General features: G+C 69.7%; 43 protein-coding genes (1 of these 43 running past the window's edge). 20 read left to right on the top strand and 23 right to left on the bottom strand.

Going from position 1 to position 50,452, the window contains the following annotated elements:
* Positions 1-64 precede the first annotated feature (64 nt).
* The 3 genes from lptB (at position 65) to AC1DFC_RS21515 (ending at position 4,296) form a co-directional block, all read left to right on the top strand.
* Positions 65-859 carry an LPS export ABC transporter ATP-binding protein gene (lptB, locus tag AC1DFC_RS21525; protein WP_007829871.1) on the top strand — a complete coding sequence of 265 codons (795 nt, stop codon included), beginning with the start codon at positions 65-67 and terminating at the stop codon, positions 857-859.
* A gap of 154 nt (positions 860-1,013) precedes the next feature.
* Positions 1,014-2,591 (top strand): RNA polymerase factor sigma-54, encoded by a 1,578-nt coding sequence (gene rpoN, locus AC1DFC_RS21520; protein WP_478179961.1) that lies wholly within the window; start codon positions 1,014-1,016, stop codon positions 2,589-2,591.
* A 19-nt stretch (positions 2,592-2,610) separates the two neighbouring features.
* A complete protein-coding gene (locus AC1DFC_RS21515) occupies positions 2,611-4,296 on the top strand; it encodes a phospholipase D family protein (RefSeq protein ID WP_478179960.1) in 1,686 nt (561 codons plus the stop codon).
* 37 nt (positions 4,297-4,333) lie between these two features.
* On the opposite strand, the gene AC1DFC_RS21510 is transcribed toward AC1DFC_RS21515, so the two are convergent.
* From AC1DFC_RS21510 to AC1DFC_RS21495, 4 genes are all read right to left on the bottom strand, one after another.
* Positions 4,334-4,978 carry a YceI family protein gene (locus tag AC1DFC_RS21510; protein ID WP_007829878.1) on the bottom strand — a complete coding sequence of 215 codons (645 nt, stop codon included), beginning with the start codon at positions 4,976-4,978 and terminating at the stop codon, positions 4,334-4,336.
* Positions 4,979-5,034: 56 nt separating this feature from the next.
* Positions 5,035-5,628 carry a YceI family protein gene (locus AC1DFC_RS21505; protein ID WP_007829880.1) on the bottom strand — a complete coding sequence of 198 codons (594 nt, stop codon included), beginning with the start codon at positions 5,626-5,628 and terminating at the stop codon, positions 5,035-5,037.
* Complete coding sequence (locus tag AC1DFC_RS21500; RefSeq protein ID WP_478179959.1) at positions 5,625-6,209, bottom strand: cytochrome b; 585 nt, start codon at positions 6,207-6,209, stop codon at positions 5,625-5,627. The genes AC1DFC_RS21505 and AC1DFC_RS21500 overlap by 4 nt, the downstream gene beginning before the upstream one ends.
* Before the next feature lie 91 nt (positions 6,210-6,300).
* Positions 6,301-8,091 carry a sensor histidine kinase gene (locus tag AC1DFC_RS21495; protein ID WP_478179958.1) on the bottom strand — a complete coding sequence of 597 codons (1,791 nt, stop codon included), beginning with the start codon at positions 8,089-8,091 and terminating at the stop codon, positions 6,301-6,303.
* A gap of 82 nt (positions 8,092-8,173) precedes the next feature.
* On the opposite strand from AC1DFC_RS21495, the gene AC1DFC_RS21490 reads away from it, so the two are divergent.
* Complete coding sequence (locus AC1DFC_RS21490) at positions 8,174-9,412, top strand: THUMP domain-containing class I SAM-dependent RNA methyltransferase (protein WP_413336204.1); 1,239 nt, start codon at positions 8,174-8,176, stop codon at positions 9,410-9,412.
* On the opposite strand, the gene AC1DFC_RS21485 is transcribed toward AC1DFC_RS21490, so the two are convergent.
* On the bottom strand, positions 9,398-9,865 hold the full coding sequence (locus AC1DFC_RS21485) for a surface-adhesin E family protein (RefSeq protein ID WP_478179957.1): 468 nt from the start codon (positions 9,863-9,865) through the stop codon (positions 9,398-9,400). The two genes, AC1DFC_RS21490 and AC1DFC_RS21485, sit on opposite strands and share 15 nt — an antisense overlap.
* Before the next feature lie 112 nt (positions 9,866-9,977).
* On the opposite strand from AC1DFC_RS21485, the gene AC1DFC_RS21480 reads away from it, so the two are divergent.
* Positions 9,978-10,406 (top strand): PIN domain-containing protein, encoded by a 429-nt coding sequence (locus AC1DFC_RS21480; protein WP_007829889.1) that lies wholly within the window; start codon positions 9,978-9,980, stop codon positions 10,404-10,406.
* Here AC1DFC_RS21480 and AC1DFC_RS21475 read toward each other — a convergent pair.
* Positions 10,403-11,320, bottom strand: a complete 918-nt coding sequence (locus tag AC1DFC_RS21475) for a BUD32 family EKC/KEOPS complex subunit (RefSeq protein ID WP_007829891.1) — start codon at positions 11,318-11,320, stop codon at positions 10,403-10,405. The two genes, AC1DFC_RS21480 and AC1DFC_RS21475, sit on opposite strands and share 4 nt — an antisense overlap.
* On the bottom strand, positions 11,317-13,014 hold the full coding sequence (locus AC1DFC_RS21470; RefSeq protein WP_007829896.1) for an FMN-binding glutamate synthase family protein: 1,698 nt from the start codon (positions 13,012-13,014) through the stop codon (positions 11,317-11,319). Before AC1DFC_RS21470 ends, AC1DFC_RS21475 begins: the two co-directional genes overlap by 4 nt.
* Positions 13,015-13,069: 55 nt before the next feature.
* On the opposite strand from AC1DFC_RS21470, the gene AC1DFC_RS21465 reads away from it, so the two are divergent.
* Positions 13,070-13,861, top strand: coding sequence for a UPF0149 family protein (locus AC1DFC_RS21465; RefSeq protein ID WP_478179956.1), 792 nt, complete (start codon positions 13,070-13,072; stop codon positions 13,859-13,861).
* Positions 13,862-13,985: 124 nt separating this feature from the next.
* Here the strand turns inward: AC1DFC_RS21465 and AC1DFC_RS21460 are convergent, their stop codons facing one another.
* The 4 genes from AC1DFC_RS21460 to AC1DFC_RS21445 are packed head-to-tail and all read right to left on the bottom strand — an operon-like array spanning position 13,986 to position 15,884.
* Entirely contained in the window at positions 13,986-14,303 is a 318-nt protein-coding gene (locus AC1DFC_RS21460; protein ID WP_413315295.1) for a GNAT family N-acetyltransferase, read from the bottom strand.
* Positions 14,300-14,794, bottom strand: coding sequence for a nuclear transport factor 2 family protein (locus tag AC1DFC_RS21455; protein WP_007829901.1), 495 nt, complete (start codon positions 14,792-14,794; stop codon positions 14,300-14,302). Before AC1DFC_RS21455 ends, AC1DFC_RS21460 begins: the two co-directional genes overlap by 4 nt.
* Positions 14,795-14,823: 29 nt before the next feature.
* The gene (locus tag AC1DFC_RS21450) at positions 14,824-15,351 is read right to left on the bottom strand and encodes a CinA family protein (protein ID WP_237726046.1); all 528 of its coding nucleotides are present in this window, start codon (positions 15,349-15,351) and stop codon (positions 14,824-14,826) included.
* A gap of 5 nt (positions 15,352-15,356) precedes the next feature.
* Entirely contained in the window at positions 15,357-15,884 is a 528-nt protein-coding gene (locus tag AC1DFC_RS21445) for a phosphatidylglycerophosphatase A family protein (protein ID WP_007829904.1), read from the bottom strand.
* Between the two features lie 173 nt (positions 15,885-16,057).
* Between AC1DFC_RS21445 and AC1DFC_RS21440 the strand changes: the two genes are divergently transcribed.
* Positions 16,058-17,509 carry an MFS transporter gene (locus tag AC1DFC_RS21440; RefSeq protein WP_478179955.1) on the top strand — a complete coding sequence of 484 codons (1,452 nt, stop codon included), beginning with the start codon at positions 16,058-16,060 and terminating at the stop codon, positions 17,507-17,509.
* A gap of 36 nt (positions 17,510-17,545) precedes the next feature.
* Positions 17,546-18,256: a DUF3053 domain-containing protein gene (locus tag AC1DFC_RS21435; RefSeq protein WP_413336211.1), complete on the top strand. Its 711-nt coding sequence runs from the start codon at positions 17,546-17,548 to the stop codon at positions 18,254-18,256.
* A 20-nt stretch (positions 18,257-18,276) separates the two neighbouring features.
* Here the strand turns inward: AC1DFC_RS21435 and thiL are convergent, their stop codons facing one another.
* Entirely contained in the window at positions 18,277-19,233 is a 957-nt protein-coding gene (thiL, locus tag AC1DFC_RS21430; RefSeq protein ID WP_478179954.1) for a thiamine-phosphate kinase, read from the bottom strand.
* Positions 19,234-19,355: 122 nt separating this feature from the next.
* On the opposite strand from thiL, the gene AC1DFC_RS21425 reads away from it, so the two are divergent.
* Positions 19,356-20,303: a hypothetical protein gene (locus AC1DFC_RS21425; protein ID WP_478179953.1), complete on the top strand. Its 948-nt coding sequence runs from the start codon at positions 19,356-19,358 to the stop codon at positions 20,301-20,303.
* A complete protein-coding gene (locus AC1DFC_RS21420) occupies positions 20,300-20,524 on the top strand; it encodes a hypothetical protein (protein WP_007829918.1) in 225 nt (74 codons plus the stop codon). The genes AC1DFC_RS21425 and AC1DFC_RS21420 overlap by 4 nt, the downstream gene beginning before the upstream one ends.
* Before the next feature lie 40 nt (positions 20,525-20,564).
* On the opposite strand, the gene AC1DFC_RS21415 is transcribed toward AC1DFC_RS21420, so the two are convergent.
* The 3 genes from AC1DFC_RS21415 to apaG all read right to left on the bottom strand — a co-directional run bounded on the left by AC1DFC_RS21415 (position 20,565) and on the right by apaG (position 23,591).
* Positions 20,565-21,779: a YbdK family carboxylate-amine ligase gene (locus tag AC1DFC_RS21415; protein WP_478179952.1), complete on the bottom strand. Its 1,215-nt coding sequence runs from the start codon at positions 21,777-21,779 to the stop codon at positions 20,565-20,567.
* Complete coding sequence (locus AC1DFC_RS21410) at positions 21,776-23,047, bottom strand: cation:proton antiporter (protein ID WP_007829922.1); 1,272 nt, start codon at positions 23,045-23,047, stop codon at positions 21,776-21,778. Before AC1DFC_RS21410 ends, AC1DFC_RS21415 begins: the two co-directional genes overlap by 4 nt.
* 148 nt (positions 23,048-23,195) lie before the next feature.
* On the bottom strand, positions 23,196-23,591 hold the full coding sequence (gene apaG, locus AC1DFC_RS21405; RefSeq protein WP_007829924.1) for a Co2+/Mg2+ efflux protein ApaG: 396 nt from the start codon (positions 23,589-23,591) through the stop codon (positions 23,196-23,198).
* Positions 23,592-23,650: 59 nt separating this feature from the next.
* On the opposite strand from apaG, the gene rpe reads away from it, so the two are divergent.
* A complete protein-coding gene (gene rpe / locus AC1DFC_RS21400; RefSeq protein WP_007829925.1) occupies positions 23,651-24,346 on the top strand; it encodes a ribulose-phosphate 3-epimerase in 696 nt (231 codons plus the stop codon).
* On the opposite strand, the gene AC1DFC_RS21395 is transcribed toward rpe, so the two are convergent.
* Positions 24,336-24,608: a hypothetical protein gene (locus AC1DFC_RS21395; protein ID WP_007829926.1), complete on the bottom strand. Its 273-nt coding sequence runs from the start codon at positions 24,606-24,608 to the stop codon at positions 24,336-24,338. The two genes, rpe and AC1DFC_RS21395, sit on opposite strands and share 11 nt — an antisense overlap.
* A 149-nt stretch (positions 24,609-24,757) precedes the next feature.
* Here AC1DFC_RS21395 and AC1DFC_RS21390 point away from each other — a divergent pair, with 149 nt between their 5' ends.
* The 3 genes from AC1DFC_RS21390 to ligD all read left to right on the top strand — a co-directional run bounded on the left by AC1DFC_RS21390 (position 24,758) and on the right by ligD (position 29,360).
* Positions 24,758-25,759, top strand: coding sequence for a succinylglutamate desuccinylase/aspartoacylase family protein (locus tag AC1DFC_RS21390; RefSeq protein ID WP_478179951.1), 1,002 nt, complete (start codon positions 24,758-24,760; stop codon positions 25,757-25,759).
* 73 nt (positions 25,760-25,832) lie between these two features.
* The gene (gene ku, locus AC1DFC_RS21385; RefSeq protein ID WP_007829928.1) at positions 25,833-26,801 is read left to right on the top strand and encodes a non-homologous end joining protein Ku; all 969 of its coding nucleotides are present in this window, start codon (positions 25,833-25,835) and stop codon (positions 26,799-26,801) included.
* A 15-nt stretch (positions 26,802-26,816) separates the two neighbouring features.
* Complete coding sequence (ligD, locus tag AC1DFC_RS21380; protein ID WP_413336186.1) at positions 26,817-29,360, top strand: DNA ligase D; 2,544 nt, start codon at positions 26,817-26,819, stop codon at positions 29,358-29,360.
* A 139-nt stretch (positions 29,361-29,499) separates the two neighbouring features.
* On the opposite strand, the gene AC1DFC_RS21375 is transcribed toward ligD, so the two are convergent.
* Positions 29,500-30,318 carry a transglutaminase-like domain-containing protein gene (locus tag AC1DFC_RS21375; protein WP_007829931.1) on the bottom strand — a complete coding sequence of 273 codons (819 nt, stop codon included), beginning with the start codon at positions 30,316-30,318 and terminating at the stop codon, positions 29,500-29,502.
* A gap of 229 nt (positions 30,319-30,547) precedes the next feature.
* Between AC1DFC_RS21375 and AC1DFC_RS21370 the strand changes: the two genes are divergently transcribed.
* From AC1DFC_RS21370 to AC1DFC_RS21350, 5 genes are all read left to right on the top strand, one after another.
* Positions 30,548-30,697: a hypothetical protein gene (locus tag AC1DFC_RS21370; protein WP_007829937.1), complete on the top strand. Its 150-nt coding sequence runs from the start codon at positions 30,548-30,550 to the stop codon at positions 30,695-30,697.
* A 35-nt stretch (positions 30,698-30,732) separates the two neighbouring features.
* Positions 30,733-32,928 (top strand): catalase, encoded by a 2,196-nt coding sequence (locus tag AC1DFC_RS21365; protein WP_413336189.1) that lies wholly within the window; start codon positions 30,733-30,735, stop codon positions 32,926-32,928.
* A 289-nt stretch (positions 32,929-33,217) separates the two neighbouring features.
* Complete coding sequence (locus AC1DFC_RS21360) at positions 33,218-35,242, top strand: CHAT domain-containing protein (protein WP_413315286.1); 2,025 nt, start codon at positions 33,218-33,220, stop codon at positions 35,240-35,242.
* A 139-nt stretch (positions 35,243-35,381) separates the two neighbouring features.
* On the top strand, positions 35,382-37,088 hold the full coding sequence (locus AC1DFC_RS21355; RefSeq protein WP_478179950.1) for a ShlB/FhaC/HecB family hemolysin secretion/activation protein: 1,707 nt from the start codon (positions 35,382-35,384) through the stop codon (positions 37,086-37,088).
* A gap of 2 nt (positions 37,089-37,090) precedes the next feature.
* Complete coding sequence (locus AC1DFC_RS21350; protein WP_478179949.1) at positions 37,091-42,460, top strand: two-partner secretion domain-containing protein; 5,370 nt, start codon at positions 37,091-37,093, stop codon at positions 42,458-42,460.
* Positions 42,461-42,470: 10 nt separating this feature from the next.
* Here the strand turns inward: AC1DFC_RS21350 and AC1DFC_RS21345 are convergent, their stop codons facing one another.
* Positions 42,471-43,103 (bottom strand): cysteine hydrolase family protein, encoded by a 633-nt coding sequence (locus AC1DFC_RS21345; RefSeq protein WP_478179948.1) that lies wholly within the window; start codon positions 43,101-43,103, stop codon positions 42,471-42,473.
* A 100-nt stretch (positions 43,104-43,203) separates the two neighbouring features.
* On the opposite strand from AC1DFC_RS21345, the gene AC1DFC_RS21340 reads away from it, so the two are divergent.
* Entirely contained in the window at positions 43,204-44,181 is a 978-nt protein-coding gene (locus AC1DFC_RS21340) for a GlxA family transcriptional regulator (protein ID WP_007829948.1), read from the top strand.
* A gap of 26 nt (positions 44,182-44,207) precedes the next feature.
* Here AC1DFC_RS21340 and AC1DFC_RS21335 read toward each other — a convergent pair whose 3' ends face one another.
* The 5 genes from AC1DFC_RS21335 to AC1DFC_RS21315 form a co-directional block, all read right to left on the bottom strand.
* Complete coding sequence (locus AC1DFC_RS21335; RefSeq protein ID WP_007829950.1) at positions 44,208-45,077, bottom strand: FkbM family methyltransferase; 870 nt, start codon at positions 45,075-45,077, stop codon at positions 44,208-44,210.
* On the bottom strand, positions 45,074-45,871 hold the full coding sequence (locus tag AC1DFC_RS21330) for a hypothetical protein (protein WP_007829952.1): 798 nt from the start codon (positions 45,869-45,871) through the stop codon (positions 45,074-45,076). Before AC1DFC_RS21330 ends, AC1DFC_RS21335 begins: the two co-directional genes overlap by 4 nt.
* A 22-nt stretch (positions 45,872-45,893) precedes the next feature.
* Positions 45,894-47,816, bottom strand: a complete 1,923-nt coding sequence (locus AC1DFC_RS21325) for a sensor histidine kinase (RefSeq protein WP_478179947.1) — start codon at positions 47,814-47,816, stop codon at positions 45,894-45,896.
* 47 nt (positions 47,817-47,863) lie between these two features.
* Positions 47,864-48,931 (bottom strand): ABC transporter substrate binding protein, encoded by a 1,068-nt coding sequence (locus AC1DFC_RS21320; RefSeq protein ID WP_007829955.1) that lies wholly within the window; start codon positions 48,929-48,931, stop codon positions 47,864-47,866.
* Between the two features lie 155 nt (positions 48,932-49,086).
* Positions 49,087-50,452: the 3' portion of an ATP-binding response regulator gene (locus AC1DFC_RS21315; RefSeq protein WP_007829956.1), read on the bottom strand. It continues 524 nt past the right edge of the window; the window shows 1,366 of its 1,890 coding nt (coding positions 525-1,890); its start codon lies off the right edge, out of view — the gene reads right to left on this strand; the stop codon is at positions 49,087-49,089.

Here is a 50,452-nt window from a genome sequence, read left to right as displayed (position 1 = left end):
CCCCGGCGCCCGGCAAGGGCCTGCGCCCGAGCACCACGCTCGGTGACGAGGGAGAAACCCGCAAGTGATCGAATCCGTTGTATCGCAGGACGCCAACAGCACGCCGGGCAGCCGCCTGGTCGCGCGCGGCCTGAAGAAGAGCTATGGCAGCCGCACGGTCGTGAAGGACGTCTCGCTCGACGTGCAGAAGGGCGAAGTCGTCGGGCTGCTCGGGCCGAACGGCGCGGGCAAGACCACCTCGTTCTACATGATCGTGGGGCTGGTGCGCGCCGATGCGGGCGACATCACCATCGACGGCGAGCCCATCGCCCACATGCCGATCCACCGCCGCGCCCGCATGGGCCTGAGCTACCTGCCGCAGGAGGCCTCGATCTTCCGCAAGCTCACGGTCGAGGAAAACGTGCGCGCCGTGCTCGAGCTCCAGAGCGAGCCCGATGCCAACGGCAAGATGGCGCCACTGTCGAAGCAGCACATCGAAGAGCGACTGTCCGAACTGCTGGCCGACCTGCGGGTGGACCACCTGCGCGACTCGCCCGCGCTGGCGCTGTCGGGCGGCGAGCGCCGCCGCGTCGAGATCGCGCGCGCGCTGGCCACCCAGCCGCGCTTCATCCTGCTGGACGAGCCCTTCGCCGGCATCGACCCGATCGCGGTGATCGAAATCCAGCGGATCATCAGCTTCCTGAAGGAGCGCGGCATCGGCGTGCTCATCACCGACCACAACGTGCGTGAAACGCTGGGTATCTGCGATCATGCGTTCATCATCAGCGACGGGCATGTGCTGGCACAAGGCACACCCTCGGAGATCGTCGACAACGCCGAAGTACGCAGGGTGTACCTGGGCGAACACTTCCGGATGTGATCGTGCGGCGAGGGTCAAGGATCATCGTGGCCACCGTCCGCGCGGAGCTTCCTCGCGGGGGCCGCCGCGCACGGCCGCCCGAAGCGGCCGGCCCGTCCCCGGTAGGGGGTTGGCGTAGCGCGAAGCGCGCAGCCTGGGGGGGGGCCATTTCCTCATGAAGCAAGGGCTGTCCCTTCGCGTCTCGCAGCATCTGGCACTGACGCCACAGCTGCAGCAGTCCATCCGGCTGCTTCAGCTTTCCACGCTCGAACTGAGCCAGGAAGTCGAGCAGATGCTGGACGAAAACCCGTTCCTCGAACGCACCGCGGAAGAAGCGGCGCGCGAGGAATTCGGGCTCGACACGGCTGATGCGCCGGTTCCGCGCGATGAGGGCGAGAGCGACTTCGCGCCTTCGGCCGCCAGTGCGCCCGCCGAGACCACCAGCACCACCACGGCGGATACCGACGGGCCAGCTGCCGAGATCACCGAGCGTGAGCCCGACTGGGAAGGCGACGGCACCGTCGACATGGCGGCGCCCGACGACAGCGAGTGGGGCAGCGACGCGCCCGCGCGCCAGAACAACCTCGGCGACGACGAACGTGCCGACGCCACTGAACTCGCGCGCAGCCAGGAGTCGCTGCAGTCGTTCCTGCACCGCCAGGCGCTGAGCCTGCGCCTGAACGAGAACGACAGCGCCGCGCTGCGCTTTCTCATCGAATCTCTCAACGACGACGGCTACCTCGAAGACTCGCTGCCCGCGCTGGCCTCGGGCCTGGCTGGCGACGACAACGACCAGTTCGACGACCTCGTGCATCACTTCCAGGTGGCGCTCGGACTGCTGCAGAGCCTGGAGCCCGTGGGCGTAGGCGCGCGCGACCTCGGCGAATGCCTGGGCATCCAGCTGCGCGCCATGGCCAGCGAGGACGAGACCGACGAAGAGGCGCTGGTCCGCAAGACCGCCATCACCGTCTGCAAGCAGCCGATGGAGCTGCTTGCGCGCCGCGATTTCAAGCGCCTGGCCACGCTCACCCGCAGCAGCGAGGAGCTGGTGCGCTCGGCGCTGCAGATCATCGCGCGGCTGGAGCCCAAGCCGGGCCGGCGCTTCGTCGACGTGGAGCGCAACATCGTCATTCCCGATGTGATCGTCACCAAGACCGGCCGCGGCACCAACGTGAAGTTCCGCGTCATGTTGAACCCCGAGGTGATGCCGCGTCTGCGCGTGCACGACATCTATGCCGGCGCGCTCAAGTCGCACAAGGGCGAGGGCAGCCAGGCGCTGTCGCAGCGGCTGCAGGAGGCGCGCTGGTTCATCAAGAACATCCAGCAGCGTTTCGACACCATCCTGCGCGTGAGCAACGCCATCGTCGAGCGGCAGAAGAGCTACTTCGTGCATGGCGAACTCGCGATGCGCCCGCTGGTGCTGCGCGAGATCGCCGACGAGCTGGGCCTGCACGAATCGACCATCTCGCGCGTGACCACCGCCAAGTACATGGCCACGCCGTTCGGCACCGTCGAGCTCAAGTACTTCTTCGGCTCGGCGCTGGGCACCGAGACGGGCGGCAATGCGTCGAGCACCGCGGTGCGCGCGCTGATCAAGCAGTTCGTGAGTTCCGAGAGCATCAAGAAGCCGCTGTCGGACAGCCAGATCTCCGAGATGCTGAAAGAGCAGGGCATCGAGTGCGCACGGCGCACCGTGGCCAAGTACCGCGAGGCGCTGCGCATCGCGCCCGCGAACCTGCGCAAAGCCCTGTAACTTGGCACACCCCCAGGCTATGCGCACTTCGTGTCGCTTCGCCAACCCCCTTGCAGGGGGCAACACCTGCGGCCCGGCGGAGCCGGTTCCGCGGTGTTCCCCGAACGGACCTGGACCGTATTGGCGCTGGGGCCTGGCGCTGTTGTTCGCGGCTTTCGCACTGCTCGCCACCGGCTGCGCCACCCTGCCCAACGAGGCCCCGCGCGCACCCACCAAGGCCATGGCCGTCTCGGCCGACACCGCACTCGGCAAGCTCGCGCTGGCCTCGCAGCCCGACCCCGACCTGAGCGGTTTTCGCCTGATGCCCGGTGGCGACTTCGCCTTCGACACCCGCATCCAGCTGGCCCGCCGTGCCCAGCGCACGCTCGACGTGCAGTACTACCAGATCGAGAACGACGAGACCGGCCGCTACCTGCTGCGCACCCTGCGCGACGCCGCCCAGCGCGGCGTGCGCGTGCGGGTGCTGATGGACGATCTCTACACCTCGGGCGAGGACGAACTGCTGCTCGGCTTTGCCGCCACGCCCAACGTCGAACTGCGCCTGTTCAACCCGTTCCCGGCCGGGCGCGCGAGCATCCTGAAGCGCTTCACTGCCTCGCTGTTCGACTTCAGCCGCGTCAACCGGCGCATGCACAACAAGCTGTTCATCGCCGACGGCGCGATGGCGGTGGCGGGCGGGCGCAACATCGGCAACCAGTACTTCACGCGCACCGCGGGCGAGAATTTTCTCGACCTCGACACCTTCGTCACTGGTGCGCTGATCCCGCGGCTGGGCAGCCTGTTCGACCAGTACTGGAACAGCATCTACGTGCGGCCGATCCAGTCGGTGGTGCGCAGCGAGTTGTCGGCCGAAGAGCTGCAGCGCCGCTTCGACGCGGTCACCGGCCCCGACACTACTCCACCGCCGCCGAAGCCCGCGCCCAACGACCTGCTCGGCTACAGCCCGATGGTGGAAGACCTGAACGCCGGCAAGCTCGGCCTGATCTGGACCACCGCCGAGGCCTATGCCGATTCGCCCGAGCGCGTGATCGGCAAGACCGCCTCCTACGGCGGCGTGCCGCTGCTCGACGTCGACAGCGTGCGCTACAACGTGGTCGAGCAGATGCGCCGTGCACGCTCCGAAGTGACCATCGTCTCGCCCTACCTGATCCCGGGCGCCACGGGGCTGGAGGTGATGCGCGAGATCCGCAACCGCAACGTGAAGATCAGCGTCGTCACCAATTCGCTGGCCGCCACCGACGAGCCGCTGGTGCACACCGCCTACCGCCGCTACCGGCCCGACATGCTCAAGCTCGGCGCCGACCTCTACGAGCTGAGCTCCACGCGCACCCGGCGCAGCGTGCGGCTGGGCCTGTTCGGCACCTCGGTGGGCAGGCTGCATGCCAAGTCGGCCGTGATCGACCGGCGCACGCTGTTCGTCGGCTCGATGAATTTCGACCCGCGCTCGGAGTCGGCCAACACCGAGATCGGGCTGATCATCCACAGCGCCGAGATGGCGCAGCAGGCGCTGAAACTCATCGACGTGCTCAAGCAGCAGGGCGCCTACCGGCTGCGCTTTGCCGAAGGCAGCAACGAGTCGCGCATCGAATGGGTCAGCGAGGATGCCGGCAAGCTCACCGTGCTGACCGAGGAGCCCGACTCCAGTTTCTGGGGCCGGGTCATGCTCGAATTGCTGGCGCCGCTGACGCCGGAGAGCCTGCTCTAGCTGGTGCTCGTGGCGCCGGCCAGGCCGGGCAGCGGTGTCATTGCACGTTGACCGCTTCGACCTGCACCAGCAGCTTCACCTTGTTCTCGAAGCCGAAGTTCAGCCCCCAGGTGATGCCCCAGTCGCTGCGCTCCACCGTGGTCTCGAAGTCGCCGCCGCACACCTGGCGGTTGATCAGCGGGCTCAGGTAGCAGTTGAAGCGCACGGCCTTCAGCGTCACAGGCCTGGTCTGGCCCATCAGCGTGAGCGTGCCGGGCACGTCGGTCACCTTGCCGCCGCTGAAATCGATGCGGTCGGCCACGAAGCGGCCGATCGGAAACTCGGCCACGTTGAAGAAATCCTTGCTCTGCACATGGCGGTTGAGCAGGTCGACGCCGGTGTTGATGGAGCTGATGTCCATCGTGATGTCGACCTTGCCGCTGGCGCCGGTGCCGTCGATCTGCACGGAGCCGTCCTTGGTGCTGAAGCGCCCGCGGTTGGTGGTGGTGCCGTAGTGCCCCATCTCGTACATCACGAAGGTGTGAGTCGGATCGATCACGTAGTTGGCGTTCTTCGCCGGCCCGCCCGCGGGCTTGGCGGCCACGGCCGGGGCGAATTCCGTTGGCAGTTGCTGTTGCTGCGCCGTGGCGCTGCCGGTGAATGCGGCGGCCGACAGGGCCGCGGCGAGAAGGAGCTTTTTCATGGTGTTGGATGCGGGAGGAAAGAGGAAAGTGAGTGAGGGGCGGACAGCCTGGCGCTTCACAACGGCCCGAAGCCCGTGAGCGTGAACCTGAAGCGCACCTGCACGTCGTTGCCGACCGTCGAGGTGTCGGTCCATTCGCCTTCGCCCACCTTGTAGTCGAGCCGCTGGATCGTGAAGCTCCCCGTGGCAACCGCCTCCTTGCCGCCGGCCGCGGCGATGCTGACGGGCACCGTCACGTATTTGGCGATGCCCTTGATGGTGAGCTTGCCCGCCATCTCGAACTTGCCGTCGCCCAGCGCCTTGATGGCGCTCGACTGGAAGCTTGCCTGCGGGAAGTGCGCGGCGTCGAACCACGGCTGCTTGGGCAGTTCCGCATCGCTCATCGGGACGCCGAAGCCGGCGCTGGCCGTGTCGATCTGCAGCGCGACGGTGCCGCCCTCGGGCTTCTTCGGGTCGAAGGCCACCTGCGCGTCGAATTTCTTGAACGTGCCTTCCACGGGCACGCCCATTTGCTTGCTGACGAAGACGATCTGGCTCTTGTCGGCCACGAGCTTTGCCGCTGCGGGCTCGGCGCCGGCCGGCAGCGCCAGGGTGGCGAAAGCCAGCGCCGCGAGCGACGGCGCGAGACGGAAAAACAGGCGCTTGATCATCGAGCTGGTTCCTTGCGTGGCCGGGGCCACATGCGTTTGAGAAGACCGTCGCGGTCGATCCAGTGGTGCTTGAGCACCGCCGCCACGTGCAGCAGCGTGACGCCTGCCAGCACGAAGGCGCAGTTGCGGTGCAGCGGCTGCAGCACCGCCTCGGCGAAGGCGTGGTCGACCGGCACGAAGTCGGGCAGCGGCAGCACGCCGAACCACGCCACCGGCATGCCCATGGCCGAGCTGTAGGCCCACCCGGACAGCGGCACCGCGAAGAACAGCAGGTACATCAGCGTGTGGCTGATGCGGTAGCTCGCCAGCTGGAGCGCCGACATGCCCGGCGGGAGCGCCGGTGGACGATGCCCGAGCCGCCACAGCAGCCGCAGCGCCGACAGCGCGAGGATGGTGACGCCCGCCCACTTGTGCCAGCTGTAGATCTTCAGGCGCAGCGGCGAGAACGGCAGCCCCGTCATGTAGAGCCCTACGCCGAACGAGCCCACGATCAGGGCCGCAAGCAGCCAGTGCAGCGCCATCGTGAACGGGTCGTAGCGCGCGTCGGCTGCGAGGGGGGATGAAGATGTGTCGGAGGACATCGTGAGCAGGACAGGCGGCCTGTGCGCGGAGCATATATCGGAAGCGATGACATCACCGCACGGCCCGTGCCAGCCCGCCGCCCTGCCGGCCTCAGCCCTGCGACGGCTGTTGCGCCCTCAGCAGCACCCCGCGCAGTTCGTCCGGCTGCACCGGCTTGCGCAGCGCATGCCAGCCACGCTCGGCGGCGAGCCGCTGGGTGGCTTCGTTGATGTCGGCCGAAATCAGCGCGATCGCCAGCGACGGCTTCTGCCGCTGCAGCTTGTCGGCCAGCGCGATGCCGTCGAGCGCACCCGGCAGGCGGATGTCGCACAGCGCCGCGTCGAGCGCGCGCAGGTCGGCCAGCGCCAGCGCCTCGGCGGCGCTGGCATAGACGCGCGGCTCCACGTCCCATTGCCGCAGCAGGGCACTGAGACTGTCGGCCACCACCGTGTTGTCTTCCACCACCAGCACTGCGAGCCCGGGGCGCAGCGTGTGCGTTGCATCGGCGCCGTCGTCCTGCGGCGCGGAAGCAGGGCGCGCCGCCACCATCGCGCCGTCGGGCGCGGCAGGCAGCTCGAAGCTGAACACCGACCCCCGCCCCGGCGCCGAGCGAAGCGACACCGCAATGCCGAGCTGCGCCGCCAGCCGCCGCACGATCGCCAAGCCCAGCCCGTGGCCGCGCTGCAGGTTGCGCTCGACGTTGCCGATCTGCTCGAAGTCGTCGAACACGCGCTGCTGCGCGTCGGCCGCGATGCCGATGCCGCTGTCGCGCACCTCGACGCGCCAGGCACGGCCGGTCCCGCGCCGGCGCGCCCGCACCGCCAGCAGCACGCGCCCGCGCGGCGTGAACTTGACGGCGTTGTCGACCAGGTTGGCGAGCACGCGGCGCACCGACAAGGTGTCGCTCCAGGCGATGGCGTCGTGCGGGCAGCGCACCAGCACCCGGCCGTCGCCTGCCTGCCGCGCCAGCCCCAGCAGCAGGGGCGCCAGAGCCACTGCCGCCGGACGCAGCGGATCGACCGCGGCCTCGATGCGGCCGATTTCGAGCAGCTGGTTGGTCAGCCCTTCGAGCGCCTGCTGCGCGCGCGCCAGCGAGCCCACGGTGTACTGAACCGCCTCCATGTCCGCGCCGCTGTTCAGCTGCTGGCGCAGCACTTCGGCCTGCAGGCCGATGGCCATCACCGGCTGGCGCAGGTCGTGGTTGGCGGCAGAGAAGAAGCGCAGCCGCTCGGCCTGCGCCTGCTCGGAGGCGCGCAGGCCGGCCAGCGCCTGTTCGCGCAGCGTGCGCTCGTTGAGCCGCAGGCCGATGTTCTCCTCGAGCTGGCGCGAGCGCTCGGCCACCAGCTTCCACATCATCGCGATCAGCCCGATGCCGATGACCGCCACGGCCATCATCACCGGCGCACCCAGCCAGAGGCCTGTGACGATGATTGGCGCCAGCAGCAGCGTGATCGCCAACTGGGTGGCCGGCGTATAGAACGACACCGAGAAGGCCGACGACAGCGTCATGCCCATCAGGATCAGGCCCAGCAGCAGCTGCAGGTCGGCGCGCGCAGGGTCGAACAGCAGCACGCCGGCCAGCCCGTGCGCCAGTTCCCAGATGGCCGTGCGCAGCGTGTGCGTGCGCTGTTCCTCGCGCAGGGTTTCGGGCGTGAAGGGCTCGGGCAGGCGCTGCGGGAGGAAGCCGCGCATCACCGTCACCCCGGTGACCAGTGCGATCCACGCCAGCGCGCGCGGCACCGAGTATTGCCAGGCGAAGAGCGCCGCCACGCCGCAGTTCAGCAGGTATTGCACCAGCAGCACCGGGCCGATGGGCCGGATGGACAGCCGCAGCACCTCGCACTGGATCGCGAAGCGGTCGCTGCTGCCGGCGGCGGCCGGGGATGCGGGGGTGGGAGTCATCGGCAAATCGACTATATAGAGAAGGTGCGTGACGCGGCGACAATGGAGTCCCCTAGTCGGGCTTCCCGATGGCCAATTTTTTGTGAACGATCTCTCTCTTTTCCTGCCTTGCGCCGCCGGCGTCGAGGAATTCCTCGCCCAGGAGGTGCACGCCCTGACCGGCCGCGCCGGGCAAGACCTGCTCACGCTGCGCGGCGGCGTGCGGGTGCGCGCCGACTGGCGCGACGCCCTGAAGCTCAACCTGCACAGCCGGCTCGCGCAGCGCGTGCTGGTCGAGCTGGCCCACGCGCCCTACCGCAACGAGAACGACCTCTACGCCATCGCCAACGGCGTGGCCTGGGAGATCTGGTTCACGCCGAAGCAGACCTTCAAGATCGAGACCACTGCCCAGCACAGCCCGCTGCAGAGCCTGAACTTCGCCACCCTGCGCATCAAGGACGCCATTGCCGACCGCTTCCGCGCCAAGGCGAACGGCGTGCGCCCGAGCATCGAGACCCAGTGGCCCGACTGCCGCGTGTTCGCGCACCTGACCACCGACACCTGCACGCTGTACATCGACACCTCGGGCGAGCCGCTGTTCAAGCGCGGCTGGCGCCAGGACAAGGGCGACGCCCCGCTGAAGGAAACCCTGGCCGCCGCCATGCTGGCCGCCAGCGGCTGGTGGAACCCCGAGACCGGCGAAGTGTCCACGCAGCCGCTGTACGACCCCTGCTGCGGCAGCGGCACCATCGCCATCGAGGCGGCGCAGATCGCGCGCGGCATCGCGGCCGGGTCGCTGCGGCGCTTCGGGTTCGAGAAACTGCTGCCGTTCCAGGCGCATGTCTGGAACGCGATCCGGCAGGAAGCCGAGACCACCGTGCGCGAAGGCAGCGTGGCGATCTTCGGCTCCGACGTGTCGCACCGCATGGTCGACTTCGCCGAACGCAATGCCGAGCGCGCCGGTGTGGCGCAAGCGGTCGAGTTCCGCGGCGGCGATGCCTTGCAGCGCATGCCCCCGGCCGAAGGCGGCGTGATCGTGCTCAACCCGCCGTACGGCGAGCGCATCGAAGTGGGCGGCGTGGCCGGCACGGGCCGTTCCGGCGCGCGCGAATCGGCGCAGACCGCGCAGGGCGAGGGGGGCGACGGCGGCGAGTTCTTCCCGCAACTCGCCACCCACTGGAAGAAGAACTACGCCGGCTGGACCGCCTGGGTGCTGACGCCCGACCTGAAGCTGCCCAGGCAGATGCGGCTGAAGGAGTCGCGCCGCGTGCCGATGTGGAACGGGCCGATCGAGTGCCGGCTGTTCCGCTTCGATATGGTCGCGGGCTCAGCGCGGAAGTAGCGAGCCTTCGGGCCGCGGCTGCTCCCTGGCGGCTTCCTTGGGCCGGACGGCGCAGGCCGCGTTGACTGTGCGCATGACGATATCGCGCGCGCCGGCCAGCGTCAGGGGATGGATGTCGTCCTCTTCGAAATGCCTCACCGCGACGGGCTCGCCGACGAAGTCCGGATGGCCGAAGTAGGTGGTGCTCACGTAGCGCGCGCTGCGGGTCTCGCAATCGACCTTGGCACGGGCCTGGAAAGAGCGGAACCGGATGCCCTCGCGTTCCGTGCGGTCCTCCGGCAGGCTCATGCGCAGGCTCACGAGCCGGTTCGATCCTTCCACCTCGACGCTGGTCGGCTCCACCTGCACGTAGCTGCTGGCGGCATCGCCGGGCGTGCCCGACAGGGTCAGCCACTCGGCCCGCACTCCTGTGGACGCGAGCACGACGAGACAGAGCAGCGGGAGACGTTTCATGAAGGAAGGGCGGGGGTGGGCAGGCAACGGCCCATTTTCGCCGGGCGGGCCGACAAGGGCCTGACTCCGGCCCTGCATGGTGCAACATCGGCGATATTCCCCCGCACATTCCATGACCCTGACAGAATCCGGCCCCGTCGTCATCGACACCAACATCGCGCTCGACCTGCTGGTCTTCGAAGATCCCGCCTGGGGACCGCTGACCGTGCGGCTTGCCGCAGGCGAACTGCACTGGCTGGCCTCGGCCGCCATGCGCACCGAGCTCGAACGCGTGCTGGGCTACCCGCTGATCGCCCGGCGCATGGCGCAGCGCGGGCTGGAAGCGCCGGCGGTGCTGGCCGATTTCGATGCGCGGGTGCGGATGGTCGAAGGCACTCCGCCGCGCGCGCCCTGCGTGTGCAGCGACCCCGACGACCAGGTGTTCATCGACCTGGCCGTGGCGCACGGCGCACTGCTGCTGAGCAAGGACCGGGCGGTGCTGTCGATGAAGAAGCGGCTGGCACTGCGCGGTGTGGCGGTGCAGGCGGCGTTCGCACCTTAGTTCGGGAGCGCGGGCGGCGCCAGGTGCCACTGCCCCAGCAACCGCGCCACCGCCCGCACCCGCTGCGTATCCCTTCCCCATCGCCGGCTCGCCGGCAGCTTCTGCGCCCACTTCATGCGCCGGGCTGCATTCGCGATGCGCTCGCGCACCTCTTCGTTCACGCCGGCCAGCGCCGCATGCCAGTGCTGCCCCGCGGCCTGCGGCGCGGCGGCTTCCAGCATCATGGCCGTGGAGTGCAGGTAGCTCAGCCAGTCGCGCGCCTGGCATTCGGCCAGCGTCATGACCTCGGCCGGGTCGTCCTCGAAGTCGATGTAGCCGATCACGCCGTCGGGGCACTGCACGAGGTTGCGGTCGAAGGCCTGGCTCAGGTGCTGGCCGCACATGTGCACGGCGGCAATCGCGGCAAGGCCTTCGCGCCACACGGCCAGCAGCGCGGCGGGGCCGGCGGCGGCGGCCTGGTCGAGCCGCTCCTGCAGCACGACCGTCGCGCGGCCGCTTTCGCCCAGGTCCGAGATCAGCAGGCCATCCGGCTGCTGCGCCAGCACCACCGGCACGCGCAGGCCCGCGGCCGCGAGCTGCTTGAGCCGCCGAGCCTCGGTCGCGATGGCCGCCTCGCCGCCCGGGTTGGGCACCGGCTTGATGATGTCCAGCCCCGCCATGCGCGCGACCGCCGCCATCACGCGATAGCCCCATTTGCCGTGCCGGGGCCCGGCCTTCTTGAGCCACACGCGTTCGCTGCCGAAGCGGTGGCTCGCCACGTTCTTCTCCTGCCGCGGCAGGGTGGTGCGCAGGAACTCCGCGTAGTCGCCGGGTGCCGGCGGGTTCGGCAGGAGCGCGTCGAGGGGAGCGGGCGCCGAAGCTGCGCCCTTGCGCGATTGCAGGCGCCCATTGGCGCCTCGTCTCAAAGGATTCATGCGGCCAGTGCGAAGCCCGCCACCAGCCCGTGCGGGGCCTGCGTCACGGGTTGGAAGCTCTCTGCGCTGGCCAGCGGCCAGTAGGTTCGGAAAACATTGTGCTGCTCGTCGAGCGGGCCGAGCAGGGCGCCCGGCTGCACCTGCATCACCAGGTTGCTCAACAGGCGCACCTCGGTGTCGGAGATGCGGCGCACGATGTGGTGCGCGGTGATCTGTTGTGGATGGTCGAGGCCCGCAGCCTGCACCAGCTCCTGCAGCGCATGCAGCGTGCTGCGGTGGAAGTTGCGCACCCGGTCGGCCTTGGTCGGCACCACCAGCGCCTGCTGGCGCAACGGGTCCTGCGTGGTCACGCCCGTGGGGCAATGGCCTGTGTGGCAGCTCTGTGCCTGGATGCAGCCCAGCGCCATCATGAAGCCGCGCGCCGCGTTGCACCAGTCGGCGCCCAGCGCCATCATGCGGGCCACGTCGAAGGCGGTGATCACCTTGGCGGCGCAGCCGATCTTGATGCGGTGGCGCAGGTTCACGCCGATCAGCGTGTTGTGCACCAGCAGCAGGCCTTCCTGCAGCGGCGCGCCCACGTGGTCGCTGAATTCGACCGGTGCCGCCCCGGTGCCGCCCTCTGCGCCGTCGACCACGATGAAGTCGGGCGTGATGCCGGTGGCCTGCATCGCCTTGACGATGCCGAACCATTCCCAAGGGTGGCCCAGGCAGAACTTGAAGCCGGTCGGCTTGCCGCCCGACAGCTCGCGCAGCCGGGCGATGAAATGCATCATCTCGGTCGGCGTGGAGAACGCGCTGTGCGAAGAAGGCGAGATGCAATCCACGCCCACCGGCACGCCCCGCGCCGCCGCAATCTCGGGTGTGACCTTGGGGGCGGGCAGCACGCCGCCGTGCCCGGGCTTGGCGCCCTGGCTCAGCTTGATCTCGATCATCTTCACCTGCGGGTCGCGCGCGTTGGCGGTGAAGCGTTCCTCGTTGAAGCTGCCGTCGTCGTTGCGGCAGCCGAAGTAGCCCGAGCCGATTTCCCAGATCAGGTCGCCGCCATGCACGCGGTGGTGCTGCGAGATCGAGCCCTCGCCGGTGTCGTGCGCAAAGCCGCCCATCTGCGCGCCCTTGTTGAGCGCGAGGATCGCATTGGCCGACAGCGCGCCGAAGCTCATGGCGGAGATGTTGAACACACTGGCGCTATAGGGCTGTGTACAGAGCTGCTCCGGATTGGCGCCGACCGGCTGCGGCGTGCCGCCGATCACGATGCGGAAGTCGTGGTTCGCGAGCTTCGTGGGCTGCATCGAATGGTTGATCCACTCATAGCCCGCGATGGTCACGTTCAGCTGGGTGCCGAAGGGCCGGTTGTCCGGGTCGCCCTTGGCGCGCTGGTACACCAGCGAGCGCTGGGCGCGCGAGAACGGCGCGGCTTCGGAGTCGCTCTCGATGAAGTACTGCCGCATCTCGGGGCGGATGAATTCCAGCAGAAAGCGCAGGTGGCCGATGACCGGGTAGTTGCGCAGGATCGCGTGGCGCGCCTGCCGCAGGTCGTGCACGCCGGTACCCGTGAGCACCGCGAACACGGCCACACCGGTCCAGGCCAGCCACAGGTGCGGCGACACCAGCACGAACGCCAGGCAGGCCGCCAGACCGGCCACGCACAGGGCGAAGGCGCTGTAGCGCGCCGGAAACGGAATAATCGTGGGCATAGAAGTAGTCTCGACCGGAGCCTGCTGCATCATAGAGGGCTGCCCCGAACTTGCCATGACGACCATTCCCGACTCCATTTCGCCTTCCGAGGCCCCCTCCGCAGCCCGTACACCCCTCGGCCCTGACGATTTCGACGCTCTCGACCAGGCGCTCGACGCCATGCGCGAGCACGACGAGGAAATCCCCCAGTGGGAGTTCTGCGAAGGCTTCATGGCCGCGCTGATCTGCACCCGCCGGCCCATCATGCCCTCCGAATACTGGCCCGTGCTGCTGGGCGACAGCTTCTCCTCGGCGCAGCACATGGAGTTCGTCTGGAACTGGAAGCGCCGCTGGATCGAGATCGAGGAGGGCCTCGACGCCCCGGTCGAAACCCTCGACGACGAACGCAGCTGGCAGCCCGAGGTGCTCGACACCCGCGGCGCCATTGCCTCGCTGTCCGAGGAAGAACGCGCCGAAGTCGCCGGAGAAGCCATTCCGTCCTTCGCGCAGGTCTGGGCGCTGGGCTTCATGTACGCGGTCGAGAACTGGCCCGAAGACTGGGCCACGCCGCGCGACAAGGACGCCGCGCGCATGCTCGACGACGCGCTCGACAACATCGTCGCCCTGACCGAGGACGACACCGCCAAGCCCACGTTGTCGATGTACAGCGACGACGCCCCGCCCAGCGTGAGCCAGCAGCGGCTCGACGATTTCGGCGCCGCCATCTGGGCCGTGTACGACCTGCGCCAGCTCTGGAAGAGCCTGGGCCCGAAAGCCGAGACCATCCGCAAGGAAGCCACGCCCGGGCGCAACGATCCGTGTCCTTGCGGCAGCGGCAAGAAGTACAAGAAATGCCACGGTGAATGACCTGGGGCTTTTGACGGGGCGTCCTCTTCGGGGCGCGATCGTTCAGAGCACCCGGTGCCCTGCGCACGCGCGCTGAACAAGAACTCCCGGAACACAAACAGTGCAGCCCGGGAGCGAGCCCCGTTCAGATCTTGAAGGCGCGCTGGATGTCCGGCCGCACGAGGTCAGCGTACTCGCGGTGCTTGCGGATGTAGCCCGCGATGAACTGGCACACCGGGATCACATGCAGCCCCTTCTCGCGCGCCTCGTCGAGCACGTGCCTCGCGATGCCCGAGCCCACGCCCTTGCCTTCGTGCTCCGGCAGCACCTCGGTGTGCGTGAACATGATCGCGTCGGTCAGCAGGTTGTATTCGGCGTAGGCGGCGAGCTTGCCGTCGAGCACGGCCTCGTAGCGGTGCTGCGCTTCGTTGTTGGAAAAGGCGATGGCGGTGTTGTGGCTCATGGCTGGCGTGCAAGAAAAGTTGCGAGATTGGCCGCGGCGGTGGCACGCACCTTGTTGCGCAGCATGGGCGTCCAGCCCAGCAGCAGGCCCGGCGTGCCGAGCGCCTGGCGCGACCAGGTCCAGAACGGGAAGCTGTCGCGGTGCGTCGCGATCAGCCCCTCGGGCGTGAAGGTGAAGTGCGCGTCGATGCTGTTGTCGACGAGGCGGCCGGTGGCGCCGAAGCGGTAGTGCGCATCCCAGTGGGCGCTGCCGCTGGTGTCGTCGGCCTTCACGTCGCGCCAGCTCAGGCGCCACACGTCGGCGCCCTTGGCCTTCGTGGCCGAGGTCAGCATGCGCCACATGCCGCCCACCTCGCGCTGCCCGCGCAGCGAGAAGGCCTCGTCGTCGAACACCGCATCGCTTGCGTAGCAGGCCTTCATGGCGGCGCCGTCGAGCTTCGCGAAGGCGCTGTAGAAGCGCTCGATGGTCTGGGCGTTGGTGGCTGCTGTCATGAGTCCTCTCGGGTTTGTGAAAAATCGGGTCAGCGGCCGAGCAACTCGACCAGCGTCTGCAGTGCGTACCGCACCGTGGCCGCGCGCACCGTGGCGCGGTCGCCGTCGAAGCGGCGGCGCTCGGTGCGCACGTCGCCATCGACCGACCAGCCGAACCACACCGTGCCCACCGGCTTGTCGGGCGTGCCGCCGGTCGGCCCTGCCACACCGGTCACGGCCAGCGCCACGCGCGACGGCGGCGAATGCGCGATCGCGCCCGCGGCCATCGCGCGCGCCACCGGCTCGCTGACCGCGCCGTGCGCCGCGATCACCGCCGCGTCCACGCCCAGCAGCTCGGTCTTGGCCTCGTTCGAATAGGTGATGAAGCCGCGCTCGAACCACGCGCTGGAACCGGCCAGCTCGGTGCAGGCCGCGCCGATCAGCCCGCCCGTGCAGCTTTCGGCGGTGGCCAGCATCCAGCCTTTTTTCTGCAGCAGGCCGGCCAGCGCCACGACCAGCGCGGGCGTGTCGTGGTCCGCGAGCGTCGGCAACGTCGAAGAAGAAGAGGAAGAGTCCATCGGGTTCACCATGCGCGCCAGAGTGCAATGACCAGCAGCGTGCAGAACGCCGCCACCAGGTCGTCGAGGATGATGCCGAAGCCCGCGTGCCACCAGCGCACCTGCGCCGCGTCGCGCTGCTTGAACAGCGCATCGGCCCAGGCCACCGGGCCGGGCTTGGCGGCATCGAAATAACGGAACAGCGCGAAGGCGACGGCCTGCGCGAGGAGGCCGGCCGGCGTCACCAGCCAGAGCACGATCCAGAAGGCGATCACCTCGTCCCACACCACGGCGCCGGGGTCGGCCACGTTCATGTCGCGCGCAGTCACGGTGCAGGCCCACCAGCCGATGGGCAGCGAGGCCGCGATGATCCAGCCGATGGTGGCCGGCGTGAACCACAGCTGCATCACCGAGAACGCCGCCCAGGCCCACAGAGTGCCCACGGTGCCCGGCGCGATGCGCGGCAGGCCGGAGCCGAAGCCCAGCGCGATGAAGTGCGCGGGATGCGAGAGCAGAAAGCGCAGCGTGGCGCGGCGCATCGAGGGTTGGGGCATGGCGCCGGAGGTGGTGGTCGTGGAGGAAGAAGAAGCGGCTTGCATCGGGGCAGGAGTGTCGCGCATCCGGGCCGGCACCGGTTCGGCGCAGTTTTTATTTATCAAAGCAATAGCTTGTTTAATTGGCCGTGCGCACCTAGCATCCGGGCTTCTTTCCGACTTCGTTGCTTGCCATGTCCTCCTCCTCCTCCTCCGCGCTGCGCTCCCCACCTCCCATCGCCGCATGGAGCGAGCTGTTCAGTGGCCGCAACGGCTGGCGCGCGCTCGCGCTGACCGGCGGCGTCGCGCTGCACGCCGTCAACGTGCACATCGTGACCACGGTGCTGCCGTCGGTGGTGCGCGAGATCGGCGGGCTCGACTGGTATGCCTGGAGCACGACGCTCTTCGTGGTCGGCTCGATCCTCGGCGCAACCCTGTCGGTGCGGCTGCTCGCGGTGCTGGGCCCGCGCGGAGCGTGCCTGGCGGCGCTGGCGGTGTTCGGCGCCGGTTCGGCAGGCTGCGCGCTCGCGCCGGCCATGCCGTGGATGCTCGCGGGGCGCGCGGTGCAGGGGTTGGGCGGCGGGTTGCTCGCGGCGCTGAGCTACGGGCTGATCCAGCTGGTGTTCGAGCAGCGGCTGTGGCCGCGCGCGGTGGCGCTGGTGTCGGGCATGTGGGGCGTCGCCACGCTGTGCGGGCCGGCCGTGGGCGGGCTGTTCGCGCAGGCCGGGCATTGGCGCTGGGCCTTCTGGTTCCTGCTGCCGGTGGCGGCGGCGCAGGCATTGCTGGTGCTCGTGCAATTGCGGCCCGGGATGGGCGTGAAGTACGCGCGGCCCGCCACGCCGCCGCGTGTGCCGATGCTGCAGATCGGCCTGCTCGCGGCTTCGGTGCTGGTGATCGCAGCCAGTGGTTTGTGGGCCGACCTGCTCCGGCAGGCCGCCGGCCTGGCACTGGGCCTGGCCATCGGCTTCGCGGCCGCCTGCATCGACAGCCGCGCCGCCGTGCGCGTGCTGCCGCGCGGCGCGTATGCGATGAGCGCGCCGCTGGGCGCCATCTACGCGAGCGTGGCGCTGCTGCTGATCGGCACGGAAACCGAGATCTTCGTGCCGTACTTCCTGCAACTGCTGCACGGCCATTCGCCGCTCATGGCGGGTTACCTCGCGGCCGCGATGGCGGGCGGCTGGAGCGCGGGTTCGCTGCTGTCCTCGGGCCGCAGTGGCGCGGGAGCCGACCGCATGCTGCGCGCCGGCCCGGTGATCTGCACGCTGGGGCTGTTGGCACTCGCGTGGCTGCTGCCGTCGCAGGAATTCTTCGGTGCCGGTTTCGAGACCCTGCTGATCGCCGTCGCGCTGGCGGCCGTGGGGCTCGGCGTGGGCATCGGCTGGCCGCACCTGATCACGCGTGTGATGTCGCTGGCGCGCAAAGATGACGAAGGCCTGGCCTCCGCTTCGATCACCACCGTGCAGCTCTACGGCATGGCCGTGGGCGCGGCCGTGGCCGGACTGGTGGCGAATGCGGCGGGGCTGGCCGTGCCGGGCGGTGTCGAAGGCGCGCAATCGGCGGCCCTCTGGCTGTTCGCGGGTTTCGCGCTTGCGCCGGCCGCCGCGGTGTGGCTCGCATACCGCGCCGTCGCGAAGCGCTCCCTATAATTTTTGCCACCACAACACGCGGGAGGGCCTCTGCCCATGAGAACTTTCATTCGACGTCTCGGGGCCCTGTCGCTCCTCATGGCCTTCGGCCTTGCACTGGTCGCCTGCGGCAACAAGGAAGCCGAGCAGCGCAAGGCCTTCACGGCCTTCCTGCAGACCCGCGTGCTCGACAAGCCCGGCCTGCGCGTGCCGATGCCCACGGAAGAAGAGAAAGCCTCCTTCGGCGACTACGCGAAGCACTACGCGGTGATCACCGATTTCAACGAAGGCATGAACAAGTCGGTGAGCCAGCCCATGACGCAGATCATGGCCAAGGGCGCGCTGCGTTCCATCGCCGACCTGACCTCGCGCCGCGACGACCTCAAGGCCGCGAAGGACGGCCTCAACGGCCTGCGCAGCGCGCTCGACCAGCAGACCGCCAAGGCCGATGCCGCGCACGCGCAGCTCAAGCAGCCCGACGACCTGAAGCCGGTCTACGACAAGGCCTTCGACAAGACCGTGACCACGCCGGCCGGCACCTTCAAGGAAGTGTTCCCCGCGCTCGACACGGTGTTCGACAGCGCGCTGGCCATCGGCGACTTCCTCGAGAAGAACAAGTCGAAGATCCAGGTTTCGGGCACCACGGTCACCGTGACCGACCCGGCCGTGCAGGCCGAGCTCAACAAGATGCTTCAGCAGCTGAACGGGCAATCGGCTGCGATCAATGCGGCACAGCGAAAAATGCAGGCGATGGTGCAAGGCTCCTGAGCCGCGTGCGGCTCAGGCCTTCAGACAAAGTGGTCGAAGGAGCCGAAGCGCTGTGACACCGGCGCGCCGGCTGCATCGACGATGCGCAGGCCGGCATCGGCCTCGATGCGGCCGATGCGCGTGACGCAGGTGGCGCTGTCTTCTCCGGCTTGCTCGACGGCGGCGCGCGCCGACGGCGCAGCGGTGAAGACCAGTTCGTAGTCGTCGCCGCCCGAGAGCGCGCAGGTGCGCAGGATCTCGGTGCTCAGGCTGGGGACTTCGGCAGCGATCAAGGCCGTCGCCGCATCGGCATCGAGCGTGGCACCCACACCGCTCGAAGCGAGGATGTGGCCCAGGTCGCCGATCAACCCGTCGCTCACGTCCACCGCCGACGAGGCGATGCCGCGCAGCGCCAGCCCGAGCGCCACGCGCGGCGTGGGCTGCTCCATGCGCGCGCGGGCCGACTCGAAGGCTTCGGCCGGCAGCGCGACCGTGCCGCGAAAGGCTTCGAGCGCCAGCCGCGCGTCGCCCAGCGTGCCGCTCACCCAGATGTCGTCGCTCGCACGCGCGCCCGAACGCAGCAGCGCCGCGCCGGCCGGCACCTCGCCGAACACCGTGATGCAGATGTTGAGCGGCCCGCGCGTGGTGTCGCCGCCCACCAGCTCGCAGCCGTGCGCGTCGGCCAGCGAGAACAGGCCGCGCGAGAAGCCTTCGAGCCAGGGCTCGTCGACACCCGGCAGTGCCAGCGCGAGCGTGAAGGCCAGCGGCTTCGCGCCGCAGGCCGCAAGGTCGCTGAGGTTCACCGCCAGCGCCTTGTGGCCCAGCCGCGCCGGATCGACGGTCGAGAGAAAGTGCCGGCCCTCGACCAGCATGTCGCTGGACACCGCGAGCTGCATGCCCGGTGCCGGCGCGAGCAATGCGCAGTCGTCGCCCACGCCGAGCGGGGAGCGCGTGGCGGGGCGCTTGAAGTAGCGTGTGATCAGGTCGAATTCACCCATGCAGCGAGCATAAGCGGTGGCCGTGGCGCCGGCCTGCAGGCACGGCGGCGGCGTTCGGGTAGATTCGCCGTGGCGCCCGCCTTTCACTGCCGAAATCTTCTTGAAATAGAAAGTTCTCGACCATGGCTGAAACCGTTTCCGTGTCACCCGCCACCATGTCCACGACCGAGCGCGTCGGCGAGGCGATGCGCAGGGCCCTGCCCCTGCTGCCCGGCGAGGCGCGCCAGACCGTCGAGGCCATGCTGGAGCCGGCCGCGCTGGCCATCGTGGCCGCCACGCTGGTTGTGTGGGCCGGCTCGCACTTCTTCGGTGTCGGCGAAGTGGTCGACGTGATCCTGCTCGTGGTGGGGTTCGCCGCGCTCGGCACGGCGGTGTTTTCGGGCGCCAGCGAGCTTTACGACTTCGCGCAGAAGTCGGTCGACGCCGGCTCCGACGCCGATCTCGACGAGGCCGCGAAGCACTTCGCCAAGGCGGTGATGCTGCTCGGCATCTCCACGATCCAGGCCCTGCTGCTGCGCGGCGCGGTCAAGCCGGTGGTGGCCCGCGGCATGCCCAGGATCGAGCCGCTGCCCGATGTCGGCCTGCCGCCGCCGGCCGGAGGCCCCCGCCTGCAGCTGAGCCGCCCGCGCTCGATGGCGGGCGGCGCGCTCGGCGGCACCGACATGTACGGCGCCGTCACCGTCGCGCGCAACCAGAGCCTGACAGAGCAGCGCATCACGCTGTTCCATGAACTCGTGCACCGCTACTTCGCGCCGCGCACCGGTCCGCTGCGGCAATTGCGCGCGCAGCTGCGATGGAATGCCTATTCCAAGTCGGCGCTGCTGCGCTACCTCGAAGAGGCGATGGCCGAGGGCTACGGCCAGTTGCGCGTGCACGGGCTGGCGCAGGCGCTCGGGGCCTATCGCTTTCCGGTCCAGTTCGGCTATGTCACCGTCTCGCAGATGCAGGTCGAAGGCATGGCGATCGGCACCATCATCCTGGGCGGCACCAGCTTCTGGGTCAGCGTGAGCGACGGGCCGATCCCGCCGAACGCTGCGCTGCCACCGCTGCCGCCGCCGGGGTCGCGATGATCGACGAGAAAGAGGCCGTCGCTCTGGCGCGCGCCGCCGCCACTGCGGCTGGCTGGGCCTTCGTCGAGCCGGTGCAGGCGCGGCTGCGCAAGCCCTGGTTCGGCAAGGGCGCGGGGCGTTGGGAGATCAACAGCAACGCGATGGCGTTCGGTGCGCGCGCGCGCTTCGTGATCGACGCGGTCGACGGCCGCATCCTCGACAAGGGCTACATCCCGCGCTGAAGGCCGCGCGGCCGCCGCTCCAGGTGCAGCGGGCCCGCGCTCAGGCCGCCGCGCCCCTGAACCGCAGCGCCGCCTGCCGCACCACCTCCGCCAGCAGCCGCTCCTTGCCCTGCTTCTCGCGCAGCCACCGCGCATCGTTGCGGTTGGCCTCCACGCTGGTGCGCAGCTCGCCCAGCGCCTGCGTGGCGTTGAGCGCCTCGCTGTGCCATTCGAGCTGCGTCATCGTCATCAGGATGTGGTCGCGCAGCGGCATGTGCTGGCCGGTGGCCGGGTCGACGTACACCGCGTCGAGGCCGAAGCGGCAGGCCTGGAAGCGGTTGTAGGTGTAGACGAGGTAGTCGTCCTCGGTCGGAGCGAAGGGCTGCTCCTGCAGGAACCATGCGGCCAGCGACTGCACGTAGCCCGCGAGCGCGGCGGCGCGCTCCACCGTGAGCGGCGTGTCGAACACGCGGATCTCGATGGTGCCGAACTCGGGCTTGGGGCGGATGTCCCAGTAGAAGTCCTTCATGCTGCGCACGACGCCGGTGCGGGTCATGCGCTCGAAGTAGGCCTCGAACTCCTTCCAGCTGGTGGTGAAAGGCGCGCGGCCCGACAGCGGGAACGCGAACACCGAGTTCAGCCGCGCCGAGTCGAACTGCGTGTCCTGCCCCTGCACGAACGGCGAAGACGCCGACAGCGCGATGAAGTGCGGGATGTAGCGCGACATGCGGTGCAGCATCAAGAGTGCCGCGTCGGCGTCGGGGCAGCCGATGTGCACGTGCTGGCCGAAGATGGTGAACTGCTTGCTCAGGTAGCCGTACAGCTCCGACAGCTCGCGAAAGCGCGGCTTGTCGTAGATGCGCCGCTCGTGCCACTGCTGGAACGCATGCGTGCCGCCGCCGACCACCGCGATGTTGAGCTTGTCGGCGTTCTTGATGAGCGCCTCGCGGATCGGCGAGAGCTGCGTGATCACGTCCTGCGCCGAGTGGCAGATGTCGGTCGAGATCTCGATCATGCTCGAGGTCATCTCGGGCACCACGCTGCCGGGCAGCGGGGTCTGCGCCATCAGCCGCAGCATGTCTTCGGCGTAGGGGGCAAGGTCGTAGTCGTGCGTGTTCACGAGCTGCAGTTCCAGCTCCACGCCGAGCGACAGCGCCTCCGACTTGTTGAAGGGTTCGAGCTTGACCGCGCGGCTTTCGGGGTCCGATGGCAGCGGCGCCGAACGGACGTCGTCGCTGTCCGGGTCGACAGGGGTGTTGCTGGCTGCGGCGCTCATCGCTGGGTGTCCTCCGTGATGCTGAAGGCCTGGGGCGCCCAGGGCACCGAACTCTCGCCCACCGCGTGGATGGCCACCGTGGCGAGCACCGCGCCCACCACCTCCATCAACAGGATCGAGGGCAGGGCCACCTGCGTGATCATCGTGCCCAGCAGGGGCGAGGCGGTGGCGAAGTTGGAGGCGATGAGCAGCGCGATCGACGACAGCGGCGACATCGCGCAGCCGACCCAGAAGGCCTGCTTCCAGCTCGCGCCGCTGCCCGGGTTGGCAATGGCCACGCCCGAGATCTTGGCCAGCAGGCGCACGCCGATCACGGCCACCACCACGCTGGCCACCGGCAACGTCCAGTCGGCCTGGGCCGCCACGATCGACACCAGCACGAACATCAGCATGGTGAGCAGCGAGGCGGCCGTGCCCAGCTGCCGCTGCCAGGCCCACGGCTTGGGGTTGAGCGTCTTCAGCAGCACGCCGCCGATCAGGGCCGCCAGCGGCGCCGAGCCGCCGATGTGCGCGGTGAGCGCGGCGCCCGCCGCGATGATCGCCAGCAGCAGGATCGACGTGTTCTCGCTCGATGGGCTCATCACCCGCAGCGCCGAGCGCAGCGCCAGCGCCATGACCCCGCCGACCACGAACGAGAGGCCCAGCACCACCGCCACCGGATAGAGCTTCTGCAGCATCGTCTGCGGCGCGCGCTCGATCAGCCCGGCCTGCGCGTAGCCCAGCGCCAGCGCATAGAAGGTGTTGAGCGTGGCCAGCGTCATCGCGCGCTCGGTCACGGGGCCGGCGGCGCGGGTGTCGATGATCACGCGGCTGAGCACCGCGGGCGAGGCGACGATGGCCATCAGCGCGATCGGGTTGGCCACCGGCTCTGGCAGGCCCAGCAGCGTCAGCACCCAGTACACGCCGAAGTAGGTCAGCGTGGCTTCGAGCAGGCTCTGCACCAGCACCATCGGGTTGTGGCGGAACCAGCGCAGCGGCAGCCGCCCGCCGGCCTCGAACAGCACCACGGCCACGCCGAGTTCGAGCAGGAAGAGGCTGATGCCGCGCAGCGGCCAGATCGCGCCTTCGAAGCCGGCGAAGCCCACCACCGCGCCGACCAGCGAGTAGCCGATCACCTTGGGCAGCCCCAGGTAGCGTTGCACGAGGTGGCCGGAAGCCGCCGCCACCGCCAGCAGCAGCGACCATAGAACGGTTGGCAGGCCCGCCGAGGGGCGCACCCATTCGGACCAGAAGCCCAGCAGATCGTTGAGGAAGCTAGTCAAATTCATCCAGAAGAAGGAAAAAGCCCTGCGGCGCCGAGGAAGGCGCCGATGCGGGGTTGTAACGCATGGTCGAGTCCATGGGGTGCAGGACAAAGGCGTTTTCTGTCCATCCGGCGATTTGATCGCCGGAGAACGCCGCGGCGCAAGAGGTTACCTAGTGCAGCACGCGCGATACGGGGGCGCCGCCGATGTCGGCTTCGAGCACGAACATCGGAATGGGCACGTCGAAACGCTCGCCTTCCTCGGTCACCACGAAGTAGCTGCCGTGCATCGTGCCGCTCGGCGCCTGCAGGCGGCAGCCGCTCGTGTAGCGGAAGGATTCGCCGGGCGCAAGCAGCGGCTGCTGCCCGATCACGCCCAGGCCCTTGACCTCCTGCGCATGGCCAGAGGCATCGTTGATCAGCCAGTGGCGGGCGATCAGCTGGGCGGCCACCGAGCCCGTGTTGGTGACGGTGACCGTATAGGAAAAGGTGTAGATGTTGTCCTTGGCGGACGACTGGTCGGCCAGGAAGCGCGGTTCGACCTGTACGCTGAAGGGGCTGTGCGGCATGGGCGCATGGTAACGGAGGCCGTTGGTCGGACTTGCGGCGGCTGCGAGAATCAAGGGTTATGAGCACCCCGTTCCGCATCGCGCCCTCCATCCTGTCCGCCGATTTCGCGCACCTCGGCAAAGAACTCACCGACGTGATCGCGGCCGGCGCCGACTGGATCCACTTCGACGTGATGGACAACCACTACGTGCCGAACCTGACCTTCGGCCCGATGGTCTGCCAGGCGCTCAAGCCCTACGCCAAGACCGCTGCCGGCGCACCGGTGCCCATCGACGTGCACCTGATGATCCAGCCGGTTGACGCACTGGCGGCCTCTTTCGCGCAAGCGGGCGCCGACTACATCAGCTTCCACCCCGACGCCTCGCCCCACACGCACCGCAGCATCCAGGCCATCAAGGCGGCCGGCTGCAAGGCCGGGCTGGTGTTCAACCCGGGGCTGGGGCTCGAGGCGCTCGACTGGGCCATCGACGACATCGACCTGATCCTGATCATGAGCGTGAACCCCGGCTTCGGCGGCCAGAGCTTCATCGACTCGGCGCTGCGCAAGATCGAACTCGCGCGCAAGCGCATCGAGCAGAGCGGGCGCGACATCCGCCTCGAGGTGGACGGCGGCATCAAGGCCGACAACATCGCGCGCGTGGCCTCGGCCGGCGCCGACACCTTCGTGGCCGGCAGCGCGATCTTCAACGCCAAGGACTACGGCGCCGTCATCGCCGACATGCGCAGGCAGCTGGCCGGCGTCGTCAGCGCCTGACCTTTCCGCCGCCTTCGACGCTGTCCGCCTCCAGCGCGCGGTCGGTGTCGACCAGTCCGCGCTCGACGTCTTCTTGGGCCTGGCGGCCCACCCTGGGTGGCTGGCCGTCCTGTGTCTGCTGGCTGTCGGACGACTGGTCGCGCTCGTGCGGCAGGCGCGGCGCCGATTCGCCGCCTTGCTCCACCTTGGTCTTGCCGCCGCCGGCGTCCTTCAGGGGATCGGCCGGCGTCGTCTTGCTCTTGCTGCTCTTGCTGGGGGTCATGCGTGGCTCCTTCGATGAGGAACGAGCCTGCGCCGCCGCTGCCGCCGGGGCGGTAGGAAATACGAGGCAGCCCCTGTAGGTGTCCGCTCGGCGCTATGAAATGGGTAGCGCCTTTGCACGCATGGAAGGGCCTCCGCAATAATCCCCCGATGTCCTCCGATCCTTTTGCCGGCGTGGCCACCGACAGCCTGCGCATCCACGCCTTCGCCTCGTTGAACCCCGGTCCCCGGCTGCTCGTGATGGGTGGCGTGCACGGCGACGAAATCTCCGGCACCCTGGGCATCGAGCGCATCCTGGCCGAGTTCGATGCCGGCACGCTGCAGCTGCGGCGTGGGGAACTGACGATGGTGCCCGTCGCCAATCCATTGGCCCGGCGCCGCTTGCAGCGCGAGGGCGAGCGCAACCTCAACAGGCTGTTCCGCCCCACCGAGGCACCAGCCGACTACGAAGCCCGCATCACCAACGTGCTGGCCCCGCTGATCGCGCGCCACGAGGTGCTGCTCGACCTGCATTCCTTCCAGAGCGAGGGCGAGGCCTTCGCGATGATCGGCCCGCGCGACAACACCGGCGCGCTGGAGCCCTTTGCACGCGCGTACGAGGAAGGCCAGCTCGCGCTGCACATCGGCACGCCCATCGTGGTGGAAGGCTGGCTCGACATCTACGCCGCCGGCCTCGCGCAGCGCGCGGGCGGCGTGCCGGCCGACGAGGCCGCGCTCGACTTCGGCCGCGGCACCAACGAATACATCCGCAGCCGCGGTGGCTACGGCGTCACGCTCGAGTGCGGCCAGCACCTGGACCCGCAGGCGCCCGAAGTGGCATGGCGCGCCATCCGCCGCACGCTCGCGCTGCTGGGCATGGCGGCGCTGCCCGAAGGGCTGTCGGGCGGGCCCGCGCAGCCGCCGAAACTGCTGCGCCTGGCCAGCGTGACCGACCGCCTGCACGAGGAAGACAGCTTCGTGCGCGACTGGGCCACCTTCGACGAAGTGCTGCGCGGCGAGCCCATCGGCATGCGCCACGACGGCACGCTGGTGAGCGCGCCCGACGACGGCTTCATCGTGTTTCCCAACGCGGTGGCGCTGCCGGGCGCCGAGTGGTTCTACTTCGCGCGCCCGAGCGAGCGCCAGCTCGGACCCGTGGCCGGCGCGGCCTGACGGCGCCTGGGGCCGCGCTCCTACACCGCCCGGGCAGGGGCGGCGCACATTCCCAGCCTGAAGGAGTGCGTCCATGTCCATCTCGAAAAAAGCCCCCGCGCCGCGCGTCCTGTGGAAGGGCGCCATCAGCTTCGGCCTCGTCCACATCCCGGTTGCGCTGTACTCGGCCACCACCGACCACGGCATCGACTTCGACTGGCTCGACAAGCGCACCATGGACCCGGTCGGCTACAAGCGCATCAACAAGAAGACCGGCAAGGAGATCGCGCGCGAGCAGATCGTCAAGGGCATCGAGTACGAGGACGGCGAGTACGTGGTGCTCAGCGACAAGGAGATCGCGGCCGCCTATCCCAAGACCACGCAGACCATCGAGATCGAGACCTTCGTGCCGGCCAACGGCATTCCCTTCGTGTACCTGGAGCGGCCCTACTACGTGGCGCCGATCAACCGCGGCGCGAAGGTGTACGCGTTGCTGCGCGAAACCCTTCAGCGCAGCGGGCGTGTGGGCGTGGCCCGTGTCGTGATCCAGACCAAGCAGCACCTGGCGGTGCTGGTGCCCGTGGGCCCCGGCCTCGTGCTGAACCTGCTGCGCTGGGGCGCGGACATCCGGCCGTGGACCGACCTGCCGCTGCCTTCGGAAGACGCGAAGAAGGCCGGCCTGAGCGAGCGTGAGCTCAAGATGGCCACGCAGCTGGTCGACGACATGAGCGCCGACTGGGACCCCGACGAATTCAAGGACGAGTTCAAGGACGAGATCATGCGGCTGGTGGACAAGAAGGTGAAGGCTGGCCAGACCGAGACCGTCACGCAGCCCGAGCCCGAGGAAGAGCAGCGCACCGGCGAAGGCCGCGGCGCCAAGATCCTCGACCTGACCGAGCTGCTGCAGCGCAGCCTGCGCAAGGGTGGCGGCAAGCCCACCAAGGAAGAAGAGGAGGAAGAGGACGCAGAACCGGAACCGCCGCCCAAGGCCGCCGCGAAGAAGCGCAAGCCGGCCGCGAAAGCCGCGCGCAAGACCCCCGCCCGCCACCGCCGCGCCGCCTGAGTGAGGCCGGCCGCGATGGGCTCCACCGCATCGACCGCGCGCAAGGCCCTGGCGCGTTACCACGGCAAGCGCGATTTCTCGCGCACGCCGGAGCCCGAGGCCGGCGGCCGGCCGGGCAAGGGCGTGCTGTCCTTCGTGATCCAGAAGCACCACGCGAGCCATCTGCACTACGACTTCCGGCTCGAACTCGACGGCACGCTCAAGAGCTGGGCCGTGCCGAAGGGGCCGTGCCTCGATCCGTCCGTGAAGCGCATGGCCGTGCACGTCGAGGACCACCCGATCTCGTACGCGGATTTCGAGGGAACGATCCCGCCGAAGCAGTACGGCGCGGGCACCGTGATCGTCTGGGACCGCGGCGACTGGCTGCCCGAGGGCGACGCGCGCAAGTCGCTCGCCGCCGGCAAACTCAAGTTCGAACTGCGTGGCGAGAAGCTGCACGGTCACTGGACGCTGGTGCGCATGCACGGCAAGGGCGACGACAAGCATGAGCCCTGGCTGCTCATCAAGGAACGCGACGGCGAGGCGCGGGCGATCGGTGAGTACGACGTGGTCGAAGAACAGCCGGCGAGCGTGATCACCGGGCGTGGCGTGGACGAGGTGGACCAGCCGCCGAAGAAAGTCGCCAGCAAGGCGCCCGCAAGAAAGCTTGCAGGAAGAACCGAGAAAAGGACCGCGAAATCCCCGCTGCCGGCCACTTTCCAGCCCCAGCTCGCCACGCTCGCGGCTTCGCCGCCTTCATCTCCCGGCGACTGGCTCTACGAGCTCAAGTTCGATGGCTACCGCCTGCTGGCGCGCATCGACCGCGGCAAGGTCCGCTGTTTCACCCGCAATGGCCACGACTGGACCGCGAAGCTGCCCGCGCTCGAGAAGGCGCTGGCGAAACTGCCCACGGCCGGCGCATGGCTCGACGGCGAGATCACCGTCGAAGGAGAGAACGGTGCGCCCGACTTCCAGGCGCTGCAGAACGCCTTCGATCGCGGCAAGACCTCATCCATCGTCTACTGGCTGTTCGACGCGCCCTTCCTCGATGGCGAAGACCTGCGCGACATGCCGGTCGAGGAGCGCCGTGCCCGGCTCGCGCAGCTGCTCGGCCGAAAGCCGCCCGCGCCGCTGCGCCTGAGCGAGGCCTTCGACGCTTCGCCGCGCGACCTGCTCGCGTCGTCGGCGCACATCGGTTTCGAGGGCATCGTCGGCAAGCGCAAGGGATCGCCGTACGTGTCGCGCCGCTCACCCGACTGGATCAAGCTCAAGAACCAGCAGCGGCAGGAGTTCGTGATCGGCGGCTTCACCGCGCCGAAGGGCTCGCGCACCGGCTTCGGCGCCTTGCTGCTGGGCGTGCACGACGAGGCCACCGGCCGGCTGCGCTACTGCGGCAACGTGGGCACGGGCTTCGATGCGGGCCGCCTCGCCGATGTCAAGGCCCGCCTCGACAGGCTGGCCACCGACGCCTGCCCCTTCGAGCCTGCGCCGCGCGGCGTCAGGGCGCAATGGGTCAAGCCCACGCTCGTGGCCGAAATCTCGTTCGGCGAATGGACGCGCGAAAACCGAGTGCGCCAGGCCGTGTTCCAGGGGCTGCGCGCCGACAAGCCCGCGCGCGACATCCGGCGCGAGCGGCCGCAGCGGATCAGGGAGATCGAGGCCGCACCAAAGCCGAAGAACCAGGAAGCAAAGACACCCATGATCCCGAAGATCACCCACGCTGACCGCGTGATCGACAAGCACAGCGGCATCACCAAGGGCGCACTCGCGGCCTACTACGACAGCGTGGCGAAACTCATGCTGCCGCACCTGCGCGGCCGGCCGGTGTCGCTGGTGCGCGCGCCCGAGGGCGTGGGCGGCGAGCTGTTCTTCCAGAAGCACCTGCAGAACAGCGAGATCCCCGGCGTGCGCCTGCTCGATCCCGCACTCGATCCGGGCCACGAGCCGCTGCTGCAGATCGACACGAAGCAGGGCCTGCTCGGCGCCGCGCAGATGAACGTCATCGAGCTGCACACCTGGAACGCCACCTCGCGTGCCATCGGCAAGCCCGATCGCATGACCTTCGACCTCGACCCCGGCGAGGGCGTCGCATGGCCGCAGATCCAGGAGGCCGCGATGCTGGTGCGCACGCTGCTCGACGAACTGGGCCTGCCGTGCTTCCTCAAGACCAGCGGCGGCAAGGGGCTGCACGTGGTGGTGCCGCTGCGGCGGCAGTACGACTGGGACACCGTCAAGGGCTTTTCACAGGCCGTGGTGGCGCACCTGGCCGAAACCATTCCGTCGCGCTTCGTGGCGAAGAGCGGCCCGCGCAACCGCGTGGGCAAGGTGTTCGTGGACTACCTGCGCAACGGCTTCGGCGCAACCACCGTCAGCGCATGGTCGGCGCGTTCGCGCCCCGGGCTGGGCGTGTCGGTGCCGCTTGCGTGGGACGAATTGCCGGCCTTGACCAGTGCCGCGCAGTGGACTGTCGCCAATGCGGCCGAACGCTTCGAGACCGGCAACAAGCCCTGGGCCGCCATGGAGCGCAGCCGAAAGGGGCTTGCCGCGGCGATGAAGCTGCTGGGCTACAGCAGCAAATAGGCATCCCTGCATTCCTCCCTCCCCTCCCCGGGGGAGGGTCGGGGTGGGGGCACGACGGCTTGAAAAAAACGCTGCGCCTCATCGAAGGCCTGCCCCCATCCCAGCCTTCCCCCGGGAGGGGAAGGAGCAAAACCCGACGCTACTGAAGCACTTCCTCGGTCGTCACTTCAAAGCGCTCCAGCGTGTTCGCACCGAACACCATCGTGATCGGCACGTCCGCCGCGTCGCGCCCGCGCGCGATCACCACGCGGCCGATGCGCGGCGTGTTGTGGCGCGCGTCGAAGGTGTGCCAGCGGTTGCCCAGGTACACCTCGAACCATGCGCTGAAGTCCATCGGAGAAGGCACCGGCGGAATGCCGATGTCGCCGAGATAGCCCGTCACGTAGCGCGCCGGAATGTTCATGCAGCGGCACAGGGTGATCGCGAGGTGCGCGAAGTCGCGGCATACGCCCGTGCCTTCGCGAAAGCCTTCCGTGGCGGTGCGCGTGGCCCGCGCGTTCCCGTAGTCGAAGCGCAGGTGCCGGTGCACGAAGTCGCAGATGGCCTGCACGCGCGACCAGCCCGGCGCCACGTTCGAGAAGTTGGCCCAGGCGAACTCCAGCAATTCGCTGTCGACCTCGCAATAGCGGCTCGGCAGCACGAAGGGCAGCGTGTCCACCGGCAGGTCGGCCGCCATGTGCCCGACGGCGCCGAAGTCCACCGGGTCGGGCCAGCCGGTGTCGTACACCACCGCGCGGTTGCGCAGGCGCACGCTCTTCACTCCCGGGGGGACGTGCACGCGCGCGCAGTGGTTGCCGAATCCGTCCAGGTAATGGTCGGTGGCCAGTGGCGGGCTGAGCGTGATGTTCTCCTCCCCTTGCAGGTCCCGGGCGCGCGAGGGATGCACCTGGAGCATGTAGATCACGGCCGTGGGGGCGGTGACGCCGAGTTCGATGTCGAAACCGATTCTGATCAGCATGGTTCTTTTCTTCTTTCTTTCTTCCCTGTGTTGGACCCATGCTATGCGACGGCGCTCCCCGATCCCACGGCCAGGGCGCGCGAAGCTTCGTAGGCGGGCAGGAGGTGCTGTCGGTGCGCTCCTACCTCGTCCGCGTGCCTTCTCCCACAGCGGTGGAAGGGCGGCCACTACGGGGTCCGGGCGCCGCGAAACATAACCTTGCATTTCGCTTGCAGCCCCGGAGTGATCCATGGAGTTCTCATCGCTTTTCGACTCGTTCATCGGCACCTGGGGCGCTGAAATCCTGTTGTGGACCGTCGCCGCCGCGGCGGGCAGCATTTGCCTGATCGCCCTGGTCAACGTGCTCGACATGTTCCTCGACAACAACGAAACGGGCTGAACGCCCACCCCATGAAAGACTCCAGCAGATCCACGATGACGCCGCAGAACAAGGCTGCCGCAGGCCGCCGCGCCAGCGCCGCCAAGGCGGGCGGCGGCAGCAACGCCAAGCAGCTGCAGCTCGAAGGCTTCACCGTCGAGCATCCGACGACCCTGACCACCAACCAGGGTCTGCAGGTACCCGATAACCACAACTCGCTGAAAGCGGGCGTGCGCGGTCCGACGCTGCTGGAAGACTTCATCCTGCGCGAGAAGATCACGCACTTCGACCACGAGCGCATCCCGGAGCGCGCCGTGCACGCGCGCGGCTCGGCGGCGCACGGCTACTTCCAGGTCTACAAGTCGATGTCGCAGTTCACCTGCGCCGACTTCCTGCAGGACCCGGACGTGAAGACGCCCGTGTTCGTGCGCTTCTCGACCGTGGCCGGCTCGCGCGGCTCGGCCGACACGGTGCGCGACGTGCGCGGCTTCGCCGTCAAGTTCTACACGCGCGAGGGCAACTACGACCTCGTGGGCAACAACATCCCGGTGTTCTTCATCCAGGACGCGATCAAGTTCCCCGACCTCATCCACGCCGTGAAGCCCGAGCCGCACCACGAGATGCCGCAGGCCGCGAGTGCGCACGACACCTTCTGGGACTTCGCCTCGCTGATGCCCGAGAGCACCCACATGCTGATGTGGGCCATGAGCGACCGCGCCATTCCGCGCAGCCTGCGCATGATGGAAGGCTTCGGCGTGCACACCTTCCGCTTCGTCAACAGCCGCGGCGAGAGCCACTTCGTGAAGTTCCACTGGAAGCCCAAGCTCGGCATTCATGGCCTCGCGTGGGACGAGGCGCAGAAGATCGCCGGCAAGGACCCGGACTTCCATCGGCGCGACCTGTGGGAAGCCATCGAGAACGGCGACTTCCCCGAGTGGGAGCTCGGCGTGCAGATGATCGCGCAGGACAAGGAGCACTCGCTGGGCTTCGACCTGCTCGACCCCACCAAGCTGATTCCAGAAGAAATGGTGCCGGTGCAGAAGATCGGCAGGCTGGTGCTCAACCGCAACCCCGACAACTTCTTCGCCGAGACCGAGCAGGTGGCCTTCCATCCGGGCCACGTGGTGCCCGGCATCGACTTCAGCAACGACCCGCTGCTGCAGGGCCGCCTGTTCTCGTACACCGACACGCAGATCTCGCGCCTGGGCGGCGCCAACTTCCACGAACTGCCGATCAACAAGGGCGTGTGCCCGTTCCACAACTTCCAGCGCGACGGCATGCACAGGCAGACCATCGCGCGCGGCCAGGTGGCCTACGAGCCCAACACGCTGGGCAGCGGCACGGAGTTCCGCGTGGACGGCGGCAGCCACGGCTTCCAGTCGTTTCCGGAAGAGACCGAGTCGCCCAAGGTGCGCCGCCGCAGCCCCTCGTTCGACGACCACTTCACGCAGGCGCGCCTGTTCTTCAACAGCCAGAGCGCGGCCGAGAAGGAGCACATCATCGCGGCCTTCCGCTTCGAGCTGTCGAAGCTCGACGTGCCGGCCATCCGCCAGCGCATGGTCGACAACCTCGCGCACGTGGACGAGAAGCTGGCACGCCGCGTGGCCGAGCCGCTGGGCATCGGCGAGCCCGATGCCAGGGCGGCGGCGGGGCGCGCGGGCTTTCGCGACCACCGCATATCGCTGCCCATCGACGAGTCGCCGGCGCTGCGCATGGCCGACACGGGCGACGGCTCCATCCGCACGCGCAAGGTCGCGGTCCTCGTGGCCGATGGTGTCGATTCGGCTTCGCTGAAGCCGATCCGCGATGCGCTCGAGCAGGCCGGTGCGCAATGCAAGACAGTGGGCCCGAAGCTGGGCACTGTCGCCAGCGCATCGAAGCGCCAGATCGACGTCGACATGACCTTCGCCAACACGCCCTCGGTGATGTTCGACGCCGTGCTCGTGCCGGCCGGCAGCGAGAGCGCCGCCGCGATGTCGGGCATCGGCGATGCGGTGCACTTCGTGCTCGAGGCCTACAAGCACTGCAAGGCGATCTGCACGGTGGGCGAGGGCGTGCGGCTGCTGTCCACGCTCGGTATCGCCGCGGACACGCCGCCGGCCGATGTGCCGGCGGGCGTGGTGGTGGCGGCCACGCCGGTCACCAACCTGGGCGACACGACGGCGGCGATGCAGGTGGCGAACGATTTCATCGCGGCCATCGCCAAGCACCGGCACTGGGACCGCGCGAATGTAGACGCGGTGCCCGCGTAGTCCATTTGCGCTAGACCGTATTGCGAATAGGCGCGGCAGGAGGCCGCTCCTAGACTTTCCCCCCGAGGCCTGAACGGCGCGCACTCTCGCGACGTCGATGGTCCGCTGACCGCGGGCTCACAGGGCTGCGCACGGGGGTCCAATGGCTTGGTTTTCGAGATGGGGATGGCAGCGCCCGGCACGTTGTCGTGCAGCTGTCGCGAGTGCTCTCGGTCTTGCAGGCATTCTTTTCCTGGGCTTCGGCCCTCCGGCATCGGCACAGCAGCAGCAACGTCCAGCAGCGCCGGCGGTGTCGTCGAATGCCGAAGCCGCAGCCAGCAAGATGGAGCAGGCCCGCCTGGACGACACCGACACCTTGCTGGCATTGACCAGCGAGGGCGCGGTGCTCTACGGGCAGGACGCGGTCAAGCTCTCGGGTTACCAATACTGCAGCCAGGCCGTCGCACTGGCGGAGGCCGGCGAGTTCCGCCAGAGCGTGCGCGCCGCGAGCAAGGCGCTGCACCTGGCCAACGCCACCAACGATCCGAACCTGATGGCCATGGCCAACCGCGACCTGGCCATCGTCTACAGCTACTCGGGCCAGCTCGAGAAGGCCGAGGAGTTCGCACGCGAAGCGCTCAAGCACCCGGCGCGCGATCCCAAGCTGGTGGTCGGCCCGGTGCAGAAAGTGATCGGCGACGTGCGCACGCGCCGCGGCGATTTCTCCGGCGCGGTGCTCAGCTACGACGAGGCATTGGCCAACAGCTCGCCGCGCTATGCACCGCTGGTGCAGGCCTCGCTGGTCAATGCGCTGATCGAATCGGGCGACCCGGCGCGGGCACGCGAAGTGCTTGGCACCATGGCGCCGCCGAAGGACGCACCGCTCACCGCGCAGCTCGACCGCACCCGCGCGCGGCTGCTGCTGGCCGAGAACAAGCCCGCCGAGGCGCGCGACATGTACCGCGCACTCACCGCGCGGCAGGTCGGCGCCGACACCGAGTACTACCGCCTCTGGGCCTGGGACGGCGTGGCGCGCAGCGAACTCGCGCTGGGCCAGAAGCAGGCCGCGGCCGAAGCCGTGGGCCGCGCGCTCGGCGACGTCGACAAGGTGCGCGCCAAATTCCGCAGCGAGGAATTCAAGATGGGCCTGTTCTCGGACCTGCAATCGGTGTTCGAGCGCGGCGTGGCCATCTACAGCGACGCGGGCGATGCGCGCCAGGCCTTCGAGGTGAGCGAGCACAGCCGCTCGCGCGCATTGCTCGACGCGGTGCGCGGCCGAGCCAAGATCAACGAGCAGGCCGCCAACACCGTCGATCTCGCCGCGCTGCAGCGCATGCTGGCACCCGACGAGCGCGTGGTGCAGTTCCACTCGCTGCCCGACCGCCTCGTGGTGTGGGTCGTGAGTTCCGGCGACATCACCGAGAAGACGGTGGCTGTGAAGCGCGACGACCTCAACGAGCTGGTCGAGACCTTCCGCAATTCCATCGTGCGCGGCCGCCGCGCCGCCATCACCAACGCAGACAAGCTGGGCGCCGCGCTGCTCGGGCCGCTCGGCCTCGCGCCGGGGCAGCGGCTGATCGTGGTGCCGCACGGGCCGCTGCACTACCTGCCGTTCCAGGCGCTGCGGCTGGATGGCCGTTACGTCATCGAGAAGCATCCGGTGGCCGTGGCGCCGTCGATCAGCATCGCCGTGCAGCTCGCGCAGCGCACGCCGCGCGTGAACGCGTCGCTTACCGCCTTCGGCAATCCGCGCATCGAGGACAAGTACGACCTGCCCGGCGCCGAGACCGAGGTGAAGCAGCTCGCGCAGCTGTTCCCGCGCAACACCGTGTACATGGGCGCGGCCGCCACCAAGACGCAGTTTCGCGACGTGGCCACGCGCTCGCCGCTGATGCATGTGGCGGCGCATGCCGAGGCCGACGCGGTCGATCCGCTGTACTCGCGCATCCTGTTGGCCAACGAAGGCGGCAAGCAGAATTTTCTGGAAGCGCACGAGATCCTCGGGCTGCCGATGGACGGCACCGCGCTGGTCACACTGTCGGCCTGCGAGTCGGGCCTCGGGCGCATCGCACAAGGCGACGAGGTGCTGGGCTTCACGCGCTCGTTCCTCTCGGCCGGCAGCTCCAGCCTGATCGCCTCGCTGTGGCCGGTGTCGGACGACGCGACCGCGGTGCTCATGAGCACGCTCTACGGCGAGCTGGCCAAGGGGCGCGACATCCAGAAGGCCATGCAGGCCGGACAACTCGCGGTGTTGAAGGACCCCAAGATGTCCCATCCCTTCTTCTGGGCGCCGTTCAACCTGATCGGCAACTGGCGTCTTACGGTGGGGGGATGAGATGACGTGCCTTGTTTTTGAAGAGCGCTGTTTGGGGGGCGATCACGCCGACGGTGGACATTCGCGGAGGGGAGTACCCGGTGGCCTGTGCACGCACCCCGAACAGCCAGCAACGCAACGCGCAACGGAGCACTGACATATGCGCGCCAGTCAACGCCCCACCCCGATTGCCTTCGCAGTCACAGCCTTGGTCAGTGCAACCTTGCTGGTCGCAGCCGAGCGTACGCACGCGTCCGATACCAACACTTTGCTGTCGACCCAGGACCCCTGCGGCACCTGCGATCGCCCGCTCGCGCAAGCCCCCACCGGTGCCGTCGCACCGCAGAGCCTGCCCGCGCCGCCGCGCCCCGCCGGCTCGACGTTCAGGCTCAACGACTTGCGGCTCAACGGCGTGAAAGCGCTGAGCAACGAAGAACTGCAATCCATCACCGCCCCCTACATCGGCCGCGACGTCACGCTCGGCGATCTCGAAGAACTCGCGAAGGCCATCACCGCACGCTACAAGGAGCGCGGCTACTTCCTGGCGCAGGCCGTGGTGCCGGTGCAGACCGTGCGCGACGGCATCGTCGAGATCAGTGTGATCGAAGGCCGCCTCGGCAAGGTCGACGTGGTGGTCGCGCCCGATGCGCCGACCAGCGAATCGCGCGTGCGCGGCTTCCTCGCGCCGCTGCAGCCCGGCGAGGCCGTGAGCGCGCCGGCTTATGAGCGCGCCATGCTGCTGCTGTCCGACCAGCCCGGCGTCAAGGTGTCCTCGGGCCTGCAGGAAGGCTCGCAGCCCGGCACCACCGATCTTTCGGTCGAAGTGGCGGCCGCGCCGCGCTGGGCCTTCACCGCTGAAGCCGACAACCACGGCACGAAGGAGTCGGGCCGCTACCGCATCGGCGGCACGGCGCGCTGGCTCAGCCCCTTCGGCATCGGCGACAACCTCGACATGCGCCTGATGGTGTCCGACAGCAATGCGCTGCAGTTCGGCCGCATCGCCTACGAGGCGCCCATCGGCACCAGCGGGCTGCGCGCGGGGGTCGGGCTGTCGCGCGTCAACTACGAGCTGGGCGGCGAGTTCTCCGAGCTCGGCGCACAGGGCCGCGCCGACGTGTTCGACCTTTCGCTCAGCTACCCGCTCATCCGCCAACGCCAGCAAAACCTGTTCCTGCGCCTGGGCGCCGACATCAAGGACCTGACCGACGAGATCGGCGTGGCCGACGTGCGCGTGAAGAAGCGCGTGCGCGGCCTGGGCCTCGGCTGGACCTGGGAGCGGCGCGACGAGGTGCTGGGCGGCGGCTACTGGGCCAGCTCGGGCACGCTGTACCACGGCCGGCTGTCCATCGACGACCCGGCGACGCGGGAGGCCGACCAGGCCCTGGGCGGACGGCGCACCGAAGGCGGTTTCTCCAAGCTGAGCTTCCAGCTGTCCCGCCTGCAGGCCATCGTTCCCAGGCATTCGCTGTACCTGTCCGTCGGCGGCCAGTGGGCCAGCAGGAACCTCGATCCGTCGGAGAAGCTCGCGCTCGGCGGCGCACGCGCCGTGCGGGCCTATCCGTCGGGCGAGGTGCTGGTCGACCAGGGCGTGATCGGCACCGTCGAGTGGCGCTGGTCCTTCAACGAAGAGCTCACGCCCTTCCTGTTCTACGACGCCGCGCACGGCAAGCTCTCGCGCAGCCCCACGCCCTTCGACGGCAGCAACAGCCGCAGCCTGCGCGGCTACGGCGTCGGCGTGAGCTGGTCGCGGCCCGGCAACTTCTCGATCAACGCGACGCTGGCCTGGCGCGATGGCACGGCACCGGCGCAGACCGACGGCGGCGGGCGCAATCCGCGGCTGTACGTCCAGCTTCAAAAGGCGTTCTGACCATGACGCATCGCACATCCCCCTCGTTCCGGCTGCCGCTGCGGCCGCTGGCGCTCTCGCTGATTTGCGCAGGGGCGCTCCCCGCCATTGCCCAGACGCTGCCCACCGGCTTCCAGCCCATTGCCGGCAACGTCACGATGTCGCAGCTCGCGAACGTGATGACCATCAACCAGGGCCTTGCGCGCGGCATCGTCAACTGGACCGGCTTCTCCATCGGCGCGGGCGGCGTGGTGAACATCACCCAGCCGGGTGCGTCGAGCGTGCTGCTCAACCGCGTGACGGGCAACGAGCTTTCCACCATCGCGGGCCAGCTCAACGCCAACGGGCGCATCGTGCTGGTCAACCCCAACGGCGTGCTGTTCAGCCAGGGCGCGACGGTGAACGTGGGCGGCCTCATCGCTTCCACGCTGGCCATGACGACCAGCGACGCGGACTTCCTCAACGAAAACACCAGGCGGTTCACGTTCGAGCGCGCAGACGACAACGTCGCGACGGTGATCAATGCCGGGCGCATCACCGCGACCGGCGGCGGCCCCGTGGTGCTGATGGGCGCGACGGTGGCCAACACCCGCGTGGGCGACGACGCCAACAGCGGCCGCATCGCCGCCGACGGCGGCACCGTCGCGCTGGCGTCGGGCCGCAAGGTCACGCTTGACCTCGCGGGTGACGGGCTGACCAACATCGTCATTTCGACGGACACCATGGCCACCCATGCGAGCGTCGGCAACACCGGCACGCTGCAGGCCGACGGCGGCCGCGTGGCGGTCTTGGGGCGGTCGGCCACCGTGGGCGAACTGGTCGTCAACCAGCGCGGCACGGTGCGCGCGCGCACGGTGGGCACGCGCAACGGCGAGATCTTCCTGGGCGGCGGCCAGGACAACGAGGTCCAGGTGACCGGTGGCACGCTCGACGCCACGGGCACTGCGGCCGGCGAGCGCGGTGGCGACATCCGCATCACCGCCGGAAAGGTCACCCTGCAGGGGACGGGTGACGGCATCAAGACGGTGGCTGATGCCAGCGGCCAAGCGGGCGGTGGCTCGGTCATGGTGCAGGGCTACGACGTGGCGCTGTCGGCCGGCTCGGTGCTGAGTGCCGATGCCAGGAGCGCCGGCGCGGGCGGCACGGTCAGTGTGGGCACGGCCAGCGGCACGGCCTTTCCGGGCGATGCGGAAAACGCCCTGCCGTTGCGCGAATCGCACCTGCAGGCCTTCGGTGAACTCACTGCACGCGGCGCCGGCAGCGGCGCGGGCGGCAACATTGCGACCTCGGGCGATTTCGTGCGCATCGACCCCTCACGCGTGGACGCCGGCGGCGGCGCACAGGGCGGCGCCAACGGCCGCTGGACGCTGTCGACCAGCGCCGACCTGGGTGTGGACCAGACCCTGCCGGCCTACGACGGCGGCTACCCGCAGCTGTCTTCCAGCAATGTGAGCGCCAGCGCCGTGGGCGCCGCGCTGGGCCGGGGAACCGACGTCACGCTGGCCAGCACACGCACCGGCGACAACGCGGGCGTGACCTTCGGCAACGGCGCGCAGGTCGTGAAGAACGAAGGCGGCACCGCCACGCTGCGAGTCGACTCGGGCGGCGGCATCGCCATGGCCAGCGGTTCGGCCATCGACGCGCGCATCGGCGCGCTCAACGTCGACTTCAACGCCGACGCCAGCGGCGTGGTGGCCAAGAACGCCACGCAGGTGAACGCCGGCGGCGGCAACCCGAGCTACGAGCTCGACTACGGCGCCTCGATCGGCCTGACCGACGCCACCATCAACGCCAACGGCGGCAACATCCGCTTCTTCGGCCAGGGCGATGCCGTCAATGGGCGCGCCGTCGGCGGCTCGGTGTCGAACAGCGACGACGCCTGGCGCGACGGCATCGCGCTGAACGGCAGCACGCTGGCCACCACCGGCAGCGGGCAGGTTTCGCTGCGCGGCCAGGGCCGCACCCGTGTCGACACGCAGGACAGCAGCACCAACTTCGTCTACCGGGCCACCGACGGCGTCACGCTGCAGGGCAGCGAGGTGCAGGCCGGCAGCGGCGGCGTCACCATCGACGGACTGGCCGCGCTCGGCGGCGGCGGCGTGCGGATCGGCGATGGCTCCGGTCTGGAGACACCGGGCAACGTGTCGGTCACGGGCCGCGGCGCGACCTGGACCGACAACACGTTGCCGGCCGGCTCGATCGGCACCACAACGGCTGTGGACATCGACAGCTCGTTCATCAACGCAGGCGGCGACGTGCGCATCGAAGGCACGGGCGCGAACCTCGAGGCGCTGAACAAGTACCTCGGCTTCGCGGCCAATGGCCGCACGGCGGGCGGCGGCAACGGCGTGGCGCTGTCGGGCGGCGTGACGGCGGGCGACGGCCGGCGCATCGACGTGGTGGGCAAGGCAGGCAGCGCGGGCTTCACCGCCGCGCTGGACGGCGGCGGCGGCATCGTTACCACGCCCACCGGCGAGTCGATCTATGGCGTGGCGGTGAGCGCCGACGCGTCGCAGCCCAACCCGCTGCGCACGGCGGGTGGCACGATCGCCATCGACGGGCTGGGCACCGACGTTGCCCTGCGCATGAACACCTTCGGCTCGGGCCTGAGCGTGCCCCAGGGCGCGATGCTGTCCGTGGCCAGCAGCGGCGGCCGGGGCGGCAGCATCTCGATCAGCGGGGGCAACGTGCTCGTCGATGGCTCGCAGAACTTCGACGGCACGCCGCTGGTCGCGCGCCTGGACGCCAGCGGCGCCACGGGCGGCGGCAGCATCGACATCGCGGCCACCAACGTCATCGCGCTCGGCACAAACACCGCCCTGGACGCCAGCGGCACCTCGGCATCGGGCAACGGCGGCAGCGTGAAGGTGGTGGCGGGCGACACGCTGCGTGCGCACGGCAGCCTGTCGGCGCGCGGCGGTGCGGGCACGGGCAACGGCGGCCTGGTGGAAACCTCCGCGCCGCACTTCGACCTGTCGGGTGTGCAGGTGGATGCCTCGACGACGGGCGGCACCGCGGGTACGTGGCTGATCGACCCGTTCGACGTCACCATCAACCATGGCGCGGCCGCGGGCACGCTGCCCACCAACCCCTTCGACCCGCTGGCCACGTCGGTGGTGCTGGACGGCGACATCAACAATGTGCTGAACGGCAACACCAGCGTGATCATCACCACCGGCACGGGCGGCCCGCCCGGCGCCGGCACCATCACGTTGGGCACCGGCGTGCTGATCGACCGCAACACCGGCGCCACGCCCGTCACCTTCCGGCTCGACGCGGCCGCGAACATCAACAGCTTCGATGCGGCGACGGTGATCCGGTCCGACCGCTCGGTGGCCGGCGTGGGCGCGCTCAACGTGGAGTTCAACGCGGGGCTGGGCGTCAACGGCGGCAGCATCTTCTTCACCGGCGCCATCAACACCAACGGCGGCAACGTCTCGATGACCGCCAACGGCCTGAACAGCGGCTCCGTCATCTCGCTGAACAACGCGACCATCGACACGCGCACCGCGCAGCTCGACGCGGGAACCGGGGGCGCGGTGTCCATCGACGGGCGCTCGACCGCGACCGGATCTTCCTTCTCGGGGCCGGTGGTGAGCATCAGCAATTCCAGCATCAACACGGCCACGGGCAACGTGTCGATCGCGGGGCGCGGGCTGGTCGACACCGGCGTGGCGATCAGCGGCACGACGGCGACCCAGGGCGTGTTCACCACCGGCGGGCGCATCGGCATCGTGGGCGTGGGCAGCGCGGGCTTCTCCAGCTTCACACCGCTGGCGGGCTATGGCGTGCTCATCAACGGGGCCACGGTGCGCAGCGTGGACGGCGACATCCAGGTCGACGGGCTGGTGCGCACCGGCGGCAACACCGCGCTGGGCAGCGGCGTGCGCATCGGTGCCGGCAGTCTCGTGACCTCGCTGGGCAACGGCAACATCACGGTGACGGGCGAATCGCAGGCCGACGGTGCCGGCGTCACCATTGCGCCCGTACCGCCGCTGAGCACCTTCGCACAGCCCGGAGGGCGCATCGACGGCAACAACAACGTGGTGCTGCGCGCCGCCAACGACGGCTCGACCGACGCGCTGGTGATCGGCGGCACGGTGCGAGCGGCCAATGTGCTGAACCTGCGTCCTGGCGGCGTGGACACGGCGGGCAACGCCGGCGACCGCACGGGCAACCCGATCACGCTGGGCGGCACCGCGGCCACCGGCTTCGCGGTGTCGGCCGACGAGTTCACGCGCCTGAGCGCGGGCACCATCGTGGCGGGCAGCAACGCGCACGCGGCGGGCATCACCGTGGTGGCGCCGCTCGCCGTGTCGTCGCCGCTGACCCTGCAGAACGGCGGTGGCGGCAACATCCAGCTCGATGGTGCGGTGAGCACGCCGCAGCTCGGCCTGGTGAGCGCGGGCGACATCCGGCAGGCGGCGGGCGCGGCCATCACCGCGGGCACGCTGCTCGCGCGTTCCAGCGGCGGAAGCGTGGTGCTCAACGACCCGGGCAACCACGTGGGCACGGTCGGCGGCGGCGCGGCGGGGCGCTTCGCCTACGTCGATGCCGATGCGCTCACGCTCGGCGCGGTGTCGGTCACCGGCTTCGATGCGGCGGGCAACCTGCCGCAGACACTGTCGGCGACCTCGATGGCGGCCGACACCGTGTTCGTGCGCACGCTGGCCGGCGACCTCACGCTCGGCGCTCCAGTGACCAGTGCCGGCGGCACCGATCTCGTGGCGGCCGCGCGCTTCCAGAACCCGGGCGGCAACGGCATCGGCGGCGCCAGCTGGCGCATATGGGCCGACACCTGGGTGGGCGAAGCCCGCGGCGGCCTGGCGGGTTCGGCACCGCTGCCGAACTTCTATCACTGCGCCTACCTGGGCCTGTGCACCGTGACCGTGCCGGCCACGGGCAACCACTTCATCTACGCGCAGCAGCCGCTGGCCATCGTGACCATCGGCAATGCGCAGCGCGCCGGCGGCCTGCCCAACCCGCCGTTCGTCTACAGCATCTCCGGGCTGATCCTGGGCGACACCGGCGCGGGCATCTTCGGCGTGCCGGGTTCGCCGGCCACGCGCTCCAGCCCGCCAGGCTTCTATCCCATCAACGGCAGCTTCACCTCGGCCGAGGGCTACGCGGTGCGCGTGGTGCCGGGGCAGCTGCAGGTCAGCGGCTTCGTGTCGCTGCCCAGCGTGGACGTGGTGCGCGACCAGCCCACCACCTGGCTGTACGACCGCAACATCGGGCAGGCGCCGATCTGCCTGGCGACCGGGCCGCTCGACGGCGACCGCGCGCAGCAGGGCGCGGACGTGCTGGCGCGCGAATGGTCCCGCGTGCGCTCTCGGCCCAACCTGCTGAACTGCGTGGACACCGAGAAGCGCAACGGCTGCGCGGACTTCTGAACGAAGCCGCTCAGACGCCGCGTGCGCGGCGGTTGGACATCACGACGTTGTCCTTCGGGATCGCCTGGCCTTCCTGCATCGCGGCGATCCATGCCGCGGTCGTGGTCACGGCCGCGAAGTTGCTGTGGAACACCACGCTGAAGACGCGATGGATCTCCTCGGCCGTGACCTTGCCCGCGGCGTTCTCGTACGGCAGCGCGCCGCTGGCGTCGGACAGGAACTCCACGTTCAGGCCGCGGTGCATGGCCTCGTACACGGTGGAGGCATCGCAGTTCTGCGTCATGTAGCCGGCCACGCTCAGCGTGTCGATCTCGTGGCGCGCGAGCCAGTCGGCGAAGTCGGTGCCGGTGAACACGCTCGGGAAGCTCTTGGTGACGAGGTGGTCGCGCGGCCGCTTCGCGATCTCGGGGTGCAGCTGGCCGTTGTGGGTGTCGGCCTGGAACACCGGCGCGCCCTTGGGGGCATGGTGGCGCACCACGACGACGGGTGTGCCGGCGGCGCGTGCCGCGTCCATGGCCTTCGTCACGTTCGGCAGCGTGTCTTCGATGGGCGGGTACTCGATCGGCAGGCCGCCGCCTTCGAAGTATTCGTTCTGCACGTCGACCACGACGAGGGCGCGGCGCGGGGCGGTGTTGCTGCTCATGAAAGGCTCCTTCTCTTGTGTGGTTCGGATGGCCTGATTCTTCGCGGTTGCGCAGTCCGGAGAAAGTGGCCCGAAAGCCATTCATCGATAAGATCGGGCCATGCCAGCGCCAGCCACCGAAACCATCGCCGTCGTCGCCTTCGACGGCATCAGCCCCTTTCACCTGTCCGTGCCGTGCATGGTGTTCGGCGAAGACCGCACCGAGAGCGGCGCACCGCGCTTCCGCCTGCGGGTGTGCGCACCGGAGCCCGGCCCGCTGAAGACCAACGCGGGCTTCACGCTCGGGGTGCAGCACGGGCTGGAGGCCATCCGCCGCGCGCAGATCGTGGTGGTGCCTTCATGGCGCGACGACGGCAGCGCGGCGCCGCCCGCGTTGATCCGCGCGCTGCAGGCTGCGCACCGGCGCGGCGCCACCGTGGTCGGCCTGTGCCTGGGGGCCTTCGTGCTGGCCGAAGCGGGCTTGCTCGACGGCCGGCCCGCCACCACGCACTGGAAGCTGGCTGCGGCCTTCGCGAAGCAGTACCCGCAGGTGCGGCTGCAGCCCGAGGTGCTGTACGTGGACGACGGCAGCGTGCTCACCTCCGCCGGCACGGCCGCGGGCATCGACTGCTGCCTGCACCTGCTGCGCGTGCGCTACGGCGCCGAGACGGCCAATCGCGCCGCGCGGCGCATGGTGGTCGCGCCGCACCGGCAGGGCGGGCAGGCGCAGTACATCGAGCAGCCCGTGCCCGCCGCGGCCGAGCGCGATCGCCTTGCGCCACTGCTGGAGTGGCTGGGCAAGCACCTCGATACGTCGCATGAGCTGGACGACCTCGCGCGGCGCGCGCTCATGAGCCGACGCAATTTCACGCGGCGCTTTCGCGAATCCACCGGCACGACCGTGGGCCGGTGGGTGCAGAACCAGCGCCTCGCGCTGGCGCAGCGGCTGCTGGAGACCACGGACCATCCGGTCGAGCGCGTGGCGACCGGCGCCGGCTTTGGTTCGGCGGTGTCGCTGCGCAAGCATTTCACCACCGCGTTCAAGGTGTCGCCGACGGCGTATCGCCGGCAGTTCTCGCGGGCCGAGACGACGGCCTGAGCCCTCGCTGCTTGCTGCTCAGCGCTTTAGTCGGCCGCCGGCGGCAGGGCCGCGCGCGCGGCCAGCCGCAGGTAGCGCGCCTGCGTGCCTTCGGCCAGCGCGCCGCGCTGCTCCAGCAGCAGCACGCAGCGCAGCGCCAGGTCGAAGGAGCGGAAGCACCAGTGCGCCAGCATGGCCAGGTGCTTGAGCTGTGCGTCGCTCATGGCGTCGGGCCGGGTGATGTCGCGCACGTAGACCAGGTCGGCTTCGAGCAGCTGGCGCAGCGGCTGGCACGGATCACCGTTGACCACGCACGGCGCCAACGGCCAGTGCTTGAGTTCGGCCAGGCAATGCGGCAGGAAGCCCTGGCGACGCAGCTCGAGGTCGATCTCGCCGATCGATGCCTGCCCCTGGTAGATCGGCACGAACGACACCTCGGTCTGCACCGCGACGGCCTGCGCCAGCCGGACCGCGCCTGCGCGCAGCACCGCCAGCTCGCTGCCTTGCGCGTCGATCTTCAGGAAGTCGAGGTGCTCGACTTCTTCCATGTCGTCAAGCCGGCGCGTCTGAACCGCAACGCGCGCCACCACCTGGGCCATCGGCCGCAGCAGGTCGAACAGCGCGAGCGCGGCCGGGTCGGGTTCGAGCAGGCTGGTCATGCCGGGAGCGGCGCACACGTGGAGCGTGTGTGTCCGGCCGTCGCCCACGGCCCACGGGAAGTAGCGCTCCAGCGTGCCCCGCCGCCGCCGCAATGCGCGCAGCGCGTCGGGCTGCGGCTCGAAGCCGGTCACGCGGCACTGGCCGGCCGCCAGCATCGCGCGGTAGGGCGGCTCGCCGTCGATCGGGTTCGCACCGACGTCGACCACCTCGGTGGGGCGATCGAGTGCAAGCAGCCTGGCCAGTGCTTCGTCGTTCATGCCGGGGGACCGCCGCGCGCCGCCAACGCCTGCCCGAAATGGCCCGTGTAGGTGCGAAGGCCCTGGTGCGACAGGTTCGAGCGCGCATCGATCCAGACCTTGCCGCCGATCGACTGCCAGCGGCGGCAGAAAGCGAAGTCCTCGGCCAGGTAGGCGCCGTTGCCGGGCTCGGCGAGCACGTCGAAAAAGCGGTAGTGAAACGCGGCGCGCGCGCGGTCGGCCGGGTCGGCGTGGCGGTCGGGCGCATAGCGCAGTTGGGGAAAGGCGGTGGCCATGCGCTCGAACACGCTGCGCGCGATCAGCATGAAGCCGGTGGGCGCGTCGAGCATCTCGGCGAAGCCGTCCGCATCGATAGCCAGCCGGGGCCCCGCGGCATTCGCGGCGAAGCGGGCATGGCGCGCCTCGAAGTCCTGCCGCGTGCTGCCAGCCGGCAACGGCGCGTCGAGCCCGGCCTCGGGCCAGCCGTCGGTCTTGTGCGGATAGATGCCGGCCACCACGTCGCGGCCCGCCAGCAGCAGCCGCAGGGCCGCCTCGGGCTCGAAGCCGATGTCGGCGTCGATCCAGAACAGGTGCGTCCAGCGCGCATCGGCCATGAACTCGGCCACCAGCCGGTTGCGTGCACGCGTGATGAGGCTGTCGCCGTCGAGAAAGCGCGTCTGCATCGCGAAGCCGTGCGTCCAGGCCAGATTGACCAGGCCGAGCAGGCTGCGCACGTAGTTGCTGCTCATGGTGCCCGCGTGGCTGGGCGTCGCGACGAAGGGACGGATGTCTTTCAGGGCGGCGAGTTCGAGCATCGGCAGGTTTCCTTGAAGGAGGTCAGTTCGCGTGCACGTGCCGCCGCGTGGTCAGCAGCGCGCGCAGCTTGGCCGGCGCAACCGGCTTGGTCAGCAGCATCACGCCGCCCTGGCGCAGCCGCTGCAGCACATCGGGCCCGGTGGCGCCCGACACCAGCACCGCGAGCGCATCGGGCTGCAGGCGCTTGGCGGCGTCGATCACGTCCACGCCGTCGCCATCGCCGGCCAGCTGCAGGTCGCACAGCACGGCGTCGTAGCGGATGTCGCCGGTACCCAGCCGCGCGATGGCCTCGGCGCCGGTGTTCACGCATTCGACCTCGCAGCCCCATTGCGCCAGCAGGGCGCGGCTGCCGTCGAGGATGGCGGGGTCGTCGTCCACCACCAGGCAGCGCAGGCCGGCCAGGGGCGCGGGGGCCTGCTGTGGCGCGTCGGGCGGCGTCACGTCGGCCAGCCGTGCCGCGGGCAGCGTGAAGGCGAAGGTGCTGCCCGCCTGCAGCGCGGAGCGCACGGTGATGCGCGTGCCCAGCAGCGCAGCGATGCGCGCGCAGATGGCCAGCCCCAGCCCGAAGCCGCGGCGCCGGTCGCGCTCGGTGTTGGCCACCTGGTAGAACTCCTCGAAGATGCGGCCCTGGTGGATCGGCGCGATGCCCACGCCGTTGTCGCGCACCTCGATGCGCACGCCGGCCGTGCTGCGCCGCGCGGCCACCAGCACCGTGCCGCCCTCGGGCGCATGGCGCAGCGCGTTGGCCACGAGGTTGCCGACGATGCGCTGCAGCATCGCCGCATCGGTGCGCACGGCCAGGCCGCGGCCGCTCCAGCGCAGACGTATGCGCGCCTGCGCGGCGATGGCGGCATGCTGCGCATCGAGCTGGTCGAACAGCGCGGACAGCGCCACGTTGGTGATCGCCGGGGTCAGCACCTGCGCATCGAGCCGCGAGATCTCGAGCAGGTCGTCGAGCAGCACGCCCATGAACTCCGTGCTCTCCTGCAGCCGCAGCACGGCCGGGCGCTGCGCGGGCGAGGCGCCGGGCAGCAGGCCGTCGATGAACAGGCCCATGGCATGCAGCGGCTGGCGCAGGTCGTGGCTCGCGGCCGCGAGGAAGCGCGCGCGCGACAGCGCAGCCTGCTCGGCTTCGGCCATGCGCTGCAGCGCGACGGCGGTGGCCTCGCGCACGCGCTCCTCGCTGAGCTGGCGGTTGCTCTGCAGGCGCTCGGCGAGGCGATCGATGTCGTGCGCGAGCACCGCGAGTTCGTGCGTGTCGCGCGTGCTGTCCTCGACCACGTCGCAGCGCGCCTCGAAGTGCCCCGACTCCAGCGCGGCGACCGTGCGCGACACGCGCCGCAATGGCCGCGTCACCGTGCGCGCCATGTGCCGCACCGAGGCCCACGCCGCCACCAGCGCGACGAGCGCGATGCCGATGCCCGCGAACAGCGAGCGGCTGCGCTCGCGCGTGTAGGCGGTGGTGTCGCGGAAGGTCTGCACCAGGCCGATGGGCGTGTCGCCCGCCGCGGTGGAGCCGGCGGGCGCGAAGGCGCTGGCGCGCGAGGCTTCGCGCAGCGTGACCGGCGCGGTGAACATGCGCAGCTGCGCCAGCGGCGGCGTCTTGGGGCCGGCCGTGACGTAGACGCCCGCGCTGTTGCTGATTTCCACGCGCGTCACCTGGCCGCCGCGCAGCGCGGCATTGGCCACGTTCTGCAGCGCCGGCAGGTCGCCGGCATAGAGGCTCAGGTCGGACATGGCCGCCACCTGCCGCGCCACGGCCTGGCCTTCGGCATCGAAGGCATCTTCGAGGGTGTGCAGTCGGTTGTGCGTGAACCAGCCGGTGAGCGCCAGCGCCACCGCCGCGCACGGCACCACGCCAAGGCGGAACAGGTCGTGCTGCAGGTTGCCGCGCACGGTCAGCGTGTGGGGAGACTGGAGCGGCGGCGGTGTTGAGGACGACACCGGCGTCCCCCGGGGTGCTACCGGACCGTGGGAAGGCGGTGCGGTGCTCATCGGGGGGGCGCGAGGCGGTCGGCCAGTTCCCGTTCCTCCGGCAGTCGCAGGCCGAGTCCGCGCGCCACGGTGGCGTTGACGCGCACGGTGGCGGGCGTTGCCGCTTCCACCAGCGGTACGCTGTTGCTGCTGCCGCCCGCACCGGCACCCACGCTCGCACCCGCCACCTTCTGGCCGAGCAGCCGCGCCTGTTGTGCGAGCTGCGACGGCGTCGAGACCGCCGCCGCCAGGCCACCCGAGCGCACCAGCCCTTCGCTGGCGCCGAACACCGGCAGGCCCGCGCCCGCCCCGGCACGAAGCACCGAGAGCGTGGCCGCCTGGTTGTCGCCGATCAGGTCGGGCAGCACCATCAGCGCGTCGCTCTGCGGCACCACGAGGCGCAGTGCGGCGGCGAGCGACCTGGCGTCGGGTGCGTACTCCACGCGCAGCTCCCAGGCCGGGTTCGCGCCCTGTGCCGCGCGCTGCAGCTCGCGCACCAGCGGCTCCGATTCGGGCGTGGCGACCACGCCCACGCGGTGCTTCTGCGGCAGCACCGCGTTGATCAGCGCGAGCTGGTCGGCCATGGCCGGGTCGCGCAGCAGCACGCCCACGCGCCGGTCGCCGCGCCGCAGGGCGGGGCTGGCGGCCTTCAGGGTTTCGTACTCGAGCCGGCTCAGCATCGCCAGCACCAGCGGCTCGTGGCCCGGCCGCTCGACGGCGGCGCGCGCGGCGGCGGGGCCGACAGCCATGGTGAGCGGAGCATCGGAGGCGGTGCGCAGGCTGCGCGTGCGCACGCCGGAGTTCGCCGTGCGCTCGGCGTCCGCAGCTTCCGTCGACGCTTGCGGATCGGCGCCGCCCGGCGCGAGTCGCACCAGCTCGAACCTGCCGCCCGGCTCCTGGTCCGCGCGCAGCCGCTGCACGAATTCGGAAGACGCCGCGACGTCGTCGCCCATCAGCACCGTGAGGCTCGCCGCCGTGGCGCTGCTGCCGGCGCCCCAGGCCAAGCCCGCGGCCAGCGCGGCACCGGCCGCGCGGCGCAACCTTCCGTAGAGGGGCGAGAAGAAGGACTTCACGGCAACAAACATGGACTGCTTTCGCAGCGAGGGAGCGATGGTCCAATGTAAGGACGCCCCCCGCTTCGCGCGATAAGGCAGAGGGCTTATGTCAGCGCTGGCAGGCGCCTGCCAGTGTGACGAAACTCACACCATTGCAGCCGCTCGGCCTATGTCCGACGGACTACCTATGCACCTACCATTTGCGCGGCGGCCGCGCGCTGCGCTTGAATGGCCTGGCGCAGCACGCGCGGCGACACCGGCTTGTAGAGCACCGCGATGCCTGCACTCGCCACTTCGCGCAACCGGTCGGGCTTGGTCTCGCCGGTAACGAGCAGGCGCGCGGTACCGGCGCCGATGCCGCGCGGATGGCGCTCGAGTGCGCCGATCACGTCGAGCCCGTTGTCGCCGCCCTGCAGCAGCAGGTCGCTGATCACCATGTCGGGCGGCTGCGCCCAGGTATCGGCGAGTGCCAGCGCCTCGGCGCGGGTCTGCGCGGGCAGCACCTCGGCGCCCCAGTTGGAGAGCACCACCGTCAGGCCTTCGAGGATGGTGCGCTCGTCGTCGATCACGAGGATGCGCACGTTGGCCAGGCTCTCTTCCTCCTCGATGGCGGCGGCGGCGGGCGACACCGCCGGTGCCGGCAGCGCGGGCGGCGCCGAACGCACCAGCACCCGCACGCAGGTGCCCTTGTGCAGCTTCGAGCTCAGTTCGACGCGGGTGTTGAGCAGCTCGGCCAGCCGCTGCACCGTGGCCAGGCCCAGCCCCATGCCGCGCGCGCCGCGCGCCGCCTGGCGGCCGGTGGGCTCCACCTGGTAGAACTCCTCGAACACCCGGGCCTGGTGATGCGTGGCAATGCCCACGCCGGTGTCGACCACGTCGATGCGCACGCCACGGCCGCGCCGACGCGCGCCGATCAGCACGCCGCCCTCGATGGTGTGGCGCAGCGAGTTCGACACCAGGTTGTTCAGGATGCGCGAGAGCATCACGTAGTCGCAGCGCACCCACAGGTCGGTCTTGCGCGCCACCAGCCGCAGGCCCTGCTGCTCGGCCACCGGACGGAAGTTGCGGCTGATCTCCTCGAACAGCCGGTCGAGCGGGAAGTCGATCCACTGCGGCTGCAGCACGCCCGCGTCGAGCTGCGACAGGTTCAGCAGCTCGGAGAACAGCCGGTCCAGCGAATCGACGCACTCGCGGATGTGGCCGATGCGCTGCAGCTTCACCGGGTCGGTCTCGCCGTTGGCCAGGCCGTCGGAAAACAGCGTGAGCGCGTGCAGCGGCTGGCGCAGGTCGTGGCTGGCGGCGGCCAGCAGGCGGGTCTTGGCCTGGCTCGCCACCTCGAGCTGCTGGTTCTTGCGCGCCAGCTCGGCCGTGGCCTCGTTGATGCGGCTTTGCAGCAGCCGGTGGCTTTCGGCGAGCGCGCGCGCGGCCTGGTTGAAGCCCTGCTGCAGGTGGCGCACCTCGGACGTGCCCTCGACGGCCACGCTCGCGTCCTCGCCCGCGCCGAGGCGATCGACCGCCTCGCCGAGCGCACGGATCGGCTCGCTGATGCGG

It is taken from the genome of Variovorax sp. 10L421 (genome assembly GCF_056395365.1).
This window is presented reverse-complemented; position numbering and strand designations above follow the sequence as displayed.

What these genes read in the sequence shown, in the direction of transcription:
- rpe (WP_007829925.1), top strand. Translation starts at nt 23,651, where the DNA reads ATGAGCACCCCGTTCCGCATCGCGCCCTCCATCCTGTCCGCCGATTTC.
- AC1DFC_RS21455 (WP_007829901.1), bottom strand. Translation starts at nt 14,794, where the DNA reads ATGACAGCAGCCACCAACGCCCAGACCATCGAGCGCTTCTACAGCGCC.
- AC1DFC_RS21495 (WP_478179958.1), bottom strand. Translation starts at nt 8,091, where the DNA reads ATGACTCCCACCCCCGCATCCCCGGCCGCCGCCGGCAGCAGCGACCGC.
- AC1DFC_RS21440 (WP_478179955.1), top strand. Translation starts at nt 16,058, where the DNA reads ATGTCCTCCTCCTCCTCCTCCGCGCTGCGCTCCCCACCTCCCATCGCC.
- AC1DFC_RS21365 (WP_413336189.1), top strand. Translation starts at nt 30,733, where the DNA reads ATGACGCCGCAGAACAAGGCTGCCGCAGGCCGCCGCGCCAGCGCCGCC.
- AC1DFC_RS21515 (WP_478179960.1), top strand. Translation starts at nt 2,611, where the DNA reads ATGCGCACTTCGTGTCGCTTCGCCAACCCCCTTGCAGGGGGCAACACC.
- AC1DFC_RS21425 (WP_478179953.1), top strand. Translation starts at nt 19,356, where the DNA reads ATGGCTGAAACCGTTTCCGTGTCACCCGCCACCATGTCCACGACCGAG.
- AC1DFC_RS21330 (WP_007829952.1), bottom strand. Translation starts at nt 45,871, where the DNA reads ATGCTCGAACTCGCCGCCCTGAAAGACATCCGTCCCTTCGTCGCGACG.
- AC1DFC_RS21420 (WP_007829918.1), top strand. Translation starts at nt 20,300, where the DNA reads ATGATCGACGAGAAAGAGGCCGTCGCTCTGGCGCGCGCCGCCGCCACT.
- AC1DFC_RS21500 (WP_478179959.1), bottom strand. Translation starts at nt 6,209, where the DNA reads ATGTCCTCCGACACATCTTCATCCCCCCTCGCAGCCGACGCGCGCTAC.
- AC1DFC_RS21450 (WP_237726046.1), bottom strand. Translation starts at nt 15,351, where the DNA reads ATGGACTCTTCCTCTTCTTCTTCGACGTTGCCGACGCTCGCGGACCAC.
- AC1DFC_RS21510 (WP_007829878.1), bottom strand. Translation starts at nt 4,978, where the DNA reads ATGAAAAAGCTCCTTCTCGCCGCGGCCCTGTCGGCCGCCGCATTCACC.
- AC1DFC_RS21445 (WP_007829904.1), bottom strand. Translation starts at nt 15,884, where the DNA reads ATGCCCCAACCCTCGATGCGCCGCGCCACGCTGCGCTTTCTGCTCTCG.
- AC1DFC_RS21340 (WP_007829948.1), top strand. Translation starts at nt 43,204, where the DNA reads ATGCCAGCGCCAGCCACCGAAACCATCGCCGTCGTCGCCTTCGACGGC.
- AC1DFC_RS21375 (WP_007829931.1), bottom strand. Translation starts at nt 30,318, where the DNA reads ATGCTGATCAGAATCGGTTTCGACATCGAACTCGGCGTCACCGCCCCC.
- ligD (WP_413336186.1), top strand. Translation starts at nt 26,817, where the DNA reads ATGGGCTCCACCGCATCGACCGCGCGCAAGGCCCTGGCGCGTTACCAC.
- AC1DFC_RS21335 (WP_007829950.1), bottom strand. Translation starts at nt 45,077, where the DNA reads ATGAACGACGAAGCACTGGCCAGGCTGCTTGCACTCGATCGCCCCACC.
- AC1DFC_RS21485 (WP_478179957.1), bottom strand. Translation starts at nt 9,865, where the DNA reads ATGAAACGTCTCCCGCTGCTCTGTCTCGTCGTGCTCGCGTCCACAGGA.
- rpoN (WP_478179961.1), top strand. Translation starts at nt 1,014, where the DNA reads ATGAAGCAAGGGCTGTCCCTTCGCGTCTCGCAGCATCTGGCACTGACG.
- thiL (WP_478179954.1), bottom strand. Translation starts at nt 19,233, where the DNA reads ATGGGTGAATTCGACCTGATCACACGCTACTTCAAGCGCCCCGCCACG.
- AC1DFC_RS21465 (WP_478179956.1), top strand. Translation starts at nt 13,070, where the DNA reads ATGACGACCATTCCCGACTCCATTTCGCCTTCCGAGGCCCCCTCCGCA.
- AC1DFC_RS21410 (WP_007829922.1), bottom strand. Translation starts at nt 23,047, where the DNA reads ATGAATTTGACTAGCTTCCTCAACGATCTGCTGGGCTTCTGGTCCGAA.
- AC1DFC_RS21470 (WP_007829896.1), bottom strand. Translation starts at nt 13,014, where the DNA reads ATGCCCACGATTATTCCGTTTCCGGCGCGCTACAGCGCCTTCGCCCTG.
- AC1DFC_RS21460 (WP_413315295.1), bottom strand. Translation starts at nt 14,303, where the DNA reads ATGAGCCACAACACCGCCATCGCCTTTTCCAACAACGAAGCGCAGCAC.
- AC1DFC_RS21355 (WP_478179950.1), top strand. Translation starts at nt 35,382, where the DNA reads ATGCGCGCCAGTCAACGCCCCACCCCGATTGCCTTCGCAGTCACAGCC.
- AC1DFC_RS21345 (WP_478179948.1), bottom strand. Translation starts at nt 43,103, where the DNA reads ATGAGCAGCAACACCGCCCCGCGCCGCGCCCTCGTCGTGGTCGACGTG.
- AC1DFC_RS21480 (WP_007829889.1), top strand. Translation starts at nt 9,978, where the DNA reads ATGACCCTGACAGAATCCGGCCCCGTCGTCATCGACACCAACATCGCG.
- AC1DFC_RS21435 (WP_413336211.1), top strand. Translation starts at nt 17,546, where the DNA reads ATGAGAACTTTCATTCGACGTCTCGGGGCCCTGTCGCTCCTCATGGCC.
- AC1DFC_RS21370 (WP_007829937.1), top strand. Translation starts at nt 30,548, where the DNA reads ATGGAGTTCTCATCGCTTTTCGACTCGTTCATCGGCACCTGGGGCGCT.
- AC1DFC_RS21475 (WP_007829891.1), bottom strand. Translation starts at nt 11,320, where the DNA reads ATGAATCCTTTGAGACGAGGCGCCAATGGGCGCCTGCAATCGCGCAAG.
- AC1DFC_RS21415 (WP_478179952.1), bottom strand. Translation starts at nt 21,779, where the DNA reads ATGAGCGCCGCAGCCAGCAACACCCCTGTCGACCCGGACAGCGACGAC.
- AC1DFC_RS21505 (WP_007829880.1), bottom strand. Translation starts at nt 5,628, where the DNA reads ATGATCAAGCGCCTGTTTTTCCGTCTCGCGCCGTCGCTCGCGGCGCTG.
- AC1DFC_RS21320 (WP_007829955.1), bottom strand. Translation starts at nt 48,931, where the DNA reads ATGTTTGTTGCCGTGAAGTCCTTCTTCTCGCCCCTCTACGGAAGGTTG.
- ku (WP_007829928.1), top strand. Translation starts at nt 25,833, where the DNA reads ATGTCCATCTCGAAAAAAGCCCCCGCGCCGCGCGTCCTGTGGAAGGGC.
- AC1DFC_RS21390 (WP_478179951.1), top strand. Translation starts at nt 24,758, where the DNA reads ATGTCCTCCGATCCTTTTGCCGGCGTGGCCACCGACAGCCTGCGCATC.
- apaG (WP_007829924.1), bottom strand. Translation starts at nt 23,591, where the DNA reads ATGCCGCACAGCCCCTTCAGCGTACAGGTCGAACCGCGCTTCCTGGCC.
- AC1DFC_RS21350 (WP_478179949.1), top strand. Translation starts at nt 37,091, where the DNA reads ATGACGCATCGCACATCCCCCTCGTTCCGGCTGCCGCTGCGGCCGCTG.
- AC1DFC_RS21395 (WP_007829926.1), bottom strand. Translation starts at nt 24,608, where the DNA reads ATGACCCCCAGCAAGAGCAGCAAGAGCAAGACGACGCCGGCCGATCCC.